Below are 51,952 nucleotides of genomic sequence, written 5' to 3'. Positions count from 1 at the left end.
TGCGCTCAGAGAGATTCGAACTCCCGACCCCTTAGTTCGTAGCCAAGTGCTCTATCCAGCTGAGCTATGAGCGCATTAAGTAAATGGCGGTGAGAGAGGGATTCGAACCCTCGATACCAGTAATAGGTATGCTTCCTTAGCAGGGAAGTGATTTCAGCCACTCATCCACCTCACCGGAACGAGCCGCCATAATACAAACTAAAACCCTATTGTTCAAGTCATCATAGTGAAATTTTCTTGTTTTTTAGTTCAATGAATTATTTTTTAAGCAATTTCCTCATTATTTTCGTCTTTTTCGATCAAACGCTTGTTAAGATAGATATTATTTCTTCATCAAAATACTGTAGTGCATAACACATTATTGCAAACCTAAACGTGCAGTTCGGGTCTGCATGACTTATGCTAAACTTATCTGCCAAGCGTGAAACCAAACGACATGACAAAAAACTGGGCTGACCCCGAAGCGAAAGCTGAAGCTGAACGTTATGACAATCCTATTCCAAGCCGTACTCTTATTTTAGATACATTGGAACAATTGCAGACACCGCAATCTCATGCAGAACTTGTCGATCATTTTAATATTCATGACCAAAAAAGTATTGAAGCTCTAAGTCACCGCTTAAGTGCTATGGTTCGTGACGGCCAAATCATGAAAGACGGTTTTAAATTTCAGTTGGTGGCAGATCAACCAACCTATGAAGCAACTGTTTATATTAATAGTAAAGGTTTAGGTACGGCACATATTGATGGTCAAACTGATCTTTTACTTCCTGAACGCGAATTACGTTTAGTATTTAATGGTGACCGAGTTAGAGTACGCCAGACTTCGGTTGACCGTAAAGGTAAACCATGGGGTTTTATCACAGAAGTTTTACAGCATCGCGTTAAACAATTAATTGGTAAATTGTCAGTTCACGATGGCGAATATTTTATTCAACCCAACCATCCAAATCAGCACCAACCTATTCCTTTAGAAAAAGAATTGGTAACACATGCTAAGGCAAATGTTGGCGATATGCTACGTGTCGCAATAGATAGTTATCCAACTCGTGAAGAGTTTGCGACGGCGCATATTATTCAGTCTATGGCCGATAAAGCTGATACAGAAATTATTATTCCACAGACCATTCTTGAATTTGGTTTGCCATATGAGTTTCCTGATCAAGTCTTAAAAGAAGCTGAAAGTTTTAAAGAGCCATCCGCTCAAGATCGTGAAGGCCGTATTGATTTAAGAGATTTAGCATTAGTTACGATCGATGGTGAAGATGCTCGAGATTTTGATGATGCGGTTTATGCAGAAAAACGTCCAGGCGGTGGTTACCGTGTAGTCGTCGCAATTGCCGATGTGAGTCATTATGTCCGCTTAGACTCAGCCCTCAATGAAGAAGCTGAGGAACGAGGCACTTCGGTATACTTCCCGCACTTTGTATTACCGATGCTACCAGAAGCTTTGTCAAACGGTTTGTGCTCTCTGAACCCTCATGTAGACCGTTTATGTATGGTCTGTGACTTAAAACTCTCTCGTACAGGCCGTGTAACAGGTTATGAGTTTTATCCATCGGTAATGCATTCAAAAGCACGTTTGACCTATACACAGGTAGCACAATATTTTGACGGCGCCACAGATGCGATTCCAAAAGATCGTGATGTTCATAAATCTTTAAATACGCTTTTCCAGCTTTATCAGATTTTGAAAAATTTGCGTGCTGATCGTCATGCAATGGAATTTGAAACCATTGAAACTTACATGACTTTTGATGAGCTAGGCGGGATTAAAGAAATTTTGCCACGTACACGTAATGAAGCACATAAACTCATTGAAGAATGTATGTTACTTGCTAACGTTGCTGCCGCAGAATATGCATTAGAACATGATGTTCCAATGTTATATCGCGTGCACGAAGCTCCAGAGTTTTCACGTATTCAGAAAGTAAAAGACTTTGTAAAATTATTGGGTCTACCCTTCCCTGACCAGCCAACTCAAGCAGACTATCAAAGAGTTATTGAAGCAACCAAAGATCGTATTGATGCACCAAGCATTCATGCCGTTTTATTACGCTCAATGATGCAAGCTTATTATGGCGCAAAAAATGCAGGGCACTATGGTTTGGCCTATGAAGCTTATACACATTTCACTTCGCCAATCCGTCGTTACCCAGATTTATTATTACACCGTGCTATTAAAGCACACTTAAAACAAAAGCCTTATCCACTCTCTGGTGCTGCACTAGATGATGCAGGTGAACATTTCTCTCAAACAGAACGCCGTGCTGATGAAGCATCTCGCAGCGTAACGACCTGGTTGAAGTGCCACTACATGCAACAGCATTTAGGAGATGAGTTTATTGGTGTCGTAAGTGCGGTAACCGAATTTGGTTTATTCGTGACACTTAAAGATCTATATGTCGATGGCATGATTCATATTAGCCAACTCGGCGATGACTTCTTTATTTATGACCAAGCGAGCCAAAATCTAGTAGGTCAAAATCGTGGTCAAGTCTTTGGTTTAGGTGATGAAGTTAAAATTCAGGTAGCTGGCGTAAATCTTGAAGAACGTAAAATTGACTTCCAGCTTATTAAACAAGTTACCCATGCAGGCCGAGTAGTTCGTAGTCGTGCACCGCGTACTACTAAAACAGCAGCTCAGGCTAACGAAGAAGTCTTCAGCAAACCAACAGTCAGCAGTGATGGTGAAAAACCTGTTCACAAAAAGAAAGAAAAAAGTAAGCCAAGTTCTTACACCAAAAAATCTGGTAAAAAAACCTCAGCAAAAGCTGAGGCTAAACCAGAGAAGGTGAAGAAGAAATCTAAGCCTAAAAAGAAAAAGTCGAATGCAAAATCAAAGGCAGAATAGTGGGTAAATAATTATCACGTTTCAGTAATAAGTCTCCAATAGGAGGCTTATTTCTTTTTAAAAAGGGTTATTTTACACATTAAGCTTGATTTCCAGCTTGAGAGGACCTACATCTAATACCATGTTTAAAAAATAATGTGGCTATTAGCAATGACTTTACAGCAAGCGACTTTACCAACTCCGCGTTTTGACCAAATTAAATTAGAAAATTTAAAACAAGATATTCAGCAAGCGATTCAGGCAGGCCAGGAATTTTTAAATACTCTTACAGCTGTACCTACAGATAGAGCACAGCAACTTTCCATACTTGAGCAAGTCGATACGCTTGAAAATAATCTGAGTGAATCATGGGGCGTTTTATCGCATTTAAATGCGGTAATGAGTAATGCAGAAACGAGAGAAGTTTATCAATCCTTATTACCGGCATTGAGTGAATATTACACTCAGCTTGGTCAACACACGGCGCTTTATCAGACATATCAACACATCCATGATGATCAAGGTTATACATCGCTTAGCCCAGCCCAACAAAGTGCTATTCGCCTCGCTTTACGTGACTTTAAACTTTCTGGTGTAGCCTTAGAGGGTGAAGAGAAAAAACGTTATGCAGAGATTTCTGCGCGTCTTTCACAGCTTTCTTCTGATTTTTCTAACCACGTACTTGATGCCACACAAGCCTACTTTAAACCACTTACCGAAGATCAGTTAAAAGGCCTTCCAGAAAGTAATATTGAATTATTAAAACAGTACGGCAAACAACGTGAACTTGACCAAGCTGTAGCAACCCTCGATTTCCCAGCATATTTTGCGATCATGACTTATGCAGATGACCGTGCATTGCGTGAAGAGCTTTATAGAGCTTATGTAACTCGCGCATCAGAACAGTCTGAACAAACTGAGTTTGATAACAGCAAAATTATGGAAGAAATTTTGAGTCTCCGTCAGGAAATGGCGAAACTACTTGGTTTCAATAACTACGCTGAATATTCTCTGGCAAGCAAAATGGCGCCAGACGTAAAAACAGTACATGAGTTTTTGGTTGATCTAGCAGAACATGCGCGTACTCCTGCACTTCAAGAAGTTGCGGAACTTCAAGAAATTGCTAAACAAGATGGTGTGGATGAACTCAAACCTTGGGATACAACGTACTATTCTGAAAAGCTTAAACAGCAACAATTCAACTTATCTCAAGAAGCTTTAAAACCTTATTTCCCTGCACCTAAAGTTCTTCAGGGATTATTTCAGATTGTGCAGCGCCTATACGGCATTAATATTATCGAAAGACAAGCACCTGTCTGGCATCCAGATGCACGTTATTTTGAATTAGAAGACCAAGGCCAAGTGATTGGTGGATTCTTCTTTGACATCTATGCTCGTACGGGAAAACGTGGCGGTGCATGGATGAATGGTTTCCGCTCACGCATGCAGACGCTTCATGGCTTACAAAAACCAATTTGCTATATGGTGTGTAATTTCACCCCTCCGGTAGGTGATCAACCTGCTTTATTGACTCATGACGAAGTGATTACTTTATTCCACGAGTTCGGACATGGCTTACATCACATGTTGACAGAGGTAGATAACATCTCGGTTGCAGGAACGCACGGTGTTGCTTGGGATGCAGTGGAGCTACCAAGCCAGTTTATGGAATTCTGGTCATGGGATAAAGAAAGCCTTGATGTACTTAGTGAACACATCGATAGTAAACAAACTTTGCCACAAGAATTACTAGATGCTTTATTAAATGCCCGATTCTTCCAATCTGGTATGCAAACTTTGCGTCAGCTTGAATTTGCATTGTTTGACTTGACCATTCACACAAAAACGCCTGCGCTAAACAGTGAGCAAATTCAGCAGACCTTAAACGACATTCGTAAGCAGTATGCAGTCGTTCCTACTGTCGGCTACAATCGTTTCCAACATAGCTTCAGTCATATTTTTGCTGGTGGTTATGCCGCGGGTTATTACTCTTACAAATGGGCAGAAGTCTTAGCAAGTGATGCGTTTGATCGTTTTGAAAATGAAGGTATTTTTAACACTCAAACAGGTAAAGAATTCCGTCAGGCAATTTTAGCTGTGGGTGGGAAAGACACCGCGCTTGAGGCATTTGTTAATTTCCGTGGGCGCGAGCCTAAAATTGACGCGTTGTTACGTCATCAAGGTTGGACGAATGACAACAAAACCGCTTAAACTATGGACCTAAATTGATCGTGTGGTTAGGGTGATAAAGATGAAAAAACGTTTCATTGCTGGGGCAAAATGTCCAAAATGTGAAGCCATGGATCGGATTGTCATGCTAACCACCGCAGAAGACGAATGGATTGAATGTATCGAATGCGGTTATAGCGAAAATCGTCCGACTCATGTTGATGAGCCTGAAACGCCAGCTATACCTGATGAAATTGGGGTAATACAGTTCAAGCCACGTCGTCCCGACTAAAGGTCTTAAACATGCCACTACAAAGAAAACAAAACTCAAAATTATTATGGATTTTAATTGGGGGCTTAAGCATTCTCGTAGTGCTTTTTTTTGCAGCACAATGGTTTTTTAAAAAAACTGAGTCGTCAGCACCACTGGTTGATCCTCAACCTGTATCGACGCCCGCTCCTGCTAAATCTGCTGATCCATCACCAAGCTCTGAACCCTTAGCTGAAAATGTAAGTTCTCAGCAACTTGTCAGTGAGAATGTGCTTAAAGAACCTGTACCAGCCCAAGAGTCTTTAGCAAAAGAAGAAGTATCAAAACTTGAAGATATCCATCGCCAGTTAAAAGATCAGGAAGCAACCTTAAAAGCTCAGCATACTGATGCTGATCAATTAACTAAACTCAAGGAAGAACAAGTTAAATTGCTTGAAGCTCAGCTTAAACAGCAATAGTTTTTCAATAAAATTTAAAAAAGCTAAAGTTATCTATCTTTAGCTTTTTTTATTTGGATTTAAAAATAGTACTAATTATCTTTTTCTCAATTTACTCAATCTACTTATTAAAAAAGCCCTCCGTTTAGGAAGGCTTTTTTGTATAACTGATACTTTAATTTAAGTTAATGATACCAACCGAATAACTTAAATACATATGGTACGTAAGTCACTAATACCAGTGATGAGAACAAGACAATAATTGGTAGCAACCAGCGCTCATAACGGAAGTAGAAACTTGTATATTTCTCTTTCGCTTCAGCATCAGCCGCATTCACCTCATCATCTCCGACGGACAACCGCGTGAGTAGATGGTTCAAGGCAACTGGTGGTGTTACATAACCAAATTCGAATGCAACCAATACAATCATCCAGAAATGAATTGGATGAATACCATTTTCGTATGCCACAGGTGCAATAGTTGCAGCAACTAAAATTACAGCACCAAATGGGTCTGTACACATACCAATAATGGCAAGTAATAACGCAATACATGCAAGTGAGATATAAATACTGCCTAAATGGGTCGGCAATAATTCAACCACTTCAGAGCGTTCAATTAAACCACCTACACTTGCAGACAATGCCATCAAGATAATTAGAGCACCAATATGGCCTACAGTTTCTGAGGTCGCAAAACGAAGTGCTCCACCAAAACCAAGACGGAATTGAGAACTATGCGGATCATGCGCACGAAGGAATGGTGATTTTTGTTCGTGTTCACGAACAATCGCCTCATGAATATTAATTGCAGGAGTTTCTTTTGTAGCGACCAATTTGTCATACAAGATCATTGCGATGAGGACTAATGGCAAAATTACTGGTGCAGTAAACTCATTCATTCCTGTATCTAGCGCATATTTATAGATCGCAAGAACAACAGCAGTGATCAGAATATATGGGATTACGGGTACAAAGGCACGCATCATGCCTGGAATCGCAACTTTTGGTGAATTCACACGGAATTTTTCTTCAGCCAAAAGTAAAGAAACACCCAAGAAAATAAATGCAGTTAACCAAAATACATAGATACCATGACCAAACAATTCATCGGACGTTACATGGCGGCTATCAAGCATTGCAATTAAAACGACCAATAGACATGGACGTACAACTACACCTAAAGAACCTGACATGGCAGACACAGCCAACGCATATTGACGGCGAGCACCTGCATTCCAGACTTCTTTATAAATAATTGCACCAGCTGCGATTACGAAAATACCTGATGCACCTGTATAAGCTGTTGGTACCGCAGCTGCAATTAGAATTAACCACGTTAAAGTTTCTGGCGCCAAGTTCCATGGACGAAGCACATTAAGGAATAAATCCATAACACGTGTTTGAGTCAAAAGCATACCTGCCCAAATAAACAAGGCAAGGTTTAAGAAGATACCTGAGAACTCAACCAATAAACCAAGGTAAATCCCTTGCCCCATTGGGTAATCCATAAAGAATGTGAATACAATACCTGTAATTAGTGCCATGTAAGCATATAAAGGCACCGATAGTAGAGCTAAACCTATATTACCGCCTTCACGTTTTGGTGGAGGTGAGAAAAATAATTGATAGAGACTAATTAAGGTCAGTACAACAAATAGAATCATCCAGATCCAGTAAATCGTTACTGTTTCATAGGTAGGTGTTACCCCAGAATTTATGACTGAACGATACTGACTAATTACCGAGAAGCTAAGTAATGCATTACCAATCAACATAAACAGAGAATACACTTTGTAATCTATTTTTGTTGCCGGATTACGCAAGCCAATATGGTGATATTTCAACGATGCAGTGATCGCAGAAATCAGAACCATAAAGATGAGTAAAATAGCGCGGTTCTCTGTACCGAATTTAAAAATACCAAAGAAACCAGTCTCGATAGCACGGTAAGTACGTACCCCAGGGTTAGCTTCGATATATTTAATGGTTTTATCATACGCCTGATATTTTTCATCACATTGTTGCTGCGCTGCGAGTAGTGATGCACGGACATCACTTTCCGATGCTGCACCAAAGAAACTCGCGAAATCATCAGACGCATTCGCTTTCATTTGTTCTTTTACTTGAGCATCGATATTTGGATGTCGATCACAAGTTGGCTTTTCTGGCTCAGCACGCAAAAAAGAATATTGCATACCTGTAGCAGGGTCACCATAGAGGCGCTCCCCGATACGTAATAATTGTCCGTGGATCATTTCCCCGGTACCAATAATTAGAGTCATTAATAGCAGAATAAGGATGACGAATGTTGAGATCCATTCGTTCCAGATATAACCCAGCAGACCTAATCCAGATCTTTTTTCTTGATGTTCTTGCATAAATATTCCAATTTTGTTCTCTCAAAAACCTGTAAAAACAGAAGTTTGAGTCATGCAATTTTCTTGGTCAGGGGTTAAATCCATCCCCCTTCTACCAATCCCTTTATTCAACGATCAAATTTGCATCAAACTTTATGAATAAAGAATGACTAAAATCACTTTTTTAACAGTTTGTATTGTCAATGTTTCTTTTTTAATCTCTGCACAAGCCAATAGCATCCCCCAAAAATTGCTCCACCTATCGCTCCATATAAATGGGCCTCAGTTAAAACAGGGCTTCCTATTAACTGGGCAGTTCCTGTTTGCCCGAATGTATTTTCCCATATGAGTTTAGCTACGATTAATCCTAGAACCAAAAAAGCAAAATTACGCTCTTTACGATATTGCAAATACACTAAAGCAACCGCTGTATATAGCCCATGTAATACACCAGACAGCCCTGCATACGCTTCGATATAAGGTAAATAAAAGTAGAACACCAAACTAATAAAAGGTGGCAACAGCAAAAGTAGACTTAAAATATGCCATGCTTTTGTATGTGGAAAGATAAAGGGTAAACAGGCAAATGCCATCATATTTAAAAGAAAATGAATCCAACCTACATGAACCCAGTGCGCTGTCCATAAACGCCAGAATTCGCCAAGTAAACTGTCACGCCAATAAATAAAAGTATCAGGAAACACCTGTAGACACGCAGAAATGGAAATGCACACTGCGACCAAAAGCACTTTACTATTCAGTACATGATCCTTCATGGCACACTCCTTGAAATTAAACTTCTTGCAATTATTGTAGAACTTAACAATAGACTCGCAAGAAGTTAGTCTTTCAAATATTTTTACTGCGCTGCTGGTGGAGTAGATGAATCCGCAGGAACTTCAGAAGCAGCTCCGCCATCAAACAATTCATCTAGCTCTGCTGCACCTTCATTCTTATCATCCCAGAAATGAGACATTCCATCATCTCCGGTACGTACACCGGTATGCTCGGTCCAGTAACGGTCAGAGATCCCACGTACAATAAGGCCTGCCATACTATCAATTAACTTAAAGTTCGGATTGACAGGTTTATCATCAGCTTGAGATGCCGCATATGATCTTAATGCATCACGAATTTTTGCATCATCACCACTTGCTTGGGCAGCCACTGCATATAAAGCATGAGATAAGCGAACACCTTTTTGCTCGCCTAATTGCACTGACTGTTTCAAAGTTTGATATGGATCTGGCTTACCTTCATCTGCACCAGGTAATAAAGTCCATATAACAGCACGCGTTGCGTTAGGCGCTCCCCAGAATTTTTCATTATCTAGGCAGACCATTCCCCGCTCTACAATAGCAGCGATATCTTTAGGAACATTAACTGCGCCACCAGAGTTAATATCATTGGTCACAGCTTGTAAACCGCTGATCATTCCCATTAAATAGACAGTTTGATCTAAGTCACTACGCATTGTTGGACAAGAATCACCTAAATGATATTTATATTTAGATTCCCAACGGTCAGCAAATAATTTATAACCCGTATATTGACGTTCAGCAGCAATTGCAGCCCAACGTTTTTGTGCAATACGAGCATCCTGAGCTTCTGTTACCTGTCCCGCTTTTGAAGCCCGCAAATAACGCAATTCTGCCTCTAAAGCCTGGTTTTCAGCACAGACACCCGACGCTGCATATAGTAATACTGCAACACGTGTAGGGTCTGCTCCCATACCTTTAGTAGACATAATTGCTGGAGTTAAAGCATTACCTGAATTACAGACCATTTCAGCATCTTGCATAGCAAGAATAGGTGGAATCATATGCTTTTCAGTAAAACCTAAAGCAACATTAGCTCCGGTTTTTACCACATAAGAACAACCTGATAAAACTGAAGCTGCAAGAAAACTCACCGCCAAACCTTGGCTTATTTTTTGGACTTTAGACATCTTCCTGTCCTCTATGTAATTTGTTTTTTCCTTTTCAGATGTACATTAGCAGATGCATATCTTGAATAAAAGAGTAATTACTCTAATTGTAGCGCTTATACTTTGACACACTTCACAGCAGATAAAATTGACAGTTTTTCGAGGAAACAGAAATTTTGGGCAAAAAAAAGTAGCATTGCGACGGTTCAGCACATGCTACTTATTAACTGAGATAAGCTTTTAACGGCTTATATTATTTTTGTTCTATATAATCCTTGAGTAAAGTTCCTGCTCTTCCTACTACTACAGCCATAACTACTGCAATTAACAGAAACATCCACATTGAAATCTCCATGAGAGACCTCCTTACTACAATCGCACCCAGTAATAAACTGGACACTTGATGAAATTAATCGACTAACCAATTTAATAATTGACTGATCGACGACCTTGCATCCTCTGTCTCTTAACTTTGTTAAAATTAACTTTGTTAAGATGTTCCCTGAGTAAAGTTCCTGCTCTTCCTATTACCACTGCCAAAATTATGGCAATGACCAAGAACGACCATGTTGGCATCTCCATTTTGAGACCTCCGACACACTTTACGTTGGTGTTTGTACTTTAACCGATCAAATAAATACCCATAGGTGAAATTGTCAGACAATCACCTTTCCTTCGCTTTTTTCTATACTTTAACTAGACAATCCTGAACTCAAGCAAGAAAATGATTATTAAGCTTTTGTTTTTTATAATTTTTAAATAAATATACAATTGTAGAATTGTCTAACAATTAATAGAGTTTTTCTAAAACTTTTATCCTTTTCCACTGATGAATAGGAAGCTGATCGTACCAAATAATAGCTATCTTCGTAGGTCCTCCTTCAAAATAAACGATTATGAATAACTGATAATCAATTATTTTAATAATTGCTAACCGGTGAATCGCTTTTTGAGAGGTGTATGCAACCGACCATAATTTTTGATCCAAATATACAATTTGAGATATTCGTGTTTGCTTTAAAAAGAAGATAAAACTAATAGATAAAAGAATAAGAGCACATAGCCACCACATGGGTGTTAATAATTGATAAAGCAGGATTGCTAAGCCCAAACCAACAAAAAGCTGAAATATTACCGAGACACGGCTATATTTCAGCTTAAAATTTAATTCTTTTATCAAAACAGCTTAGCCATGCACATACTGTTTTAATTTATAAATAAATTCACGTAACTCTGTACGTGGAGGTTCAGAAACTTCCATGAACCAATCTAATAAATCTGGATCTTCTTGTTCAACTAACTCTGCAAACAAGGCTTTTTCTGCCGGATCAGCTTTCAAATAATAGTTTTTTACATACGGGTCAAAATAGACGTCAATTTCTTTTAAGCCGCGGCGTGCTCGATAAATTACTTTACGTTCTTCCAAGGTCATTTCGTCAGACATTTATTTCCCCATCTGCGTTGATAGTGCGACTAGTTTACCTGATCACCTTACAAAGATCGCTAAAAATATCAAATTGACCAAATTTATCATCTTGTTCTCATAATTGAGCATTCATCACATTGTTAGGTATGAAATGCTTCCGTATGTTTAGGGTCATAACATCACACCTGAACCAAGGAAGAAATACAAATGCAATCTGGTGCCATCCGTCCTATTCCAAATATGTTACCGAGACACTTATTTAATGAAGAACATGAAGCCTTCCGTGAGACCGTCCGTAAATTCTATGAAAAGGAAGTAGTTCCAAATATAGAAAAATATGAAAAACAGCAACATGTGGACCGAGATCTTTGGAATAAAGCTGGAGAATTAGGTCTTCTTTGCACCACAATGCCAGAGCAATATGGTGGTTCTGGGGTAGATCGTCTATACAGTATGATTCTTATCGAAGAACAAGCGTATGCGATGGACTCGAGTACCGGTTTCTCTTTGCATTCCGACATTGTTGCTAATTACGTTAATAATTTTGGTAATGAAGAACAAAAACAAAAATGGTTACCCAAAATGGCAACTGGAGAAGTGGTCACCGCTATTGCAATGACAGAACCGGGTACGGGTTCAGATTTACAAGCGGTAAGAACCACAGCCGTACTTGATGGTGACGAATATGTCATTAATGGCTCTAAAATTTTTATTACGAATGGCTACCTATGCGACATGGCCGTAGTCGTTTGTAAGACTGGTAATAGTGATAAAGGTTCGGCGAACTTATCATTAATTATTGTGGAAGCAGACCGTGCTGGTTTTAGTAAAGGTAAACCTCTAAACAAAATAGGAATGAAAGGTCAGGATACTTGCGAATTATTCTTTGATAACGTTCGCGTTCCTAAAGAAAACCTTTTAGGCATGGAAGGTATGGGCTTTATTATGCTCATGAAAGAATTAGCATGGGAACGAATGTTAGTTGCTATTATTTGTCAGGCAGGCGCTGAAGCAGCCTTTGCACATACCGTTCAATATACAAAAGATCGTAAAGCATTTGGTAAACCTATAGGCGCATTTCAGAATACACGCTTTAAACTTGCTGAACTTAGAACAGAGATAGATTTCTGCCGTACTTATCTAGATCGTTGTATGGAATTACAACTTGAAGAAAAATTGAGTGTCGAAGCTGCCGCAGCTGCTAAATATAAAATTTCTGATATGTTCTCGAAGATTGTAGATGAATGCCTTCAATTGCATGGTGGTTATGGTTATATGCTTGAATATCCAATTGCGCGTGCCTACATAGATCATCGAGCAAATCGAATTTATGCAGGTACCAATGAAATCATGAAAGAATTAATTTCAAGAACACTTTGATATCTTCATAAGAAAAGGGGCATTACGCCCCTTTTCTTATTTAATATGACTTAGGATACTAATTTTGGTTTACGTTCATTTGCTTCAGAACGCTTATGAAAATGAAGAATACCATCTTCAAATGTCGCATTTTTTAAGGACTTTCTATCTTCGAGGTAATTATTAGTCACCTGCCATGGAGCACGTTTACCTTGTTTAGGAAGTTCATGTGCTGCACGGTTAATATAACCTGAAGATAGCTTACCCATTACGGTATCTTCTTCCATCACCGTCTTATCACCCGATGGAATCACTTCATCATAACTATTTTTGTCCATATAGTTTAATAAGCGACAAATATATTCGGCAGCGATATCCACTTTAAGTGTCCATGATGCATTCACATAGCCAATTATCATCGCCATATTTGGTACATCACTGAGCATTATGCCGTTATAAAGCATATGTTCAGATGAGTTGATTGGTTTCCCATCAAGAGTAGCCTGAACTCCACCCATAATCTGAACTTGTAGCCCTGTTGCTGAAACAACGATATCAGCATCAAGATGTTTGCCAGATTTAAGCAAAACACCTTTTTCGGTAAATTTCTCAATCTGATCAGTTTCTACACTTGCTTTGCCTTCACGTAAAATCTTAAACAAGTCACCATCTGGCACTACGCATAAACGCTGATCCCAAGGATTATATGAAGGCGTAAAATGCTTCATATCAACCTTACCTTTAAGTTGCACTTCAATTGCTTTTAGAAGTAAACGACGTACAGTTTTCGGATGCTTCTGAGACAATGCATAAATAGCACGTTGCATGCCAATGTTGCGAGCACGGGTAAATTTATAAGCTGCTTCTTCAGACATAAATTTACGCGTTTTTTCATAGATGAAATCGATAGAAGGAACACTAGCAATATACGTTGGAGAACGCTGCAACATGGTGACATGACCTGCCCCACCTTTAGCCATGGCTGGTACTAAAGTAATTGCTGTTGCACCACTACCAATAATAACGACTTTCTTACCTGCGTAATCTAAATTTTCCGGCCAATGCTGTGGGTGAATAAGCTGCCCTTTAAATGCTTCTTGATTTGGGAAAGAAGGCGCATACCCCTGATCATAATTATAGTAACCTGTACATCCAACAACAAAATTTGCAATCCAAGTCTGCTGTTTTTTATTGCTATCTTCTACTACAACCTGCCATTTTTTTGAGGCAGAATCATAATTAGCAGAAAGTACACGATGACCAAAATGAATTTTTTCTTTTAATTTATATTCATCAATTACTTCGCCTAAATAACCTTTAATAGAAGCACCATCAGCTAATACATTCGCTTTACACCATGGTTTAAAGTTAAAACCAAAGGTAGACATATCTGAATCTGAACGAATACCAGGATAACGGAAAAGATCCCATGTTCCACCAAAAGACTCACGACGTTCTAAAATCTCGAACTGTCGTTGTGGTGAATTTTTTGACAAATGAGCAGCGATTCCGATTCCTGAAATACCTGCACCAATGATTAAAATATCAACTTGCTTTTCCATTTTATTTTTATACCCATTGTTGAGAATATAAGTTTATTAAAACACAATTTTGACAATACACAATGTCAAGTTTGACCGTTTATCTGCTTTTTTATGTCACTTGAGGACATTTTTATAATTTATTTTGTGACTAGAAATAAAAAAGACCGGTATAAAACCGGTCTTTTTTGAATAAAATCAATTATTCAGCTGAAGTGTTTACTTCACGATCTACAAGCTCAACGTAAGCCATCGGTGCTGCATCACCAGCACGGAAGCCCGCTTTAAGAACACGTAGATAACCGCCGTTACGTTCTTTGTAACGAGGGCCGAGTACGGTAAATAATTTACCAACAGTTGCAGCATTACGAGTACGAGCAAATGCTAAACGACGATTTGCTACAGTATCGTTTTTTGCTAGAGTGATTAAAGGCTCAGCAACACGACGTAATTCTTTAGCTTTAGGCACAGTTGTTTTGATCAACTCGTGTTCAAATAAAGAATTAGCCAAGTTTTGGAACATCGCTTTACGATGGCTGCTTGTACGGCCTAATTTCACACCACTATTACGATGACGCATGGTGATAGTCCTACTTAATTAACGGCTACGATAGGCAAAACGGTCGTCCATACGAAGACTAGCTGGTGGCCAGTTTTCAAGACGCATACCGAGTTGTAAGCCTTTCGATGCCAAAACATCTTTGATCTCTGTTAACGATTTTTTACCAAGGTTAGGAGTTTTTAACAACTCAACTTCAGTACGTTGAACAAGATCACCAATGTAGTAAATATTTTCTGCTTTCAAACAGTTAGCAGAACGAACAGTAAGCTCTAGATCATCTACTGGGCGAAGCAAGATTGGGTCAACTTCTTCACGAGGCTCTTGAGCAACTGGAGTTTGGTCTTTCTGAAGATCAACGAAAATTGCAATTTGTTGTTGCAAGATTGTTGCCGCTTTACGGATAGCTTCTTCAGGATCAACCGTTCCATTTGTTTCAAGGTCGATTACCAGTTTATCTAAATCGGTACGTTGTTCTACACGCGCATTTTCAACGGTGTAAGAAACACGTTTAATTGGGCTGTAAGAAGCATCTAATTGCAAACGACCAACAGGACGTGTTTCACCTTCAGGGAAACGAGAATCAGATGTTTCATAACCACGACCTTGAGCAACTTTCAAGCGCATTTTTAATGAGCCTGAAGCACTTAAAGTACCGATTAAATGTTCTGGGTTAACCACTTCAACATTATGAGGTAAACGAAGGTCAGCAGCAGTAATATCGCCAGGACCTTGTTTTTCTAATGTTAAATATGCTTCATTTTGATCGAACAGCTTAATAGACAATCCTTTTAGGTTCAGCAAGAGCTCGACGATGTCCTGCTGCAAGCCTTCTAAAGTACTGTACTCGTGCTCGACACCTTCTATCTCTACTTCAACCACAGCAGCGCCAGGTAAAGAAGACAATAGAATGCGACGTAAAGCATTACCTAGAGTATGGCCAAAACCACGCTCTAAAGGTTCTAGAATCACTTTTGCCGAGGTCCCGCTTACCGCTTCGACCTTGATCGCTTGCGGAGTTAGAAACTCGTTTGCAGTACGCGTCATTATTGCTACCTCAAGGATTATTTAGAATACAATTCTACAATCAAGCTTTCGTTGATTTCAGCAGGTAAATCAGAACGATCTGGTGCAGCTTTAAACGTACCTTCAAGCTTAGAATGATCAACTTCGATCCAAGCTGGAATACCACGTTGTGCAGCTAACTCAATCGCGTTTTTAATACGCAATTGTTGTTTAGCACCTTCGTGAACCGCAATTACATCACCAGCTTTAACTTGAATAGATGCGATGTTTACACGACGACCATTCAAAGTAATGCTACGGTGACTTACTAACTGACGAGCTTCTGCACGTGTAGAACCAAAACCCATGCGATAAACAACGTTATCAAGACGGCTTTCAAGCAATTTCAACAAGTTCTCACCTGTTGCGCCTTTAACACGAGCTGCTTCTTTATAGTAGTTACTAAATTGACGTTCTAACACACCGTAAATACGACGGACTTTTTGTTTTTCACGTAATTGTAGTGAATACTCAGATTGCTTACCACCGCGTGCCTGACCATGTTGACCAGGTGCTTTGTTAGCTTTTTTAGTTTTGACGTCAAATGGTTTAACGCCAGATTTAAGTTGCAGGTCTGTCCCTTCGCGGCGAGAGAGTTTGCATTTTGGACCAATATAACGAGCCATGAATGTTTCTCCTTACACGCGACGTTTTTTAGGTGGACGGCAACCGTTGTGAGGAATTGGAGTCACATCGGTAATGCTGTTAATCTTATAACCCACTGCGCCTAATGCACGAACCGCAGACTCACGACCTGGACCAGGACCTTTTACAAGGACGTCCAGATTTTTCAAACCGTAATCCAAAGCTGCTTTACCAGCAACTTCAGCAGCTACCTGAGCAGCAAACGGAGTTGATTTACGTGAACCACGGAAGCCTTGTCCACCTGAGGTGGCCCAAGCCAATGCATTACCTTGACGATCAGTAATCGTAACAATGGTGTTATTAAAAGACGCGTGAATGTGTGCAACACCTTCAGAGACGGTACGAGTGACCTTCTTGCGTGTGCGAGTATCTTTAGCCATCTTTTAGCTTCCAGAAATCTTACTTTTTAATCGGTTTGCGCGGACCTTTACGGGTACGTGCGTTAGTTTTGGTGCGTTGACCACGGACAGGCAAGCTGCGACGATGGCGAAGGCCGCGGTAGCAACCCAAATCCATTAAACGTTTAATGTTCATGGAAATTTCGCGACGTAAGTCACCTTCGGTAGGAACCTTAGCAACTTCTGCACGAATCGCATCAAGCTGAGCATCGTCCAACTCACGGATCTTAGTAGTTTCAGTAATACCAACTGCAGCTAAGATATTCTTAGCAGTGTGGCGACCGATACCAAAGATGTAAGTGAGGGAGATAACAGCATGCTTGTTATCCGGAATGTTTACACCGGCAATACGAGCCATTCACTTTCTCCAAAAAGGCAGTAGAGATAATCAACCGCCCCACAAAAATCTTGAGGGGCGGATATTAACCCAATTCGCCTACTGAAATCAACAGGTCTTGATTAGATTAACCTTGACGCTGCTTATGACGAGGTTCTGCGCTACAAATTACGCGAATAACCCCATTACGACGGATAACTTTACAGCTACCACAAATTTTCTTTACAGAAGCTTGTACTTTCATGATGAAACCTCTAAGTGCGCTTATCCCTTAGGATGAGCAGTCGTTTTTCTCATTAATGTTTGATTGTCATATTGATGAGATGTTAAATGCGCTTGTAGCTGAGCCATAAAGTCCATAACCACGACTACTACGATCAATAATGAGGTACCACCTAAATAGAATGGAATCCCAAAAGAGCTTTGTAGAATCATTGGCATTAAACAAATGACCGTAATATAAATCGCACCAATAAACGTCAAACGATTAAGAATATGATCTAAGTAACGAGCAGTTTGCTCACCTGGGCGAATACCAGGCACATAAGCTCCGCTGCGTTTTAGATTTTCTGATACTTCCTTAGGGCTAAATACTAAAGCCGTATAAAAGTAACAGAAAAAGATAATTAACGCACCAAAGAGCACCAAATACAAAGGCTGTCCAGGCGACAATACTAAAGCTAAATCTTGTAAGCTGCTTTTAATAAAACCAGCATTTGGATCTGCACTTCCCACCCATTGACCAAGACTTGCTGGGAACAAGAGTAAAGAACTTGCAAAAATCGCAGGAATAACACCAGCCATATTAATTTTTAATGGCAAATGCGTCTGCTGTGCTGTAAATATACGACGCCCTTGTTGCTTTTGTGCATAGTTGACTGGAATGCGACGTTGTGCTTTTTCAATAAACACAATAGCTGCCAATACACCTAAAGACAAAAGACCAAAAATTACAAGACCAATTAAACTTGTCTGACCATTATCTACAGAAGAAACTGATTGCATAATTAGTTTAGGCAAACCAGCAACAATACCTGCAAAAATAATCATTGAGATACCGTTACCAATACCTCTTTCAGTGATTTGCTCACCTAGCCACATTAAGAACATAGTTCCAGCGACAAGTGAAGTTACTGCTGGGATATAAAATGCAAGACCAACTGACAGAGTAATACCCTGTCCAATCAAACCTGCACACATACCAACTGCTTGAACCACTGCAAGCAACAATGTGCCCTGACGCGTATACTGATTAATTTTACGCTTACCTTGCTCACCTTCCTTTTTCAAGGCTTCAAGTGATGGAATTACAGTAGACATTAACTGCACAATAATTGACGCAGAAATGTACGGCATAATCCCTAAAGCAAGAATAGACATTCGCTCTAAAGCACCGCCAGAAAACATATTGAATAGCCCAAGAATAGTTCCTTGGTTCGCATGAAATAAATTTTCTAACGCAGCATTATTAATGCCTGGTACTGGAATATGCGCTCCTAGTCGAAAGACCAGCAATGCACCGATTAGAAAACTCATCCGGCGAATAATTTCACGGTATTTCACATGAAATGGCTGACCTTTCATCATGTTGACATGACCTGAAGAACTAGGAGACATAGACACTCGAGATTACTCCTCGACTTTACCGCCAGCTGCTTCAATCGCAGCTTTAGCGCCTTTAGTCAATGCAACACCTTGAACAGTGAATGCACGAGTGATTTCACCAGAAAGTACGATACGAGCACGAATTTGGTCACGACGAACAACATTCGCAGCTTTCAAAGTTTCTAGGCTAACGATGTCGCCTTCAACTTTGCTTAACTCAGATAAACGTACTTCAGCAGTTTTTAAAGCGATTTGGCTAGTGAAACCGAATTTAGGTAAACGACGATAAATCGCAGTTTGACCGCCTTCAAAGCCTGGACGAACGCCACCACTTTTACGTGATTTTTGACCTTTGACACCACGGCCACCAGTCTTACCAACGCCAGAACCGATACCACGGCCTAAACGACGGTGTTCACGTTTTGCACCTTCTGCAGGCGCAAGTTCATTTAAACGCAGAGTCATGGCTTATTCCTCTACACTAACCATATAGTAGACTTTGTTGATCATACCGCGGTTAGAAGGCGTATCTTGCACTTCTACAGTATGACCAATACGACGCAGACCTAAACCTTGTAAGCAAAGCTTGTGATTTTTCAAGCGATGTGAAGAAGATTTAGTCTGGGTAACTTTAATCGTTTTCATGATTGATTACCCTTGAATTTCTTCTACTGATTTACCACGTTTCGCAGCGACTTTCTCAGGAGAAGTCATATCACGCAAACCTTTGAAAGTTGCGTTTACTACGTTTGCAGCATTAGTAGAACCATAACATTTAGCAAGTACGTTATGTACACCTGCAGCTTCTAGAACGGCACGCATAGCGCCACCAGCGATTACGCCAGTACCTTCAGAAGCAGGTTGCATATATACACGGCTTGCACCATGACGAGCATTCACAGGGTGTTGTAAAGTAGTACCTGCAAGGTCTACAGTAATCATGTTGCGACGTGCAGCTTCAAGTGCTTTAGAAATAGCAGCTGGAACTTCACGAGCTTTACCACGACCAAAACCAACACGACCATTACCATCACCCACAACAGTTAATGCTGTGAAAGAGAAGATACGACCACCCTTAACAACTTTGGCTACACGATCAACGGCAACCAGCTTTTCAACAAGACCTTCGTTTTGTTCAACTTTAGCCATGATTAGAACTCCAAGCCGTTTTCACGAGCAGCATCAGCCAAGGCTTTGATACGACCATGATATTTAAAACCAGAACGGTCAAATGCAACTTTAGTTACACCAGCTGCTTTCGCACGCTCTGCGATTAAAGCGCCTACTTTAGTAGCCGCGTCTACATTACCTGTAGTACCGCTACGTAAAGATGCATCCAAAGTTGAAGCTTGTGCTAAAACTTTGCCACCATCTGCTGAAATAACTTGAGCATAGATGTGACGCGGAGTGCGGTTTACACACAAACGAGTCGCACCCAATGCACGAATGTGCAAGCGTGTGCTTTTCGCACGACGCAAACGGGATTGTTTCTTTTCGTTCATAAGAACCTCGCGCCTTATTTCTTCTTAGCTTCTTTACGAAGAATGACTTCATCCGAATAACGAACACCTTTACCTTTATATGGTTCAGGAGAACGATATGCACGGATTTCTGCCGCTACTTGACCTAACAACTGCTTGTTTGCTGATTTCAAAATGATTTCAGTAGCAGTTGGAGTTTCCGCTGTTACACCTTCTGGTAAAGCGTAGTCAATTGGGTGTGAAAAACCAAGGTTAAGGTTTACAACAGTACCTTTAACCGCAGCTTTATAACCAACACCAACTAGCTGCAACTTACGTTCGAAGCCTTCACTAACCCCTTTTACAAGGTTATTCAATACAGCGCGAGCAGTACCAGCTTGCATCCAAGCATCTTTCGATTCTTTAACTGGAGCAAGTTGAAGTTTACCTTCTTCCTGTTTTAGCTCGACCAGCGCATGCAGGTTGAAAGACAATGTACCTTTGCTGCCTTTCACTTCGACCTGCCGGCCGTTCTGAGTAACTGCTACACCATTAGGTACAGTTACTGGGGCTTTAGCCACACGAGACATGAGGAATCACCTATTAAGAAACAAAAGCAATAACTTCACCACCAACGCCCGCAGCACGTGCAGCGCGATCAGTCATGATGCCTTTGCTTGTAGAAACAATTGCAATACCTAAACCTTGCTTAACGCTTGGAAGTTTATCTTTACCACGGTATTGGCGAAGACCTGGACGGCTTACGCGTTTAACCATTTCGATAACTGGTTTGCCTTCGAAATATTTTAAAGTAATTGTCAAAGTAGATTTTGTCTCTTCTTGAGCAACTTCTACATTTGAAATATAACCTTCTTGTTGAAGTACGTTTGCAATTGCAACTTTCAACTTAGAAGAAGGCATAGAAACAGTTTGTTTCTTAGCCATTTGTGCGTTACGAACACGTGTTAGCATGTCGGCAACGGTATCTTGCATACTCATTTAGTCGCTCCTTACCAGCTTGCCTTAACAACGCCTGGTACATCACCCTGCATTACTGTGTCACGTAATTTGTTACGGCTTAAACCGAACTTACGGAAGTAACCATGAGGACGACCAGTTAAACCACAACGGTTACGAAGACGTACCGGAGATGCATTACGTGGCAATGCTTGTAACTTTAACATCGCTTCGAAACGCTCTTCTTCACTTGCATTTACGTTTGCAATCGTAGCTTTTAATTCAGCACGTTTTGCAGCGTATTTAGCAACTGTTTTTTCGCGTTTCAATTCGCGATTAATCATACCTTTCTTAGCCATATCGACCTCTTATTTGAACGGGAAGCCGAATGCACGCATAAGCGCACGGCCTTCGTCATCGGTGCGAGCAGTCGTAGTAATAGTAATATCCATACCACGAATACGATCAATCTTATCGAAATCGATTTCAGGGAAAACGATTTGCTCTTTCAAACCCATTGAGTAGTTACCACGACCATCAAATGATTTCGAAGAGAAACCACGGAAGTCACGGATACGAGGGATTGCGATTGAGATCAAACGGTCCAAGAATTCGTACATTTGGTCGCCACGTAAAGTAACTTTACAACCAATCGGCCAACCATCACGGATTTTGAAACCAGCGATAGATTTACGAGCAAGTGTAATTACTGGTTTTTGACCAGCAATTAATTGCATGTCGACTACAGCGCCATCTAATAATTTCTTATCAGTTGCAGCTGCGCCTACACCCATGTTTAGGGTAATTTTTGTGATGCGTGGAATTTCCATCACGTTCTTAATGCTAAGTTCTTCTTGTAACTTCGCTTTAAGTTCTTCGTTGTAACGTGCTTTAAGTCTGGCCATTGCCTTTTCAACCTATTACTTCGCTACCGCCACTGATTCACCATTTGATTTATAAACGCGAGTTTTCACGCCATCAATCACTTGGTAACCAACACGGTCAGCCTTCTGGGTTGTAGCATTTAAAATTGCCACGTTTGAAATATGAAGCGAAGCTTCTTGAGTAACGATACCGCCTTCAGCGCCAGTTACACGATTCGGCTTTTGGTGCTTCTTCACTAAGTTAAGGCCTTCAACCTTAACGCGGTCTTCAGAAACAGACAATACAGTACCCTGTTTGCCTTTTTCTTTACCTGCGATCACGATAACTTGATCGCCTTTTTTAATCTTAGCCATGATTGCCTCTTATAGAACTTCAGGAGCCAATGAAATGATTTTCATGAACTGTTCAGTACGAAGTTCACGAGTCACTGGTCCGAAGATACGAGTAGCAATCGGAGCTTTGTTGTTGTTCAGGATAACTGCAGCATTATCATCAAAACGGATCACAGAACCATCTGGACGACGAATGCCGAATTTAGTACGAACTACAACCGCATTCATCACGTCACCTTTTTTAACACGTGCGCGTGGGATTGCTTCTTTTACAGTAACTTTAATAATGTCGCCAACAGAAGCATAACGACGATGTGAACCACCAAGTACTTTAATACATTGTACGCGGCGAGCACCACTGTTGTCTGCTACGTCGAGCATAGTTTCGGTTTGAATCATTGCCCTACTCCAAAACCGAGCATCACCGGTCACAATTTCGAAAGGCTCAAAGAGTACTCGAAATTGACCGATGATGCAACAAGAACGTCGAATTACTCAGCAGCTGCTTCAACTACTTCCACTAAAGTCCAAGCTTTAGTTTTAGAAATTGGGCGGCTTTCTTTAATGGTCACAACATCGCCAAGTTTAGCAACATTGTTCTCATCATGAGCGTGTAACTTAGTTGAACGGCGAATTGACTTGCCATACAACGGGTGTTGAACGCGGCGTTCGATAAGAACAACAATAGACTTGTCCATTTTGTCGCTTACTACTTTGCCGGTTAACGTGCGGACTGTTTTTTCACTCATTGTCCGTTCCCCTGTTTTTCGGTAAGGAGTGTCTTAATACGAGCAATTGTCTTACGAGCAACTTGCACTTCATGCGATTTACCCAACTGACCAGTTGCTTTCGCCATACGAAGACGGAATTGATTAAGCTGTTGCTCATCAAGCAAAGCTTTCAACTCTTCTACCGATTTTTCACGTAGATCTTTAGTTTTCATTACATTACCGTCCGAGTCACGATAGTGGTTTTAAACGGAAGTTTAGCAGCAGCTAAAGCAAATGCTTCACGCGCTAATTCTTCGTTCACACCTTCAATTTCGTACAGGATCTTACCTGGTTGGATCTGGCAAACCCAGTACTCCACGCTACCCTTACCTTTACCCATACGCACTTCAAGAGGCTTTTGAGTAATTGGTTTATCCGGGAATACGCGAATAAAGATTTTACCACCACGCTTAATACGGCGGCTAATAGTACGACGTGCAGCTTCAATCTGACGAGCAGTCATACGACCACGTTCAGTTGCTTTGATTGCAATCGAACCAAATGATACTGTACTACCACGATGCGCTAGACCAGTATTACGGCCTTTGTGCACCTTACGGAATTTGGTACGTTTAGGTTGCAACATGGATTATTCTCCCTTGTCAGCAGCACGGTCACCGCGACGACCACGACGCTCTTGACCTTCACCACGACCACGACCACGTTTAGCTGGACGATCTTCAGCAGGAGCAGGGTTCATGACTTGTTTCATGCCACCTAAAATCTCGCCACGGAAAATCCAAACTTTAACACCAATCGTACCGTAAGTTGTTTCTGCACGCATAGTTGCATAGTCAATGTCTGCACGTAGCGTATGTAAAGGTACACGACCTTCACGATACCATTCTGTACGAGCAATCTCTGCACCACCTAAACGGCCAGACACTTCAACTTTGATACCTTTAGCACCAGCACGCATAGTGTTTTGAACCGCACGCTTCATAGCACGACGGAACATTACACGCTTTTCTAATTGAGAAGCGATAGCTTCAGCAACTAAACGCGCATCTAAGTCTGGGCGATCAATTTCGTTGATACTTACTTGCGCAGGAACACCCATAATGCTGGTAAGTTCGCGCTGTAATTTCTCAATATCTTCGCCTTTTTTACCGATTACGATACCAGGACGAGCTGTGCTAATAGTTACTTTAGCAGCGCCTGATGGACGTTCGATAAGAATATTGCTTACCATCGCATTCTTAAGTTTTTTAGTTAAAAACTCACGAACTTGAAGATCTTTAAGCAAGTATTCAGCGTATTGTTTCGGATTCGCATACCAGTTAGCGTTATGACGTTTCACAACACCTAGGCGGATACCGATTGGATGAACCTTCTGACCCATATCAAACCCCTACCTTAACGGTGATGTGACAAGTACGCTTAGTAATACGATCTGCACGGCCTTTAGCACGTGGCATAATACGTTTAAGGCTCATGCCTTCGTCAACGTAAATCGTAGATACTTTAAGATCGTCAACATCTAAACTGTTATTGTGTTCAGCGTTTGCAATCGCAGATTCCAATGCTTTTTTCACTAAAACAGCAGCTTTTTTATTGCTGAAGTTTAAGATATCTAAAGCATGCGCAACAGATTTGCCGCGAATAAGATCTGCAACCAAACGTGCTTTCTGTGCCGAGATAGCGGCACCGCGTAATTTAGCAGTTACTTCCATCATGACACCTATTAACGTTTAGATTTCTTGTCAACACCGTGACCACGATAGGTACGAGTTGGCGCGAATTCACCGAGTTTATGACCAACCATATGCTCAGTAACAATTACTGGAACGTGGTTACGACCATTATGAACAGAAATTGTTAAACCAACAAAATCCGGAAGGATCATCGAACGACGAGACCAAGTTTTAATCGGCTTGCGAGAGTTACTAGCAACAGCCGCTTCAACCTTAGCGAACAAGTGCGCATCGACGAATGGGCCTTTTTTCAGAGAACGAGGCATTAGTCAGATTCCTTTACTTGACGCGACGGTCGCGAATAATCATCTTAGTCGTACGCTTATTGGTACGTGTCTTGTACCCTTTAGCTTTTTGACCCCATGGGCTTACAGGTTGAATACCTTTGTTACGCCCTTCACCACCACCGTGCGGGTGATCAATTGGGTTCATCGCCATACCACGTACGGTAGGACGAACACCACGCCAGCGCGAAGCACCAGCTTTACCCAATGAACGAAGGTTGTTTTCTTGGTTAGAAACTTCACCAATTACAGCGCGGCATTCAACATGTACTTTACGCATTTCGCCTGAACGAAGACGAATAATTGCGTAAGAACCATCACGACCCAATAACTGAACAGAAGCACCAGCAGAACGCGCTAATTGCGCACCCTTACCAATTTTAAGTTCAACGTTATGAAGTGTAGAACCGATCGGCATATTACGAAGTGGCAAGCAGTTACCTGGACGAATTGGAGCATCGTTACCAGATTGTACTTTATCGCCAGCACGTAAGCCTTTAGGTGCAATGATATAACGACGCTCACCGTCAGCATATTTCAATAAAGCAATATGTGCTGTACGGTTTGGATCGTATTCAATACGCTCTACAACAGCTGGGATGCTGTCTTTGTTACGTTTGAAGTCAACGATACGGTAGTGTTGTTTATGACCACCACCAACGTGACGAGTAGTAATGTGACCGTTGTTATTACGACCACCAGTACGTTTTTTAGCTTCAACCAACGGTGCGTAAGGCGCGCCTTTGTGGAGATGGTCATGAACCACTTTCTCTACAAAGCGACGTCCTGGAGACGTTGGCTTACATTTTTGAATCGGCATAATTTTCGTCCTTATTCCGCTGCGCTTTCAGCGGTATCGCCCAAGTCAGCCATTTCAACATCTTGGCCGGCTTTCAGGGTGACGTATGCTTTTTTAACATCAGAACGGCGTCCTAATGTACGACCAAAGCGCTTAGTCTTACCTTTAGTAATAGTTGTGTTAACTTTAACAACTTCTACACCAAAAAGTTTTTCAACTGCTTTTTTGATTTCAAGCTTAGTAGCATTGATGTCTACTTTAAATACTTGAACACCAACAGTATCACCTAAAACTTGTGCCTTTTCTGAGAAGACTGGTCCTTTAAGGACTTGATAGATACGTTCGTTGTTCATCCGAGTTCTACCTCAATTTTCTTAGCAGCAGCTACAGACATCACAACTTTATCAAACGCGATCAAGCTTACAGGATCGATTGCAGTTGCATCTACCACATCTACATGCGGAAGGTTGCGTGCTGCAAGATATAAGTTCTCATCTACAGCGTCAGTAACGATTAATGCACGAGCAGCATTTAAGTCGTTAAGTTTTGCAAGCAACTCTTTAGTTTTTGGAGCTGCAACAGCAAACTCTTCAACTAATACAAGACGATCTTGGCGAACAAGTTCAGCTAAGATACATTGCATTGCACCGCGGTACATTTTACGGTTTACTTTTTGAGACCAATCTTGTGGACGAGCAGCAAAAGTTTTACCACCGCCAACCCAGATAGGGCTACGAATAGAACCCGCACGAGCACGACCAGTACCTTTTTGACGGAATGGCTTTTTACCACCGCCAGAAACGTCTGCACGTGATTTCTGAGCACGAGTACCTTGACGACCACCTGCTAAGTAAGCAGTAACAACTTGGTGTACAAGAGCTTCGTTAAATTCACGTCCGAAAGCAACTTCAGACAATTCAACAGCAGAGCCGGAAACAGTTTTCAAATTCACGGTATTTCCCCTCAGGCCTTGATGGTAGGACGTACAATCACGTCGCCGCCAGTTGCACCAGGAATTGCACCTTTAACAACTAAAACAGAACGTTCAGCGTCAATAGATACGATTTCAAGACCTTGTACTGTTACGCGTTCATCACCTAAGTGACCAGCCATTTTCTTGCCTTTGAACACGCGTCCAGGAGTTTGGTTTTGACCTGTAGAACCTAATACACGGTGAGAAACTGAGTTGCCGTGTGTAGCGTCTTGGGTACGGAAGTTCCAACGTTTAACACCACCTTGGAAACCTTTACCTTTTGATTGACCAGTTACGTCAACTACTTGACCAACTGTGAACAAATCAACGCCAATAGTGCCGCCAACTTCACGACCTTCAAGCTCAGCTTCAGTAACACGGAACTCTTTAACTAAACGACCAGCAGCAACACCAGCTTTCGCAAAGTGACCTTTTTGAGCGTTAGTTACGCGAGATTCGCGACGTTCACCAGTAGTTACTTGAACAGCTTGATAACCATCAGTTTCAAGTGTTTTGATTTGCGTAATGCGGTTTGGATCGACTTCGATGACTGTAACAGGTACAGAAACACCTGCATCTGTAAAGATGCGAGTCATACCACATTTGCGACCGACTAAACCAATAGCCATGTGCATAAACCTCTAAAAAAGCGGCCTAATTAACTTAGAAGTTAATCAACCGAAAGCCTTAACCCAAAGCGATCTGAACATCAACACCAGCCGCAAGATCTAATTTCATCAATGCATCAACAGTTTTATCTGTAGGTTGAACGATGTCGATCAAACGTTTATAGGTGCGGATTTCGTACTGATCACGCGCATCTTTGTTAACGTGCGGTGAAGTAAGAACGTTGAAGCGTTCGATGCGAGTAGGCATCGGAATTGGACCACAAACTTGTGCGCCAGTACGCTTAGCGGTTTCTACGATCTCTTGAGCTGATTGATCAATCAGACGATGATCAAAAGACTTCAAACGGATACGAATTCTCTGGTTAGACATACCAGTAAACTCCAAGCCAAACATATAAAGAATCACCTTTGACGCATCTCACCCATTGGTAAGTGTCAAAGGCAGTGAAAATCACTAAGGTCATGATCGATGCCACGACTGTAATGCACATTTACTACTTTCTTCGCAGTAAATGCCCCTCCTTTTGAGGGTCGCCCATTATAACGATTGTTTAAGTCTTATGCAATTCTCTTTTTCTATTTTTTGCTCAAAACCTGCTTTAACTGAGCATTGACAACTCATCTATGCATTTATGACAAATTCAATTGCTTTATTTAAGAGTTGATTGCCTTGTTCAAATTTTTGCGCTTCCGAATATTGTAGTTCTCTCGGAGATTGAACATATTCTCCATTAAAAATTGATAGCTCCTCTTCATTTTCAAGCAAGAGTTCTAAAGTCGCTGGTGTCATTTCCGGATGAAATTGAAAGCCCAATACATTCTTTCCAATCTGGTACATTTGATTACGACAAGCTGTACTTTCAGCCAAGTGTATAGCGCCTTTAGGTATTTCAAATGTTTCACTGTGCCACTGCATCACCTTTATTTTTTCAGGCAATGGAAAGCTGTCTTGAGGTAAATTAGCAACTCTCTGAACTATCGACCATCCAAGTTCCTGATAGCGATTACGGCTGACGGCTGCCCCTAATGCATTAGCGATTAGCTGCCCGCCCAAGCAAAGTCCTATAGCAGGCTTTCCTGCTGCTAAATATCGACGTAACCATCTTTTTTCTATCTTAAGCCATGGATAATTTGCTTCATCATTTACACTCATGGTACCACCCATGACGAGTAACAAATCAACCTCGTCTATTTGAGGCAAAGCTTCTATTTCAAGTGACCGATCGACCGGAAGTGCAAAAAATTCCGTAGAACTAATAGTCGCATGGTGAGCTTTTAAAAATGAATAACAACTCCCAAAGCCTTCACCTGCGATATGTTGAAAATAATGAACTCTTAAATGCGACTTCATGCGCTTAAACCTATTGTTGTTAGAATGTTGTAGTGGTCTTTGCAAAAATAAAGCCAAGTTTTTGTTTTATGGGTCTACTGTAACGAAACGTCTTACAAAACTTTATAAATCTAGCGAAGAGTTTAAATTTCTCTTAATCTAACTTTATCATTTAACACACAACGCACTATGAAAAAGCATAACGATTTTCAAACTCGCCTCATTCATGCCCCAAGAAAGGCTCCGCAATTCATTGAAACAGTGCAACCTCCCTTATTTCGCGCATCAACTATTATTTTTAAATCAACTTCGCACCTTTTTGATCGTCATTGGACTGACCCTTATGACTATAGTTATGGAACCCATGGCACCCCTACTACCTTCACTTTAGGCGACAATATTGCGCAAATTGAAGGTGGGTTGCATTGTTTACTCGCACCGAGCGGTTTATCAGCAATTAATATTGTGAACTCAGCTTTTTTAAGTACCAATGATGAAGTATGGGTTCCAGACAATATTTATGGACCTAATCTCGAACATCTAAATTACCTACAAGATCAATATGGGATTATCGTTAAAGTATATAACCCAATTGATGCATCAAGCTTTCAGCCAACCGACAGAAGCAAACTGCTATGGCTAGAGGCTGCGGGCTCCGTTACCCTAGAATTCCCCGATCTTAAAAATCTAGTCAAAAAAGCTAAAGAACATGGTGTTTTAACAGCCCTAGATAACACTTGGGGAGCTGGGCTTGCATTTAATGCTTTTAATTTTTCTGATGAGCATCTGTCAGTCGACTTAACTATACATGCACTCACCAAATATCCGAGCGGTGGGGGTGACATCTTAATGGGCAGCATTGTAACTCGTGATGAAAAACTGCATCACCGCCTATTCCGTACGCATGCCATTTTAGGTATTGCAGTTTCGGGAGACGATGCAGCTCAGATTCAACGTAGCCTAGCTCATATGTCTTTACGCTATGAAAAACAGTCAACCAATGCTCACACTCTACTTAAATGGCTAAAGAATCAACCTCAATTTGCACAAGTTCTACATCCAAGCGATGAGAACGCCCCAGGCCATAAGTACTGGCAAGAAATCTGCACAGATGGTCAAAGTGCTGGCTTAGTCAGTGTCATTTTTAAACCTGAATATGACATTAAAGCAGTACGTCGCTTCTGCGATGCATTGGCTTTATTTAAGCTCGGGTTTAGCTGGGGAGGACCTGTTAGCCTGATTATGCTTTATGATTTAAAAATGATGCGAAAACTTGAAAATACACATTTACAACAAGGATTATTGGTTCGATTCTGTATAGGACTAGAAGATCCGCAAGATTTAATACAAGATATCGAAAACGCACTGAAACAACTGTAAAAACGACAAGATCATAGTGACTCGAACCACAGGATAAAAATATATGGGTACACCGATTGTTATTGCTAAAAATATTAATGACACATCCAAAGAAATTGTTTTACTTTCCCAGTTTGCTAACCGCCATGGACTTATTGCCGGTGCCACGGGTACAGGTAAAACAGTTACGTTAAAAGTTCTAGCAGAGAGTTTCTCTCGAATTGGTGTACCGGTATTTCTTGCCGATGCTAAAGGCGATGTTTCGAGTCTCGCAAAAGCTGGTGAAGCTTCTGATAAATTTAATGAACGTCTAAAGCTTTTACAAATTGATAGCGTTCCTTTCGCAGCTAATCCAGTTGTTTTTTGGGATTTATTTGGTCAGCAAGGCCATCCTATCCGAACTACTATTTCTGAAATTGGGCCAATTTTATTGGCTCGCATGCTCAATTTAAACGATACTCAAGAAGGTGTGCTCTCTGCTGTATTCCGCATTGCAGATGACCAAGGTCTACTATTAGTCGACTTTAAAGATTTAAAAGCCATGATTACGTTTGTTAGCGAACATGCAGCCGAGTTTAAAGCTGAATATGGCAATTTATCTCCAGCAAGCCTAGGCGCTATTCAGCGCAATTTACTAGCCCTTGCCGATCAAGGTGGAGAGCAATTTTTCGGCGAACCTGCTTTAAATATTTTAGATTTTATTCAAACTGATGCAAATGGGCATGGCTACATTAACATTCTTGCGGCTGACAAGCTCATGAATACACCCAAACTATATGCCACTTTCCTTTTATGGATGCTTTCAGAGTTATTTGAACAGCTTCCAGAAGTCGGTGACATGGATAAACCTAAACTCGTATTTTTCTTTGATGAAGCTCACTTATTATTTGATAATGCCAGCCAAGCACTCCAAGACAAGATTGAACAAGTTGTACGTTTAATCCGCTCTAAAGGAGTAGGTATCTATTTCATTACCCAAAATCCACTCGATTTACCTGAAAGTGTTCTGGGTCAACTTGGTAATCGCGTTCAACATGCCTTACGTGCATTTACCCCTAAAGATCAAAAAGCGGTAAAAACTGCAGCAGATACTTTCCGAGCTAATCCAAACTTTAAAGTTGATGAAGTAATTACAGAACTTGGTGTTGGTGAGGCACTCATTAGCTGCCTAGATGAGCAAGGTACTCCACAAATTGTAGAACGCGGTTGGGTCATGCCTCCGTACTCTGCATTTACACCAATCACTCCCGAAGAGCGCCAAACGCTAATCTCGCAAAGTATTATTGCTGGTGTATATGAACAAGCTGTAGATCGTGATAGTGCCTATGAAATGCTACAAAATAAAGTTGCTGAACGCGAACAGCAACAACAAAATGCCGAAATTGCTAAACAACAAGCAAAAGAACAAGAAACTTTAGCCAAACAACAAGTTAAAGAGCAAGAAAGATTGGCACGTGAACAATTAAAAGAAGAAGAACGAGCAGCACGTGAAAGAGCCAAGCTGACCCAAGACATTGTTGGAACTTTTGCAAAAAGTGCAGCACGCAGTTTAGGAGGAAGTACAGGCCAAAAACTCGTACGAGGCCTACTTGGTTCTTTATTTGGTAAATAAAAACATTTAATAACATAATGTTAACTTAAGGGGATTTTATATCCCCTAATTTTTTTATGGTTTTTCTCGAAAAGCTATTGCCATTACTTTTTTAAAGATGTATTTTAAATACATCTTATATAGCCAGATAAATAAGGTCTAGCCATGACTCCACAACAAATTGAACTTGTTAAATCTACTGTACCGGTTTTACGTGAACACGGCGTTACGCTGACTACATACTTTTATAAGCGTATGCTTAATAACAATCCCGAATTAAAAAATGTTTTTAACTTAGATGACCAAACTAGCTTACGTCAGCCGCGTGCGCTTGCAGCTGCGGTTCTTGCTTATGCAGAAAACATTGAGAACCCTACTGTTCTAGCTAAAGCTGTTGAACGTATCACTACTAAACATGTGAGCTTGGATATTCAGCCTGATCAATATGCAATTGTTGGTGACAACCTACTTCATTCAATTAGTGAAGTACTTAACGTGCCATTTGAATCAGAGCTTATCGAAGCGTGGAAGCAAGCTTATCTACAATTGGCAGATATCTTGATTGGCGTTGAAAAACAAAAGTATGAACAACTTGAGAGCTTAAAGGGTGGATGGGCTGGCTGGCGCTCATTTGAGATTACACAAATTGATCCTCTTGAATCTGGCAAACGTTTTACTTTAAAAGCAACTGACCATGAGGACGTATTAACTGGTCCAGCCAATGCTTTTATTTCGGTTAAAGTACAAGTTCCTGAGCAACAGCTTGAACAACCGAAAGCTTTTAAATTTACAGAAGCTCAAGAAAATAACTCATATCACTTCGATGTTCAGCCTGAAGAAAACCATACTGAATTTTCAGTTTCGAACATCTTGCTTGAGCATTATAGAGTGGGTGATCAAGTACAGGTTTCAGCTCCTTTAACGCTGTAATGTAAAAACCTCTTGCCTGAAAGTTTTCTTATTTAAGCTTTCAGGCTAAGATGATCATCCTTTTTATTCTCTTCCATTTTTGGTGATCATGCAGCTTAATAAATTTACCGATTATGCATTACGAATATTAATGTATGTTGCACGCCCAAGTGATGCACCCTACACGATTGCAGAAATCGCGAAAGATTTGCATGTTTCACAAAACCATCTGGTTAAAGTTGTTCACTTTATGGGCAAACAAGAATGGATTATTACCATTCGTGGAAAAGGTGGTGGAATACGCTTAAACCCAGATGCACTTAACTCAAATTTAGGTTCAATTGTTCGAATATTACAGGGTGATAATCAAATCGTTGAGTGCAATACGCCCCCTTGTGTATTACGCAGTCACTGTGGTTTAAAAGGTATTTTAGATCAAGCTCTAGAGAGCTTTTATCAAAGCCTAGACCAATACACACTCGGAGAAGTTTTACAGCACTCAAAATCTACTCCTGCTCACTCCCCTATTGCCTTTTTAGAAATCTAACTTGGATTAATTTTCATAAGTTGATTTATTGAAAATTAGCAAGAATACCCAAGCTCCTTTATACTAGGCGCGAGCCCTCTCATTTAAAAAGTTATTTTTTATGCGTCGTAGTGAAAAATCGAAAGACACCAAAGCCAGACTCGCACCAAAGCAAAAGATCAGCTATGAAAAGAAACCAGACCCAGCGATCACGGAATATGCCGTGCAATCACTAAACTGGTTACGCCAAGCTGAATTTTTAATGAGTGCTCCTAAATTGGCACTTTGTGTTGAAGATAGTGGCTACGAGATTGCTTTTGCAGGGCGCTCAAATGCTGGTAAATCTAGTGCTATTAATGCATTGACCAACAAAAAACAACTCGCACGTGCCTCAAAAAAACCAGGCCGTACACAGATGATTAACTTCTTCAGCCTAGGTAATCCTGATCAACGTTTAGTCGACCTTCCTGGCTATGGCTATGCAGCTGTACCTGAAGATATGAAACGAGTATGGCAAAAAGAATTAGAGAACTATCTCATTCATCGTAAAAGCTTACAAGGCTTAGTATTACTGATGGATATTCGCCATCCTTTACAGCACTTCGACATGATGATGCTAGAGTGGGCTTATTCACGTCATCTTTTTGTTCATATCCTTCTAACAAAAGCAGACAAACTTAATCGTGGTCCAGCAAACAAAGTGCTATTAGAAGTTAAGCAGCAGCTGAAAAAAATGAAGCTTGATTTCTCGATTCAACTTTTCTCATCACTTAATAAATTAGGTTTAGAAGAGCTAGCAAGTGTTATGGCTGGACGACTACATTTTACGCTTGATCAAGAACCAGAATTTGATGTCGATGCGATTCCTGAAGCCACCGATGAAGACGCTGAAAGTTAAATTGTCATAGCAGATACAATTTCTTCATTAAATTTATATTCAAATTGGCCCCTATTGCTAAACACAAATGTAGGGGCTTTTTTTATACTCGTTATAACTTCATCGAGTTAAAAATCAGGACTAAATGATGAAATTGTTATCTTTTTTGAAGAACAAGGCTTTAGGTTCTTCTATTGACTATAAAATTCTTCCACGTAAAGTAAAATTTGACTGGAAAGATACCCCTGTTGACTGGATTCCAAATCAGCCTTTCGCAAGTTATTTTATTAATGAAATTAATAATATTTTACCTGCCGGAGAATTCTGGTTTTGCCGTTTGTACAATAAAGTTTTACCGCAAATTAAAGACGAAAAGCTTAAACAGGATGTACAAGCATTTATCCGCCAAGAAGCTATGCATGCCAATGCGCATACTTCTGCCAATAAAGAATATTTAAGTGCGCGTAATATTGATATCCAGCGAAATCTGGACATTATGAATTATCTATTTACGACCGCCTTAGCAGATAAACCCTTTGATAAAGAAGTCCCTCAATTTCTACAAGAACAATGGGATCTTTTCCGTTTAGGCGTTATTGCAACTGTCGAACATATGACTTGTGTATTAGGAAAATATGCACTCTATAATAAGCGTTGGGAAGAGTTAGGCGCTGACCCTGAAATGGTCGATCTAGTTAAATGGCATGGTTCAGAAGAAATTGAACACCGTACCGTTGCTTTTGATTTATATCGCCATCTTGGTGGTGGCTATATTCCACGCTACTATTTAAGTCTTGCAGTGATTGTACTGGTACTTGGATTATGGGTAGATGGCGCTGCACATATTATGAAACAAGATCCACGTTTTGCTGATGCAGCTAAATCCAGATTTTTCCCAGTATGGGTGGCTGTAGAATGGCTTAAGATTAGTCGCAAAGATAACCAAGTGCTACCAAATCCATTTTGGCTGATTGCCCAACAAATTGATTACCTCATGCCTTGGTATGATCCAGTTAAAGAAGGCAGCACTGAAGATGCGGTAAGTTATTTATCTCAATCTCCAGCAGCAAAAAGAGCTGAGCTTCAAGCCGCTTAAAAACAAAAAAGCAGGATTTTAAATCCTGCTTTTTTATATAGGAGATTAGACACTGATATCTTTATCTTTTGTATAACGATCTACAACGACACTAATCATCATATCGCCTTGCACATTGACCACTGTTCTTACAGTATCTAATAGACGATCAATCGGAAGTAAAATTGCAATTGCTTCAGCCGGCAAACCTACAGACTGTAAAACCATAATCATGGTGACCATACCCGCACTCGGAATTCCCGGTGCACCGAGCGATGCAATCATTGCTGTTAAGCACACAATAATTTGTTGTGTCAGGTTTAAATCCAGTCCCACTAAATTTGCCACAAAGAGTGCAGCTGCCGCTTCATATAGTGCAGTACCATCCATATTAAGCTGCGTACCTAAAGGAATCACAAAGCCCGCTGTTTGAGGGCGCACACCTAAGTTTTCTTGTGCGCATTTCATACTAAGCGGCATCGTGGCAGAGCTAGAACTGGTGGCAAATGCAGTGATCAGCGCTGTACGTGTTCCTTTGAAAAAAGTCCAAGGACTCATACGACCAAAAATCCAAAGTAGTAGCGGTAAAACAACAGCGCCATGAAAAATGGTAGTCCCCGTTACGACAATAGCAAACTCAGCCAAACGACTTAATACCGAAATATCTTCCGTCGCCATTAACTTTGCCAATAGAGCAAAAATACCTAAAGGCGCTAGCTTCATCACCCAGCCGACTAACATCATCATCATTTCAAAAAACTGATGACTCAATACGCGAATACTTTTGAAACGCTCACCGCCATGGACTAGCGCAACACCAACAAATAGTGCAAACACCACAACCGCTAAAACGTTACCGTCACTAAACGCTTTAAATGGGTTGATTAATGTATTTTGAATAAAATTGGTAAAAAAACTTGCAGGGTTTAAACTGTCGGGCGCCTGATAATTTTGCATAGACGTTTGGAAAATAGAAATATCTATACCGCGCCCTACTTCAAATAGATGAGCACAACTTATACCTAAAATTAAAGCCAACGTTGTTGTGGTCAAACAACATAAAAAGGTAATTTTCCAGACTGGACCTAGCTGGCCACCTGCCTGCAAATTAGAGACACCCACAACAATCGAGCTAAAAATCAAAGGTACCAACAACATTTTAAGCAGCCCAATAAAGACACTACTTAATATGCCTAGCCCATATAAACTATGTTTTACAAACGCAGTATCGGGATACAACGTTAATAAGAAACCAAAGGCTAAGCCTAAAATGGCAGCAATAAGAATTTGTGTGTTTAAGTTCATATCAGCATTATTTTTTTCAGTTGGCAATCCTTTTGCAAATATGACATGAGCTTGCTTTTCATACGAGCAATTTTTTGTCACATCGTTTCAATTAAAAATAAAAAAAGCCATCTGATGAGATGGCTTTATAAATGAGTTTATTGGGTTTCAATTTCCCGCAAACGAATTAAACCCTCTTGCACAGTACTGCAAACAAGTTGGCCGTTTTGCCACATACGGCCAAAGTTTAAACCGCGAGAGGCTGCACTGACTGTTGCTTCCATATCGTAAAGCATCCATTCATCAGCGCGTAGCGGACGATGGAAATAAATTGCATGATCAATACTTGCACACTGCAAACTTGGAGAAATATAGCTGAGCCCATGCGGTCTTAAAGCCGTTGTCATTAAGGTAAAGTCTGAATAAAACGCAACAATCGCTTGATGCAGAGCGATATCATCTAATTGTTTTGGAATACGGTCATGTGTGCGGATATAGTGCGCATTATAAGGAGCTTCAGGTTGCGGTTGAAACGGATTTACCGGATCAATTGGGCGAATTTCTACGTGACGCTCACGCATAAAGCTAGCACGAACATTTTCCGGTACAAAGTTTAGAATACCTTCTTTGAGTTCATTTTCAGATTTAAGAGTCTCTGGTGCAGGGTACTCTGGTTCTTGATGTTGATAATTCAGTCCTTCTTCTGGATTAGCAAAAGAAACCATCGCCGAAAATATAACTCGCCCATGCTGAACTGCACGAACCTGACGGCTTACGAAACTCTTCCCATCACGTAAACGGTCTACTTCATAGATAATTGGGGCATTAATATCACCACCATATAAAAAATATGCATGTAAAGAATGCGCGGGACGATCGGTTGTATAAGATGCCGCACGTAAAGCCTGACCCAAAACCTGTCCACCAAAGACACGTTTACCGACAAGATTACGGCTTATGCCACGGTAAATATTTTCTTCTAGCTTTTCTAAAGTGAGAAGATCGACAAGTTCTTGGGTTAACGCATTCATGAGAGATACCTTCATATTTCAGGTAAAAAATCGTATTAAAGTACAGATGTGTAGAATCTATTGTGCCATAAAAAACTATTTGAACATGGAACAATCAGTCAACTTCTGACGAACATTGCTCATATAACAGCTAAAAATACGATTTTTAACGATAAAATATGCCAAAAGCATTATAATTTATAAGAAAGTAGCATATTGTTTTTTTTAATAAATGCCGCAAAATAATTACCCTCTGCATTTGGTGCTGGGATTTATCTTTAAGAAGTAGGAGTTCTTATGTCCAAGAGTGGGTTTGGTCAAATGTATCGTCGGCTTTCGAGTAAACTACTTGACCTCGTGGTAACACCACATGTTCTTGGGGAAGTTCCTACTGAACCAGTATCAGAAACAACAGAAACAGAAGCAAAGACTGAGCGCAAAAAAGTGGTTTGCTATGTCTTGCAAAACCATTCTAGAAGCAATGCTTTAGTGGTTGATGGAGAAACGCGTCGTTTAAATTTAAAACCTGCGTTAGATCCATTAGTTGTTGGCACTCATCAGGAAAAAGCATCAGTTTTATTTTTACAGCACAATGATGAAAATAATTTACTGAATCCGCCTCCTCATGCTTTTCCACCACGCTTAATAAAACTGATTGAAGTTTTACAAGAAAATCCTGAACTTGATATAGAACTTGTTCCGGTTACAGTTTTATGGGGCCGTTCGCCAGATAAAGAAGATTCTTGGTTTAAATTATTATTTTCCGACACATGGGCAACGCCAAGCACAGTTAAGCAGTTGGTTAATATTGGTTTGCATGGTCGTCAGTCTTATTTAGAGTTTCATGAACCGCAATCGCTACGTGAATTGGTTGAATATGCCCAGCAGCATTATCCAAATCTTTCACCAGCAACTTATATTGTAAGTACGTTAAATGATTATTTAGACCGTCAGCGTGAAGTGGTGCTAGGTCCCGATTTATCGGATCGCCGTAATGTCATGCAGTCAGTCGTAAAATCTCGTGATGTTCAAGAAGCAATCCGCCGTGAAAGTATTCGCGGAAAAGTGAGCATGCTTGAAGCGGAACGCCGTGCGATTGGTTATGTGAATGAAATCGTATCGGATTATTCACATTCAGCAGTGCGCTTTGCTGACCTTGCCTTAACTCGCTTATGGACTCAGCTTTATGACGGCGTAGAAGTACATAACTTTAGTACGGTTCGTGAGCTGGCAAAAGACTATGAAGTTGTCTATACACCTTGCCACCGCAGTCACATTGATTATTTATTATTGTCATATGTGATCTATAAACGTGGTTTAATGGTTCCGTATATTGCTGCGGGTGATAACTTAAACTTACCATTTGTTGGGCAGCTTTTACGTGGAGGCGGTGCATTCTTTATTCGCCGTTCTTTCCGCGGTAATGGTCTATACACCACTGTATTTAAAGAATACTTATATAGCATCTTGTCACGTAATACCCCACTTGAATACTTTATTGAAGGTGGACGTTCACGTACAGGACGCCTATTACCGCCTAAAACCGGTATGCTTGCCATGACAGTTCACAGCCATTTACGTGGTCGTGCTAAACCAATCGTTTTCTTACCAACATATATTGGTTATGAACGACTCATGGAAGGCTCAACTTACGTAGGTGAAATGCAAGGTAAGCCAAAAGAAGCCGAATCTATTTTTGGTATTGTGAAAACCTTACGAAAAATTGAACGTATCTTTGGTAAAGTCCATGTGAACTTTGGTGAACCCGTTTTCCTTGATGATCTGCTTAAGCAACATAATGCAGAAAACGTTTACATCGAGAAAAATGACGACCCAATCCCTCAAGCTGTTTCAGATGCGGTAAATAGCTCTGCACACGCAATTTTAGAAAATATTAACCGAGCGGTGGTCATTAACCCTGTCTCTTTACTTTCTATTATTTTGCTTGCAACTCCAAAGCATACGCTTGATGAAGAAATTTGTATTAAGCAACTAGAGGCTTATCGTAACTTGGCATCAAACTTCCCATATGACCAACGTATGGAAGTAACGCCACTTTCTGGTAAAGAAATTATCGCGTATGGTTTAAAGCTTAAACTTATCAAACGAGTTCAGCATGCGCTTGGCGATATTATTGCGATTGAAGATAATCAAGCCGTTCTTTTGACTTACTTCCGCAATAACATTTTGCACGCCTTTGTTTTACCATCATTGGTGGCTTCACTTGTTGAACATAATGGAAAAATCAGTCGTTCAGATTTAACCAATGTCATCTATACGCTCTATCCATTCTTGAAAGCTGAGTTATTCCTTAAATGGAAGAGTAGCGAGCTTAAGGCACAAATTGAGCAATATGCTGATGCATTAGTTCAATCTAACCTTATCCAACAAGACGATGAAGGTAACCTGATTAGCTCTGCACCAAATACAGAAGAACATAATCAGCTTGTTGTTTTAGCTACTCCTGTTAAGCAAAGTCTTGAGCGTTACTACATGACGCTTGCGCTCATTACTCAACGCGGTTCGGGGAATATTTCTGCGAAACAAGTTGAAGAGTTAAGTCATCTACTCGGACAACGTTTGTCAGTTTTATATGAATTTAATTCGCCAGAGTTCTTCGACAAAGCTTTATTCCAAAGCTTCTTAAAAGTACTTACACAGCAAAATTACATTCGTACTAACGATCAAGGCCAAATTGAGTTTGATGATAACTTCCGTCAAATGGCTGCTGGCGCACAGTTAGTGCTTGATGAAGTAACCTTACAAATGTTACAGCACATTACCACATTTACTGACGAAGAATTAAAAGATGCTCTTGAAGCAATGGCCTCTCAACAAGCTAAACGTCGCTTAAAACGTAAAAAAGCTTAAAGTCTTCAGACAAAATAAAAGGCAACCTCGGTTGCCTTTTATTTTATTAGCGAATTGGACATTCAAAATAACGTGGATCATCCATACAACGCAAACGTTTCATAAGTTGAACAAAATAAGCATCGTAGTAACCTGAAAGGACGTACTGATTACGTATTTTGGCAACCATCACGTCATAACTTTGTTTTTCATAAAAAGAGACATCCACCCAATAATAAGCAGGTAAATGATTTTCCCATTGTGTTGCACGGTTGGTTAGCAATTGGCTATTATGAACAAACCATCCCCGAATTTTTCGGCCAAAATTAGCAGGATAAGCTTGCGGTTTAATAATTAAATTAACCCCAAAATATGCCAAAGGAAAATTGATAACTTGAGTATCTGGTCCAAATTCTTTTTGTAAGTTATATGGTAATAAGCCATACACAGGAGCAGGAACAATATCGATTTTATTTTGCTTAAACTGCACAATCGCGTTAGATAAATCAACATAAACTGGCCGAGCACCTACACTTCGTACCAATGCTTGTTGCGGTGGATTATTGGGTAGCACACCAATACGTTGATTTCTTAATTGAGCGACTCTAGAGAGGTTCTTATTTTTTAGAACCATGTAAGCAGTTCCAATAGGAATCATTCCTACAGCTTCATAGTCCTTAGAAACCAGTCTTTTCTCAATTGTAGGGTGATTTAAAAGCTGCAAGAAGCTTTTAGCTGTACGATTATTAGGAATTAGTCCTATACCCGCGGTACTCCCCATAAACTGGTTATAATGATAAGTATTGAAATTGGATGCAGCTAGACCTGAACATTTCCCACCATCAAAAGCTTGTATTGCCTGCTGTTCTTTTTGATAGGTAACTACTTTAAATTTGACTTGATATTGCTGGGCATATAGCCGAATGTCATTTAAACGGCGAGTAATATCCCCTTGGGACCCAATAGGATCATATGCGCACCACACCTGATCCTCAGCCCAACTCGCAACAGCTACTACGCTCAAAATCAGAGCTAAACAAATTTTTTTCACTTTCAACCTTTTTATCTTTATCGGCAATTTGACTGCCTCATCAGGTATTTCTGTTCTTATTTAAAGTTTAATCAAAATTTTATTTAGTACCATGAACATTTAAACATAATAAATAGTCATTAAAGCAAATTGGATGCTCTAACTGAAAACCCGTTGCTGGCAAATGTTTCGCATAAATTCTTTTACCTGAAATTTGGCTTGATTCCAAAGTTAACTCTGGCAATCCTAATTGTTTTTGAAACCAGACTATAACCTCATGTAATGGTAATGGCTGGTTATTCGTCACAATATAGCTCGCTTGATGAGTTTCGTAGTCAGCCATAAAAGCTAAAAATCTTGCTAAATCATCAATATGTATTCGATTGCTATAATGTATGTTTGGATAACTTCGACTATTTTCAGCCATTTTCTTTAAACGGGCAATAGAAGTTCCATAAATACCAGTAGGGCGAACAATTACACATTGCGCTGGATAATGTTTCTGCCAGAGTAGTTCCATATTACGTAATACATGGCCTTGTTCATCACTTGGATGAATTTCACTAAAATCATCAATGATCTCCCCCGCCTTTTCACCATAAACCCGTGTCGACGAAACAACGATTATTTTTTTTATCGGATGTATTTTTAATGCTTCTCGAATCGGTTCAATACTATCTACATAAGTGTGCTGGTAGCCCTCAACCGTACTCTCGTTTGGAGAAAGCAAGATATATACAATATCTACAGGTTCAATTTTACTTAAATCGAGCGAAAAAATATCTTGGACAAGATGTGTTGCGTAACTATCCGTTTTTACACTACGGCTGATTGTGGTAATTTGATGTTCTTTCTCAAATAGTTGTTTAGCAACACGCTGAGATGTTTTACCATAACCGATAAATAATATATGCATAGAAAACTCGTTGAGGGGACATGACTTCAGTCCATCAGTTACAAGGCGTTGGATCGGCTTCAGCAGCCCTGCTCGAAAAACTAAATATTTTTACCACAGATGATTTACTGTTTCATCTGCCACGTGATTATGAAGACCGAAGTACGATTATTCCAATGAATCAACTTGTGGTTGGTCGGAGCTATTTGCTCGAAGGTGAAGTCAAATCAATTGACTTTCCTCCGGGAAAAAGAAAATCCATGGCAGCCTTGGTGCAAGATGAATTTGGTAAAGTCACCTTACGCTTTTATCATATTTATAAAAACCTGACTGACAAAATAAAACCTGGTCATCGCTTACGTATTTTTGGTGAAGTTCGTGTTGGTGCTCGCGGCCTTGAGATGTACCATCCCGAAATTCAGCTCATTCATGAACATACACCTCTACCCAAAACTCAACTGACAGCAATTTATCCAAGTACGGATGGGCTGACTCAGCCTAAATTACGCGAATACGTTAAACAAGCTTTAAAGCATCATAGTGATGCCCTACCAGAGTTACTCCCAAAACAATATACCAATGGCTATGCGCTGAAAGAGGCTTTGTATTACATTCATGAGCCTCCCGTTGATGCCAATATGCTTCAATTGGCCCAAGGATCTCATCCTGCGCAGCAACGGCTTATTTTTGAAGAACTGGTTGCACATCAAATTAGTTTACTTAATCGCCGTGCTTATATTCGTCAAATTGCATCACCTGCTTTTTCAAGCAGCAAAATATTAGCTAAAAAGCTATTAGAAGCTTTACCTTTTCAAATGACCAATGCACAAAAACGTGTATCTAAAGAAATTTTAAATGACTTAAAACAGCACCAACCTATGCTACGCCTAGTGCAAGGTGACGTAGGTGCTGGAAAGACCTTAGTTGCTGCTGTGGCCGCGTGCCATGCTTTAGAAGCCGATTGGCAGGTTGCATTAATGGCTCCTACTGAAATTCTGGCAGAACAGCATTATTTGAATTTTAAACGTTGGTTTGAACCATTAGGCGTTACAGTAGCCTGGTTGTCTGGTAAACAAAAAGGTAAAGCTCGCGCTCAAGCAGAACAACAAATTAAAGAAGGTCACGCAGAACTTATTGTAGGTACCCATGCCTTATTTCAAGACAATGTTGGTTTTGCCAAATTAGGACTCGTGATTATTGATGAACAACATCGCTTTGGTGTAGATCAGCGTTTAGCTCTACGTAATAAAGGTGCTGAGCAGTTCACTCCACATCAACTCGTAATGACGGCCACTCCCATTCCAAGAACTCTAGCAATGAGTGCATATGGTGATTTGGACACGTCAATAATTGATGAGTTGCCTCCGGGCCGTACTCCAATTCAAACGGTTACCATTCCTCTTGATCGTCGAGAAGAAGTACTGCAACGTATTGCTTCAAATTGCAGAGATGGGAAACAGGCGTATTGGGTATGCACACTGGTTGAACAGTCTGAGACTTTAGATGCTCAAGCAGCAGAAGCCACCTATCAGGAAATGAAAGAACGCTTTCCTGAACTTAATATTGGTTTAGTGCATGGCAAAATGAAAGCTGATGAAAAGCAAGCCGTTATGCAAGCATTTAAAAATAATGAATTACAACTTCTTATCGCAACAACAGTTATTGAAGTTGGAGTCGATGTTCCTAACTCCTCTATTATGGTGATTGAAAATGCTGAGCGTTTGGGCCTTTCTCAGTTACACCAATTACGTGGTCGTGTAGGTCGAGGCGCTCAAGCCAGCTTTTGTGTACTTCTATATAAAACGCCTCTTTCACAAAATGGGCAAGAGAGACTTTCTATTTTAAGAGAAAGTAATGATGGCTTTGTGATTGCAGAAAAAGATCTAGAGTTACGCGGACCGGGTGAATTACTAGGGACTAAACAAACTGGGGATATGGGATTTAGAGTTGCTCGGTTAGAGCGAGATGATCACTTACTGAGTCAAGCTCACTATGTAGCACAGCAAGTTTTAAAAGATTACCCAGAACAGGCAGATGCTCTATTAAAGCGCTGGCTTCCTGACGCACCTCGCTACGCCTATGTTTAGTTTTTTAAACGTCCAACATCTTATTCAGTTATTTTCACCTTGCTCATTGTGCGAGTTAGGTACGCGAGAAAAATATTCACTTTGTAAAGACTGTTGGGAACAGCTGCCTTGGCTTAAACAAACGATTCAACGTAATAATCAATCTGTTCTTGTGGCCTGTGACTATGCTTATCCAGTTAACCGGATTATTCAGCAGTTTAAATATGAACAGAAATTACATTATCAAATCTTATTAGCGGAAATTTTAAAACAATTAAAATTTCCTAAAGTACAAGCTATTGTACCCATGCCTATTTCCAATCAACGTTTAATTGAACGTGGTTTCAATCAGTCATTATTACTGGCCAATATTTTAAGCAAACACTTAAAAATACCTGTTTGGCAACCAATTCAACGTTTAAACGAACATTCTCAAAAAGGTCTTTCTCGACTAGAACGTTTTGAAAATATAGAACAACAATTTATACCTCATCATAAAGAGAAACGACGTTATCGCCGTGTTCTCATTATTGATGACGTGATAACCACAGGAAGCTCTATTCATGCGCTCAGTCAAGCCCTTCAACAATTAGGCTGCACATCTATTCACATGGCTTGCCTAGCGGCAACACTAAAGAATTAGGCTATTGCACTGTAGATAAATACTCTTCACACCAAGGAATGACAATTTCTTTGGTCAATGGTGCAAGTTGAGTTTCTGAATCATTTAAATCTATCCACTTCATTTCTGCAATTTCAGCCGCAATTTGAGGTGCTTGGTCGAGCTGAACTAGATATAAATGACTCACTAAAATATGATCTGGTTCATTGGCAGCTGCAGTTTCGAAATAGCCAATAAATTGCTCAATCACACAAGAGCTACCTACTTCCTCTAAAATTTCTCGCTGTATGGTGATCTCTGGTGCTTCATTGGGTTCCAGCTTGCCACCCACTTGCATAAAAGCTTGAGTATTTTGCTTTCTTACGAGCAATAACTGATTTTGCTCATTTAAGATCACTGCGGCAGCGACCGTGATTGTTTTCACCTATTTAACCTCATTTATGGTTGAACATCTGCATTTGTCCATTTTGGAGCAGGAGCCTGATATTGCTCAAACTGTTGAAGAATATCTTCAATGTTGTCTGATGCGATCAATTTATCAACGAACCGTGCTTGGCTAAATCCATTATCTACCGTTCCTTGGATCATTTTAAGTAAATCTTCATAAAAACCCGCTACATTTAAGAAAGCACATGGCTTTTGATGAATCCCTAATTGCGCCCATGTCCATTGTTCAAAGATTTCTTCCAATGTACCTGCGCCACCCGGCAAAGCAATAAAGCCATCTGAAAGATCCGCCATTTTGGTTTTACGCTCATGCATATTTTCGACCACATATAATCTGGTTAAGCCCGGATGAGCTAACTCACGATCAACTAAAGCACGAGGGATCACGCCAATGACTTGTCCACCTGCTTGTAAGGCACTATCGGCAACGACACCCATTAGACCTGAGCGACCACCACCATAAACCAAGGTCTTACCTTGTTTTGCAATAGCCTCGCCTGTAGCTTGGGCAATTTGCTGGAAAATTGGGTTTGAACCAAGAGATGAACCACAGAAAATACAAATTGATTTCATAGTGTAAAAAACCGTTTTATTGAACTGTCATGCTGACAAACTAAACTATCGATAGAGTTTTTTTTTGCAAAATAGCGTATTGGCAAGTGTTTTTCGGCAAATCCTTGTCTAAAATACACCCATCCATTTCCATCAGACTGCGTGAGGAAAAAAGACACATGCTTGAAGCCTTTTATGCCACAGAACGCGGAAGTCTGGAAGATGCCACCATCAATGGTGGATTTGATCTACATCCCGAATTAGTCTGGCTTGATCTTATTGCACCCTCGCAAGAAGAGCAACAATGGGTATTAGATGCCTATGACCAAAACTTACCAACACTAAAGTCGCTTGAAGATATTTCATCCTCTGCACGATTTTACCGTGATGATGACGGTATTTTGCATATCAGTACTTATTTTTTAACGAAAAATAAAAATTATCAGGTAGATGGTGACGCAGAAGACTCATCACACATTTTAGCAATGGTGCAAACGGTCGCTTTCATTTTACATAAGGACCGTCTGTTCACGATGCGCGGGGAAAAGTTAGTTGCTTTTCGCGCCTTTCGTGCACGTGCTCGTCGAAATGACTATGACATGGACTATAAAGATCCTACATGGATTTTATTGGGCCTTCTTGAAGCAAAACTCGATGAGCTTGCGGATATCTTAGAAGATATCCACAAAGATTTAGAAAAATACTCCACAGAGGTTCTAAATAACCACCAACGTGAAAAAATTCTAGATCTTGATGACATGATTACACGCCTTGCTCAACAAGAAGATATGCTAGGAAAAGCACAACTCTGTCTCATTGATTTACGACGTGTGCTCACTTTCTTATCTCGTCCACGAGCATTAGGCAGTCATATCTATGATGCCGACATTCGAGAACTAAGTGAGGATGTGCGCTCACTGGTAGAACATGATGCCTTCTTATTCCAAAAAGTACGATTCTTACTTGATACGACTTCCGGATTCATTAATACCGAACAGAATGACACGATCCGTCGATTCTCGATCTTACCAAGTATGTTAGCTCCACCTATGCTCATTGCCAGTATTTATGGCATGAACACAGACGTATTACCTTTTGCGCATGGCACGACCAGTTTCTTCGTTGTATTACTCATTATTATGGGTTTCTTTATCGGTCCAATTATTTACTTCCGCTGGAAAAAATGGATCTAAGCTTTGTAATAAAATGCTAATTTCAAGCATAAAAAAGCACCTAAATATAGGTGCTTTTTTTATATCTTAAACATCAGATCAGATGCAGATCTTCCTGCAAATGGCAAGCTTGAATGATCTTCAGCATTTTCTCGGGTACATTTTTAAAATGCAAACCAGTATTTTTTGGAGTTTCTCGTAACCATTGAACTAAAACAGCCAATGCCAAGGTACTACCATGCTCAAGCTCAGTTAAATCTACCACTAGAGGGAAGCTTTGCTGCTTCTTTATGATAGCCAAACCTGCTTGATACTGTTGTTCCGCATTTTCAAAATCAATTTTTCCCGAAACAACCAATTGTTGGTTGAGATACTGAACCACTCGTCACCTACTTATTTCTGTTTGTTTTGATTAACAGCTGCGTCTGCATCAGGTTGGAACGTTGCAATTGCTTTATTTAAATCACCGCCATTGCGTTTCACTGTTGCAGCAAACTGATTACGGAACTGTAATCCTAAATCAATACCAGAAACATTGATATTACGGATTTTCCACTGAGTACCTTTGTCAGCTAACTGGAAAGAGACAGGAATTTTTTCACCATTGTGATTAAAGTCCAATGTCACTACAGGGTTTTTACCCGCAGTTGCCTTATAAGGACGCATGGTATAGCTTTGATTCGTATATTTAGCAAATGCACTGCCGTAATTTTCAATTAATGTATTACGGAAATTCGTTTCAAACTGAGCACGTTGTGCAGCTGTACTATACTGATTCGTCGCATAAGTACCCATCACAATACGAGTGAACGCTTGTGAATCTACATACGGGTCTAAATTCTGACGTACGATCGTTTTTACCAACGCAGGATTGCTTTGTAATTTTGCATGATCTGCTTTTAAACGAGCGATCAAGCCATCAGCAACACGCTTAATAAAATCAGGTGGTGCTTCTGAAGGCGCAGCAAATGCTGTACCTGCAATCATCGTAGACAAAAGACTTGCTGTCAGGGTTTGTTTAAACAACGTATTCACCTGGAACTACTCCTTCAAATAATCTTTTACTCAACAAATGATGTTTGTGCACTGTCATTATTAGTGCTTGCAGGAGTACCTGCATCTGTTGAGGCTGAACCAGCGGCAACTTTACCTGCACCACCGCCAGTAATAAATTTACTAATTAAATCTTCTAAATCCATGGTTCCTTGAGTATTTGAAATCACATCGCCACGTTTAAGATAGTTTAAGCCACCACCTGGAACGACTTTCAAATATTTCTCACCCAACAAACCATTTGTTGCTACCATTATATAAGCATCTTCATCAATACTTGTGATGGAGTTCATGTTACTGGTCAGTTGCTGTTCCATTGCTTTTTGTTGCTCTGGAGAAGCTTGCGTGTAGTCAGAACTATAACGGAGTTCATCTAAAGCATTTTTTTGAACTTCTTTTAGCTGCTCAGCATTAAAACTTGTCAATTTTCCATCTAAACCAAAGGTTACCGTAGCCAAACGCGTAACCGGATCAAGGGTAATTGAATCAACACGACCAATTGTGACACCGCTCATCGTTACTTTAGCACGAGGCTTTAAACCGTTGACGTTATCAAACTGAGCCTTCATGGTATAACTATCATTTAAGTTAGTTCCAACAAGGCCACTAACTTTCATGGCTAAAAAGAACAAGGCAATACCGAAGATAATAACAAAAATACCTACGGCCAGCTCACTACTACGTGATTTCATTAAATCCCTCCGAACATGACCGCAGTCAACACGAAATCAAAACCTAAAACACATAATGAAGAATATACAACTGTTCTCGTCATTGCAGTTGCGATTCCTTCCGGAGTCGGATCACATGCATATCCTTGATATACCGCAATCCATGTACATAACAAAGCAAACACAATACTTTTGATAATGCCATTTACGACATCATGCCCAAATTGCACATTGTTTTGCATTCCGCTCCAGAATGAGCCTTCATCGACGCCAAGAAAATCAACACCTACCATTTTACCGCCCACAATACCAATCGCAGCAAAAATGACAGTGAGCATCGGTAAGCTGACCACTCCCGCCCAAAGACGTGGTGATACGATTTGTTTTAATGGGTCAACACCAATCATTTCCATGCTAGCAAGTTGTTCACTTTGCTTCATTGAACCAATTTCTGCTGTTAATGCAGAACCCGCTCGACCAGCAAATAACAAAGCAGCAACTACAGGTGCCAATTCACGCAGTAATGTTAAAGACACCATTGTGCCTAGCATTGATTCACTGCCGACGTTTACTAAAATTGAATATCCTTGTAAACCGAGTACCAAACCAATAAATAGGCCCGACACTGTAATAATTAACAAAGACATTACCCCTACCCGATGCATTTGGTAAATAAATCGTCCAAAGCCACCAGATGAAGGAAAAGAAAAAACAATTTGTAAGAGCATTAGTGCCGCAACACCAATCCCTCGAATCCGCTCAATAACGAGTCTACCTAACCAGGCAATCGTATTCATGGACGAACCTCGTTATTTAAATAGGCTTGATGACTAAATTGGTATTCAACCGGTCCTTCTGCCGAACCTGTTAAGAATTGGCGTACAAATGGAGAAGCATATGCTTGTAATTCTTCTGGCGTTCCTTCCCCTTGAATTTTTCCTTCTGCTACAACGTAAATGTAGTCAGCAATAGAAAGGGTTTCAAGAACGTCATGCGAAACAATAATTGTGGTTAAATCTAAAGCTTCTCGCAATGAACGAATTAAACGTGTCAACACACCTTTTACAATCGGGTCTTGCCCTGCAAACGGTTCATCGTACATGATTAAATCAGGGTCAAGTGCGATTGCACGTGCTAAAGCGACACGACGGTTCATACCACCCGAGAGTTCTGTAGGCATTAATTGTTCAGAACCACGCAACCCTACTGATTCAAGTTTTAAAGCAACTAGCTCAGCAATTAGATTTTCAGGAAGCTTGGTGTGCGCTCGGATCGGGAACGCTACATTTTCATAGACGGACATATCCGTAAATAAAGCACCGCTCTGAAATAACATACCCATACGTGCACGGGCAGAAAAGAGTTCTTGACGAGACATTTTGGCAATATCTTTACCGTCGAGCAAAACTTCACCCTGATCAGGAACTAGCTGTCCACCAATCAGACGTAATAATGTTGTTTTACCTGTACCAGAAGGTCCCATAATGGCCGTAATCTGGCCTCGACGTATATTTAAACTAATATTGTCATAAATGACGCGTTCCCCTCGATTAAAACTCAAATTTTTCACTTCAATAAGTGGTTGAGCCGAGAGAGGAGTTTTATTATTCATAATGGCAATCGTTCCTGCACTTTTATGCACGCATACTATAACACTGAAAATTGGCAAACTTGTTGTTATTTTGACAAAAGCAAAGCTAACTTAATTGATCGAATTAGAAGAAGTATGTTCGGAAAAAGAGGTTAATTCAGAAATTTGAAATCGTTCAATAGAACTTCCCGTTATAAAAGCATAGGCAAAATAAACCCCATTACACAAAACAAGTGCAATAAAAAGATAAGGCAAACCGTGCTGAACCAATAAGTTCTTCAACTGCGCCATTATTGTTTCTTTTCGTTTAATTTTACTCATTATTTAATAAAAAATTGAACCAATTCACACTTTGTTATTTTATAACAAAACTGAAAAATAAGAAAGGCCAGTATAAATACTGGCCTTTCTTTCAGATAATTAAGATAACTATTGATTAACGGTCGAATTTACGACGCGGTTTATCATCAAAACTACGACGTGGACGATCTTCACCACCGAAGCTACGTTTTGGACGATCTTCGCCACCAAACGCTGGACGCTCACCACGTGGTTTGTCATCAAAGCTACGACGTGGTTTATCATTAAAACCACCTTCGCGACGTGGACGATCTGAGTTGAACTCACGACGTGGACGATCTTCGCCACCAAATGATGGACGTTCGCCACGAGGTTTATCATCAAAGCTACGACGTGGACGATCTTCACCACCGAAACTACGTTTTGGACGATCACCAAAACCATTTTCACGACGTGGTTTGTAATCTACGCGGTTACCACGGTTGTCATCATTTGAGTCAAAACGCGGTTTATCGTTGAAACCACCTTCACGACGCGGACGATCTGAGTTGAACTCACGACGTGGACGATCTTCAAAACCACCTTCACGACGTGGGCGATCTGAATTGAACTCGCGACGTGGACGATCTTCACCACCGAATGGGCGTTCACCACGTGGTTTGTCATCGAAGCTACGACGTGGACGGTCATCACGACCACCTTCACGACGTTTGAAGTTGCTTTCGCCTTCAAAACGACGACCACCACCAAAACCGCCACCACGACGACCATCACGACCACCGTTGCCGCCACGACCACGACCACCGCCATCACGACCTGAACGAGCAGGAGGTGGAGATGGTTCTAAGCCTTCAATTTCAGAAACACTTAAACGTGCATCTAAATAGTCTTCAAGCGCACGGATTTTACCGCGTTCACGATAAGTCGCTAAAGTAATTGCTTGACCAGTACGACCAGCACGACCTGTACGACCAATACGGTGTACATAGTCTTCGTGTTTCATTGGTAAACCGAAGTTAATTACGTG

Annotated in this window: 62 protein-coding genes, 2 tRNA genes and 2 pseudogenes (1 of these 66 running past the window's edge); 16 read left to right on the top strand and 50 right to left on the bottom strand. The window is 40.4% G+C overall.

The annotated features are described in order from the left end of the window. Both POD11_RS14100 and POD11_RS14095 read right to left on the bottom strand, forming a co-directional pair. Window positions 1–74, bottom strand: a tRNA-Arg gene (locus POD11_RS14100). Between the two features lie 10 nt (window positions 75–84). Continuing rightward, window positions 85–175: transfer RNA gene (locus tag POD11_RS14095), tRNA-Ser, on the bottom strand. A gap of 261 nt (window positions 176–436) precedes the next feature. On the opposite strand from POD11_RS14095, the gene rnr reads away from it, so the two are divergent. From rnr to POD11_RS14075, 4 genes are all read left to right on the top strand, one after another. Continuing rightward, window positions 437–2,854 carry a ribonuclease R gene (gene rnr, locus POD11_RS14090; protein WP_262457573.1) on the top strand — a complete coding sequence of 806 codons (2,418 nt, stop codon included), beginning with the start codon at window positions 437–439 and terminating at the stop codon, window positions 2,852–2,854. Between the two features lie 135 nt (window positions 2,855–2,989). Beyond that, window positions 2,990–5,044: a M3 family metallopeptidase gene (locus POD11_RS14085; protein WP_262457572.1), complete on the top strand. Its 2,055-nt coding sequence runs from the start codon at window positions 2,990–2,992 to the stop codon at window positions 5,042–5,044. Window positions 5,045–5,084: 40 nt separating this feature from the next. Beyond that, a complete protein-coding gene (locus POD11_RS14080; protein WP_016142985.1) occupies window positions 5,085–5,294 on the top strand; it encodes a YheV family putative zinc ribbon protein in 210 nt (69 codons plus the stop codon). Window positions 5,295–5,305: 11 nt separating this feature from the next. Then, a complete protein-coding gene (locus POD11_RS14075) occupies window positions 5,306–5,731 on the top strand; it encodes a hypothetical protein (protein WP_262457571.1) in 426 nt (141 codons plus the stop codon). Between the two features lie 164 nt (window positions 5,732–5,895). Here the strand turns inward: POD11_RS14075 and POD11_RS14070 are convergent, their stop codons facing one another. The 5 genes from POD11_RS14070 to POD11_RS14050 all read right to left on the bottom strand — a co-directional run bounded on the left by POD11_RS14070 (window position 5,896) and on the right by POD11_RS14050 (window position 11,441). After that, entirely contained in the window at window positions 5,896–8,091 is a 2,196-nt protein-coding gene (locus POD11_RS14070) for a TRAP transporter large permease subunit (RefSeq protein WP_262457570.1), read from the bottom strand. 179 nt (window positions 8,092–8,270) lie between these two features. Next, the gene (rrtA, locus tag POD11_RS14065) at window positions 8,271–8,846 is read right to left on the bottom strand and encodes a rhombosortase (RefSeq protein WP_016142982.1); all 576 of its coding nucleotides are present in this window, start codon (window positions 8,844–8,846) and stop codon (window positions 8,271–8,273) included. 83 nt (window positions 8,847–8,929) lie between these two features. After that, window positions 8,930–10,018, bottom strand: a complete 1,089-nt coding sequence (locus POD11_RS14060) for a hypothetical protein (protein WP_262457569.1) — start codon at window positions 10,016–10,018, stop codon at window positions 8,930–8,932. Between the two features lie 769 nt (window positions 10,019–10,787). Continuing rightward, complete coding sequence (locus tag POD11_RS14055; protein ID WP_262457568.1) at window positions 10,788–11,177, bottom strand: hypothetical protein; 390 nt, start codon at window positions 11,175–11,177, stop codon at window positions 10,788–10,790. Between the two features lie 6 nt (window positions 11,178–11,183). After that, on the bottom strand, window positions 11,184–11,441 hold the full coding sequence (locus POD11_RS14050; RefSeq protein ID WP_016142980.1) for an FAD assembly factor SdhE: 258 nt from the start codon (window positions 11,439–11,441) through the stop codon (window positions 11,184–11,186). Window positions 11,442–11,630: 189 nt separating this feature from the next. Between POD11_RS14050 and POD11_RS14045 the strand changes: the two genes are divergently transcribed. Beyond that, entirely contained in the window at window positions 11,631–12,803 is a 1,173-nt protein-coding gene (locus POD11_RS14045; RefSeq protein ID WP_016142979.1) for an acyl-CoA dehydrogenase family protein, read from the top strand. Window positions 12,804–12,853: 50 nt separating this feature from the next. Here POD11_RS14045 and POD11_RS14040 read toward each other — a convergent pair whose 3' ends face one another. From POD11_RS14040 to POD11_RS13895, 30 genes and pseudogenes are all read right to left on the bottom strand, one after another. After that, window positions 12,854–14,344 carry a flavin-containing monooxygenase gene (locus POD11_RS14040; protein ID WP_239967797.1) on the bottom strand — a complete coding sequence of 497 codons (1,491 nt, stop codon included), beginning with the start codon at window positions 14,342–14,344 and terminating at the stop codon, window positions 12,854–12,856. Window positions 14,345–14,525: 181 nt separating this feature from the next. Then, entirely contained in the window at window positions 14,526–14,903 is a 378-nt protein-coding gene (gene rplQ / locus POD11_RS14035; RefSeq protein WP_002049717.1) for a 50S ribosomal protein L17, read from the bottom strand. Between the two features lie 18 nt (window positions 14,904–14,921). Further along, window positions 14,922–15,929: a DNA-directed RNA polymerase subunit alpha gene (locus POD11_RS14030; RefSeq protein WP_002116730.1), complete on the bottom strand. Its 1,008-nt coding sequence runs from the start codon at window positions 15,927–15,929 to the stop codon at window positions 14,922–14,924. A gap of 17 nt (window positions 15,930–15,946) precedes the next feature. Next, window positions 15,947–16,573, bottom strand: a complete 627-nt coding sequence (gene rpsD, locus POD11_RS14025; protein WP_000135204.1) for a 30S ribosomal protein S4 — start codon at window positions 16,571–16,573, stop codon at window positions 15,947–15,949. A 12-nt stretch (window positions 16,574–16,585) separates the two neighbouring features. Beyond that, entirely contained in the window at window positions 16,586–16,972 is a 387-nt protein-coding gene (gene rpsK / locus POD11_RS14020; RefSeq protein WP_001040166.1) for a 30S ribosomal protein S11, read from the bottom strand. A gap of 19 nt (window positions 16,973–16,991) precedes the next feature. Then, window positions 16,992–17,348, bottom strand: coding sequence for a 30S ribosomal protein S13 (gene rpsM / locus POD11_RS14015; protein WP_000090815.1), 357 nt, complete (start codon window positions 17,346–17,348; stop codon window positions 16,992–16,994). Window positions 17,349–17,454: 106 nt separating this feature from the next. Further along, window positions 17,455–17,571: a 50S ribosomal protein L36 gene (rpmJ, locus tag POD11_RS14010; protein ID WP_000867907.1), complete on the bottom strand. Its 117-nt coding sequence runs from the start codon at window positions 17,569–17,571 to the stop codon at window positions 17,455–17,457. A 20-nt stretch (window positions 17,572–17,591) separates the two neighbouring features. After that, complete coding sequence (secY, locus tag POD11_RS14005; protein ID WP_014207743.1) at window positions 17,592–18,911, bottom strand: preprotein translocase subunit SecY; 1,320 nt, start codon at window positions 18,909–18,911, stop codon at window positions 17,592–17,594. A gap of 45 nt (window positions 18,912–18,956) precedes the next feature. Beyond that, a complete protein-coding gene (gene rplO / locus POD11_RS14000) occupies window positions 18,957–19,397 on the bottom strand; it encodes a 50S ribosomal protein L15 (RefSeq protein ID WP_002116985.1) in 441 nt (146 codons plus the stop codon). A gap of 3 nt (window positions 19,398–19,400) precedes the next feature. Then, window positions 19,401–19,577 carry a 50S ribosomal protein L30 gene (rpmD, locus tag POD11_RS13995; protein ID WP_000849088.1) on the bottom strand — a complete coding sequence of 59 codons (177 nt, stop codon included), beginning with the start codon at window positions 19,575–19,577 and terminating at the stop codon, window positions 19,401–19,403. 6 nt (window positions 19,578–19,583) lie between these two features. Further along, window positions 19,584–20,081 (bottom strand): 30S ribosomal protein S5, encoded by a 498-nt coding sequence (gene rpsE / locus POD11_RS13990; RefSeq protein ID WP_001141025.1) that lies wholly within the window; start codon window positions 20,079–20,081, stop codon window positions 19,584–19,586. Window positions 20,082–20,083: 2 nt separating this feature from the next. Then, on the bottom strand, window positions 20,084–20,434 hold the full coding sequence (gene rplR / locus POD11_RS13985) for a 50S ribosomal protein L18 (RefSeq protein WP_002049741.1): 351 nt from the start codon (window positions 20,432–20,434) through the stop codon (window positions 20,084–20,086). Window positions 20,435–20,448: 14 nt separating this feature from the next. Further along, window positions 20,449–20,982: a 50S ribosomal protein L6 gene (gene rplF, locus POD11_RS13980; protein ID WP_002116801.1), complete on the bottom strand. Its 534-nt coding sequence runs from the start codon at window positions 20,980–20,982 to the stop codon at window positions 20,449–20,451. A 13-nt stretch (window positions 20,983–20,995) separates the two neighbouring features. Further along, window positions 20,996–21,391 (bottom strand): 30S ribosomal protein S8, encoded by a 396-nt coding sequence (gene rpsH, locus POD11_RS13975; RefSeq protein ID WP_002049732.1) that lies wholly within the window; start codon window positions 21,389–21,391, stop codon window positions 20,996–20,998. 11 nt (window positions 21,392–21,402) lie between these two features. Beyond that, window positions 21,403–21,708, bottom strand: coding sequence for a 30S ribosomal protein S14 (rpsN, locus tag POD11_RS13970; protein WP_002049689.1), 306 nt, complete (start codon window positions 21,706–21,708; stop codon window positions 21,403–21,405). Window positions 21,709–21,717: 9 nt separating this feature from the next. Then, window positions 21,718–22,254, bottom strand: coding sequence for a 50S ribosomal protein L5 (gene rplE / locus POD11_RS13965; protein WP_002116961.1), 537 nt, complete (start codon window positions 22,252–22,254; stop codon window positions 21,718–21,720). A gap of 15 nt (window positions 22,255–22,269) precedes the next feature. Beyond that, the gene (gene rplX, locus POD11_RS13960) at window positions 22,270–22,587 is read right to left on the bottom strand and encodes a 50S ribosomal protein L24 (protein ID WP_002116820.1); all 318 of its coding nucleotides are present in this window, start codon (window positions 22,585–22,587) and stop codon (window positions 22,270–22,272) included. A gap of 9 nt (window positions 22,588–22,596) precedes the next feature. After that, window positions 22,597–22,965, bottom strand: coding sequence for a 50S ribosomal protein L14 (rplN, locus tag POD11_RS13955; RefSeq protein WP_001982634.1), 369 nt, complete (start codon window positions 22,963–22,965; stop codon window positions 22,597–22,599). A 92-nt stretch (window positions 22,966–23,057) separates the two neighbouring features. Continuing rightward, entirely contained in the window at window positions 23,058–23,315 is a 258-nt protein-coding gene (rpsQ, locus tag POD11_RS13950) for a 30S ribosomal protein S17 (protein WP_002116661.1), read from the bottom strand. Then, the gene (rpmC, locus tag POD11_RS13945; RefSeq protein WP_000849928.1) at window positions 23,312–23,509 is read right to left on the bottom strand and encodes a 50S ribosomal protein L29; all 198 of its coding nucleotides are present in this window, start codon (window positions 23,507–23,509) and stop codon (window positions 23,312–23,314) included. Before rpmC ends, rpsQ begins: the two co-directional genes overlap by 4 nt. Then, the gene (gene rplP / locus POD11_RS13940; protein ID WP_002049688.1) at window positions 23,509–23,922 is read right to left on the bottom strand and encodes a 50S ribosomal protein L16; all 414 of its coding nucleotides are present in this window, start codon (window positions 23,920–23,922) and stop codon (window positions 23,509–23,511) included. Before rplP ends, rpmC begins: the two co-directional genes overlap by 1 nt. After that, window positions 23,862–24,678 (bottom strand): annotated as a pseudogene (rpsC, locus tag POD11_RS13935) (30S ribosomal protein S3). The gene rplP and the pseudogene rpsC overlap by 61 nt, the downstream one beginning before the upstream one ends. Window position 24,679: 1 nt before the next feature. After that, window positions 24,680–25,009, bottom strand: coding sequence for a 50S ribosomal protein L22 (rplV, locus tag POD11_RS13930; protein WP_262457567.1), 330 nt, complete (start codon window positions 25,007–25,009; stop codon window positions 24,680–24,682). 11 nt (window positions 25,010–25,020) lie between these two features. Next, entirely contained in the window at window positions 25,021–25,296 is a 276-nt protein-coding gene (gene rpsS, locus POD11_RS13925) for a 30S ribosomal protein S19 (protein ID WP_001138119.1), read from the bottom strand. Window positions 25,297–25,309: 13 nt separating this feature from the next. Next, window positions 25,310–26,134 carry a 50S ribosomal protein L2 gene (gene rplB / locus POD11_RS13920; RefSeq protein WP_002049686.1) on the bottom strand — a complete coding sequence of 275 codons (825 nt, stop codon included), beginning with the start codon at window positions 26,132–26,134 and terminating at the stop codon, window positions 25,310–25,312. A gap of 11 nt (window positions 26,135–26,145) precedes the next feature. Beyond that, window positions 26,146–26,466 (bottom strand): 50S ribosomal protein L23, encoded by a 321-nt coding sequence (gene rplW, locus POD11_RS13915; RefSeq protein WP_002049693.1) that lies wholly within the window; start codon window positions 26,464–26,466, stop codon window positions 26,146–26,148. Beyond that, a complete protein-coding gene (gene rplD / locus POD11_RS13910; RefSeq protein ID WP_002049755.1) occupies window positions 26,463–27,065 on the bottom strand; it encodes a 50S ribosomal protein L4 in 603 nt (200 codons plus the stop codon). Before rplD ends, rplW begins: the two co-directional genes overlap by 4 nt. 11 nt (window positions 27,066–27,076) lie before the next feature. Then, window positions 27,077–27,715: a 50S ribosomal protein L3 gene (gene rplC / locus POD11_RS13905; protein ID WP_002117051.1), complete on the bottom strand. Its 639-nt coding sequence runs from the start codon at window positions 27,713–27,715 to the stop codon at window positions 27,077–27,079. 58 nt (window positions 27,716–27,773) lie between these two features. Then, on the bottom strand, window positions 27,774–28,085 hold the full coding sequence (rpsJ, locus tag POD11_RS13900) for a 30S ribosomal protein S10 (protein WP_000070912.1): 312 nt from the start codon (window positions 28,083–28,085) through the stop codon (window positions 27,774–27,776). A gap of 252 nt (window positions 28,086–28,337) precedes the next feature. Then, a complete protein-coding gene (locus POD11_RS13895; RefSeq protein WP_262457566.1) occupies window positions 28,338–29,066 on the bottom strand; it encodes a type 1 glutamine amidotransferase in 729 nt (242 codons plus the stop codon). Between the two features lie 168 nt (window positions 29,067–29,234). Between POD11_RS13895 and POD11_RS13890 the strand changes: the two genes are divergently transcribed. The 7 genes and pseudogenes from POD11_RS13890 (at window position 29,235) to POD11_RS13860 (ending at window position 35,403) form a co-directional block, all read left to right on the top strand. Beyond that, window positions 29,235–30,425 carry a PLP-dependent transferase gene (locus POD11_RS13890; protein WP_262457565.1) on the top strand — a complete coding sequence of 397 codons (1,191 nt, stop codon included), beginning with the start codon at window positions 29,235–29,237 and terminating at the stop codon, window positions 30,423–30,425. A gap of 43 nt (window positions 30,426–30,468) precedes the next feature. Next, entirely contained in the window at window positions 30,469–32,016 is a 1,548-nt protein-coding gene (locus tag POD11_RS13885; RefSeq protein WP_262457563.1) for a DUF853 domain-containing protein, read from the top strand. A gap of 29 nt (window positions 32,017–32,045) precedes the next feature. Next, a pseudogene (locus tag POD11_RS13880) lies at window positions 32,046–32,158 on the top strand (hypothetical protein); the annotation flags it as partial. A 2-nt stretch (window positions 32,159–32,160) separates the two neighbouring features. Beyond that, window positions 32,161–32,925 (top strand): globin domain-containing protein, encoded by a 765-nt coding sequence (locus POD11_RS13875; RefSeq protein WP_224993465.1) that lies wholly within the window; start codon window positions 32,161–32,163, stop codon window positions 32,923–32,925. Window positions 32,926–33,013: 88 nt separating this feature from the next. Further along, complete coding sequence (locus POD11_RS13870) at window positions 33,014–33,451, top strand: RrF2 family transcriptional regulator (protein WP_262457561.1); 438 nt, start codon at window positions 33,014–33,016, stop codon at window positions 33,449–33,451. 100 nt (window positions 33,452–33,551) lie between these two features. Then, entirely contained in the window at window positions 33,552–34,328 is a 777-nt protein-coding gene (yihA, locus tag POD11_RS13865; RefSeq protein ID WP_016142971.1) for a ribosome biogenesis GTP-binding protein YihA/YsxC, read from the top strand. 124 nt (window positions 34,329–34,452) lie between these two features. Beyond that, the gene (locus POD11_RS13860) at window positions 34,453–35,403 is read left to right on the top strand and encodes a metal-dependent hydrolase (RefSeq protein ID WP_082183844.1); all 951 of its coding nucleotides are present in this window, start codon (window positions 34,453–34,455) and stop codon (window positions 35,401–35,403) included. Between the two features lie 45 nt (window positions 35,404–35,448). On the opposite strand, the gene POD11_RS13855 is transcribed toward POD11_RS13860, so the two are convergent. Both POD11_RS13855 and POD11_RS13850 read right to left on the bottom strand, forming a co-directional pair. Further along, window positions 35,449–36,714 (bottom strand): dicarboxylate/amino acid:cation symporter, encoded by a 1,266-nt coding sequence (locus POD11_RS13855; RefSeq protein ID WP_262457579.1) that lies wholly within the window; start codon window positions 36,712–36,714, stop codon window positions 35,449–35,451. A 110-nt stretch (window positions 36,715–36,824) separates the two neighbouring features. Beyond that, entirely contained in the window at window positions 36,825–37,697 is an 873-nt protein-coding gene (locus tag POD11_RS13850; RefSeq protein WP_262457560.1) for an acyl-CoA thioesterase, read from the bottom strand. Between the two features lie 276 nt (window positions 37,698–37,973). Between POD11_RS13850 and plsB the strand changes: the two genes are divergently transcribed. After that, window positions 37,974–40,547: a glycerol-3-phosphate 1-O-acyltransferase PlsB gene (gene plsB / locus POD11_RS13845; RefSeq protein WP_262457559.1), complete on the top strand. Its 2,574-nt coding sequence runs from the start codon at window positions 37,974–37,976 to the stop codon at window positions 40,545–40,547. A gap of 46 nt (window positions 40,548–40,593) precedes the next feature. Here the strand turns inward: plsB and POD11_RS13840 are convergent, their stop codons facing one another. Continuing rightward, on the bottom strand, window positions 40,594–41,577 hold the full coding sequence (locus tag POD11_RS13840) for a putative solute-binding protein (RefSeq protein ID WP_262457557.1): 984 nt from the start codon (window positions 41,575–41,577) through the stop codon (window positions 40,594–40,596). A gap of 79 nt (window positions 41,578–41,656) precedes the next feature. Further along, the gene (locus tag POD11_RS13835) at window positions 41,657–42,472 is read right to left on the bottom strand and encodes an SDR family NAD(P)-dependent oxidoreductase (RefSeq protein WP_262457555.1); all 816 of its coding nucleotides are present in this window, start codon (window positions 42,470–42,472) and stop codon (window positions 41,657–41,659) included. 20 nt (window positions 42,473–42,492) lie between these two features. Here POD11_RS13835 and recG point away from each other — a divergent pair, with 20 nt between their 5' ends. Both recG and POD11_RS13825 read left to right on the top strand, forming a co-directional pair. After that, entirely contained in the window at window positions 42,493–44,538 is a 2,046-nt protein-coding gene (gene recG, locus POD11_RS13830) for an ATP-dependent DNA helicase RecG (protein WP_262457554.1), read from the top strand. Further along, window positions 44,531–45,160 carry a ComF family protein gene (locus POD11_RS13825; RefSeq protein ID WP_262457553.1) on the top strand — a complete coding sequence of 210 codons (630 nt, stop codon included), beginning with the start codon at window positions 44,531–44,533 and terminating at the stop codon, window positions 45,158–45,160. The genes recG and POD11_RS13825 overlap by 8 nt, the downstream gene beginning before the upstream one ends. 1 nt (window position 45,161) lies before the next feature. On the opposite strand, the gene POD11_RS13820 is transcribed toward POD11_RS13825, so the two are convergent. After that, on the bottom strand, window positions 45,162–45,563 hold the full coding sequence (locus tag POD11_RS13820; RefSeq protein ID WP_262457552.1) for an NUDIX hydrolase: 402 nt from the start codon (window positions 45,561–45,563) through the stop codon (window positions 45,162–45,164). A gap of 14 nt (window positions 45,564–45,577) precedes the next feature. Further along, window positions 45,578–46,159 carry a TIGR00730 family Rossman fold protein gene (locus POD11_RS13815; protein ID WP_025470442.1) on the bottom strand — a complete coding sequence of 194 codons (582 nt, stop codon included), beginning with the start codon at window positions 46,157–46,159 and terminating at the stop codon, window positions 45,578–45,580. A 158-nt stretch (window positions 46,160–46,317) separates the two neighbouring features. Here POD11_RS13815 and POD11_RS13810 point away from each other — a divergent pair, with 158 nt between their 5' ends. Beyond that, window positions 46,318–47,331, top strand: a complete 1,014-nt coding sequence (locus tag POD11_RS13810) for a magnesium and cobalt transport protein CorA (RefSeq protein WP_016142961.1) — start codon at window positions 46,318–46,320, stop codon at window positions 47,329–47,331. 73 nt (window positions 47,332–47,404) lie between these two features. Here POD11_RS13810 and POD11_RS13805 read toward each other — a convergent pair whose 3' ends face one another. From POD11_RS13805 to POD11_RS13775, 7 genes are all read right to left on the bottom strand, one after another. Further along, the gene (locus POD11_RS13805; protein WP_016142960.1) at window positions 47,405–47,692 is read right to left on the bottom strand and encodes an STAS domain-containing protein; all 288 of its coding nucleotides are present in this window, start codon (window positions 47,690–47,692) and stop codon (window positions 47,405–47,407) included. An 11-nt stretch (window positions 47,693–47,703) separates the two neighbouring features. Then, the gene (locus POD11_RS13800; RefSeq protein ID WP_016142959.1) at window positions 47,704–48,345 is read right to left on the bottom strand and encodes an MlaC/ttg2D family ABC transporter substrate-binding protein; all 642 of its coding nucleotides are present in this window, start codon (window positions 48,343–48,345) and stop codon (window positions 47,704–47,706) included. A 26-nt stretch (window positions 48,346–48,371) separates the two neighbouring features. Further along, window positions 48,372–49,055 carry an outer membrane lipid asymmetry maintenance protein MlaD gene (gene mlaD, locus POD11_RS13795; protein ID WP_262457551.1) on the bottom strand — a complete coding sequence of 228 codons (684 nt, stop codon included), beginning with the start codon at window positions 49,053–49,055 and terminating at the stop codon, window positions 48,372–48,374. Then, window positions 49,055–49,831 (bottom strand): lipid asymmetry maintenance ABC transporter permease subunit MlaE, encoded by a 777-nt coding sequence (gene mlaE / locus POD11_RS13790; RefSeq protein ID WP_002117010.1) that lies wholly within the window; start codon window positions 49,829–49,831, stop codon window positions 49,055–49,057. The genes mlaD and mlaE overlap by 1 nt, the downstream gene beginning before the upstream one ends. Continuing rightward, window positions 49,828–50,646, bottom strand: a complete 819-nt coding sequence (locus POD11_RS13785) for an ABC transporter ATP-binding protein (RefSeq protein WP_016143581.1) — start codon at window positions 50,644–50,646, stop codon at window positions 49,828–49,830. The genes mlaE and POD11_RS13785 overlap by 4 nt, the downstream gene beginning before the upstream one ends. A gap of 90 nt (window positions 50,647–50,736) precedes the next feature. Beyond that, the gene (locus POD11_RS13780) at window positions 50,737–50,946 is read right to left on the bottom strand and encodes a hypothetical protein (RefSeq protein ID WP_151747792.1); all 210 of its coding nucleotides are present in this window, start codon (window positions 50,944–50,946) and stop codon (window positions 50,737–50,739) included. Window positions 50,947–51,061: 115 nt separating this feature from the next. Next, window positions 51,062–51,952, bottom strand: partial view of a DEAD/DEAH box helicase gene (locus POD11_RS13775; protein WP_016143582.1) — the end only. It continues 972 nt past the right edge of the window; the window shows 891 of its 1,863 coding nt (coding positions 973–1,863); its start codon lies off the right edge, out of view; its stop codon occupies window positions 51,062–51,064.

Source organism: Acinetobacter sp. P1(2023) (genome assembly GCF_028367635.1).
GTDB classification, from domain to species: domain Bacteria; phylum Pseudomonadota; class Gammaproteobacteria; order Pseudomonadales; family Moraxellaceae; genus Acinetobacter; species Acinetobacter pittii_E.
Note: the sequence above shows the minus strand (reverse complement) of the source record. Positions and strands in the feature narration are given on the sequence as shown.

Coding starts and splice junctions, on each gene's coding strand:
- POD11_RS14085 (WP_262457572.1), top strand. CDS start 2,990: ATGTGGCTATTAGCAATGACTTTACAGCAAGCGACTTTACCAACTCCG.
- POD11_RS13835 (WP_262457555.1), bottom strand. CDS start 42,472: ATGCATATATTATTTATCGGTTATGGTAAAACATCTCAGCGTGTTGCT.
- rpsJ (WP_000070912.1), bottom strand. CDS start 28,085: ATGTCTAACCAGAGAATTCGTATCCGTTTGAAGTCTTTTGATCATCGT.
- rplW (WP_002049693.1), bottom strand. CDS start 26,466: ATGAACAACGAACGTATCTATCAAGTCCTTAAAGGACCAGTCTTCTCA.
- rplX (WP_002116820.1), bottom strand. CDS start 22,587: ATGGCTAAGATTAAAAAAGGCGATCAAGTTATCGTGATCGCAGGTAAA.
- rpsH (WP_002049732.1), bottom strand. CDS start 21,391: ATGAGTATGCAAGATACCGTTGCCGACATGCTAACACGTGTTCGTAAC.
- POD11_RS13810 (WP_016142961.1), top strand. CDS start 46,318: ATGCTTGAAGCCTTTTATGCCACAGAACGCGGAAGTCTGGAAGATGCC.
- POD11_RS13825 (WP_262457553.1), top strand. CDS start 44,531: ATGTTTAGTTTTTTAAACGTCCAACATCTTATTCAGTTATTTTCACCT.
- secY (WP_014207743.1), bottom strand. CDS start 18,911: ATGAAAGGTCAGCCATTTCATGTGAAATACCGTGAAATTATTCGCCGG.
- rplB (WP_002049686.1), bottom strand. CDS start 26,134: ATGCCGATTCAAAAATGTAAGCCAACGTCTCCAGGACGTCGCTTTGTA.
- rpsQ (WP_002116661.1), bottom strand. CDS start 23,315: ATGAGTGAAAAAACAGTCCGCACGTTAACCGGCAAAGTAGTAAGCGAC.
- rplC (WP_002117051.1), bottom strand. CDS start 27,715: ATGGCTATTGGTTTAGTCGGTCGCAAATGTGGTATGACTCGCATCTTT.
- rplF (WP_002116801.1), bottom strand. CDS start 20,982: ATGTCTCGTGTGGCTAAAGCCCCAGTAACTGTACCTAATGGTGTAGCA.
- rpsE (WP_001141025.1), bottom strand. CDS start 20,081: ATGGCTAAAGTTGAACAAAACGAAGGTCTTGTTGAAAAGCTGGTTGCC.
- rpmC (WP_000849928.1), bottom strand. CDS start 23,509: ATGAAAACTAAAGATCTACGTGAAAAATCGGTAGAAGAGTTGAAAGCT.
- POD11_RS13815 (WP_025470442.1), bottom strand. CDS start 46,159: ATGAAATCAATTTGTATTTTCTGTGGTTCATCTCTTGGTTCAAACCCA.
- rpsD (WP_000135204.1), bottom strand. CDS start 16,573: ATGGCTCGTTATATTGGTCCAAAATGCAAACTCTCTCGCCGCGAAGGG.
- rplV (WP_262457567.1), bottom strand. CDS start 25,009: ATGGAAGTAACTGCTAAATTACGCGGTGCCGCTATCTCGGCACAGAAA.
- POD11_RS13860 (WP_082183844.1), top strand. CDS start 34,453: ATGATGAAATTGTTATCTTTTTTGAAGAACAAGGCTTTAGGTTCTTCT.
- POD11_RS14045 (WP_016142979.1), top strand. CDS start 11,631: ATGCAATCTGGTGCCATCCGTCCTATTCCAAATATGTTACCGAGACAC.
- recG (WP_262457554.1), top strand. CDS start 42,493: ATGACTTCAGTCCATCAGTTACAAGGCGTTGGATCGGCTTCAGCAGCC.
- rplQ (WP_002049717.1), bottom strand. CDS start 14,903: ATGCGTCATCGTAATAGTGGTGTGAAATTAGGCCGTACAAGCAGCCAT.
- POD11_RS14030 (WP_002116730.1), bottom strand. CDS start 15,929: ATGACGCGTACTGCAAACGAGTTTCTAACTCCGCAAGCGATCAAGGTC.
- rrtA (WP_016142982.1), bottom strand. CDS start 8,846: ATGAAGGATCATGTACTGAATAGTAAAGTGCTTTTGGTCGCAGTGTGC.
- POD11_RS14075 (WP_262457571.1), top strand. CDS start 5,306: ATGCCACTACAAAGAAAACAAAACTCAAAATTATTATGGATTTTAATT.
- rplO (WP_002116985.1), bottom strand. CDS start 19,397: ATGACTCTGCGTTTAAATGAACTTGCGCCTGCAGAAGGTGCAAAACGT.
- POD11_RS14040 (WP_239967797.1), bottom strand. CDS start 14,344: ATGGAAAAGCAAGTTGATATTTTAATCATTGGTGCAGGTATTTCAGGA.
- rpsN (WP_002049689.1), bottom strand. CDS start 21,708: ATGGCTAAGAAAGGTATGATTAATCGCGAATTGAAACGCGAAAAAACA.
- rpsM (WP_000090815.1), bottom strand. CDS start 17,348: ATGGCTCGTATTGCCGGTGTAAACATTCCGGATAACAAGCATGCTGTT.
- mlaD (WP_262457551.1), bottom strand. CDS start 49,055: ATGAAATCACGTAGTAGTGAGCTGGCCGTAGGTATTTTTGTTATTATC.
- POD11_RS13850 (WP_262457560.1), bottom strand. CDS start 37,697: ATGAATGCGTTAACCCAAGAACTTGTCGATCTTCTCACTTTAGAAAAG.
- POD11_RS13785 (WP_016143581.1), bottom strand. CDS start 50,646: ATGAATAATAAAACTCCTCTCTCGGCTCAACCACTTATTGAAGTGAAA.
- POD11_RS13885 (WP_262457563.1), top strand. CDS start 30,469: ATGGGTACACCGATTGTTATTGCTAAAAATATTAATGACACATCCAAA.
- POD11_RS13875 (WP_224993465.1), top strand. CDS start 32,161: ATGACTCCACAACAAATTGAACTTGTTAAATCTACTGTACCGGTTTTA.
- rnr (WP_262457573.1), top strand. CDS start 437: ATGACAAAAAACTGGGCTGACCCCGAAGCGAAAGCTGAAGCTGAACGT.
- POD11_RS13780 (WP_151747792.1), bottom strand. CDS start 50,946: ATGAGTAAAATTAAACGAAAAGAAACAATAATGGCGCAGTTGAAGAAC.
- rplR (WP_002049741.1), bottom strand. CDS start 20,434: ATGAACGAAAAGAAACAATCCCGTTTGCGTCGTGCGAAAAGCACACGC.
- rpmD (WP_000849088.1), bottom strand. CDS start 19,577: ATGAAAACGATTAAAGTTACCCAGACTAAATCTTCTTCACATCGCTTG.
- POD11_RS14050 (WP_016142980.1), bottom strand. CDS start 11,441: ATGTCTGACGAAATGACCTTGGAAGAACGTAAAGTAATTTATCGAGCA.
- POD11_RS13895 (WP_262457566.1), bottom strand. CDS start 29,066: ATGAAGTCGCATTTAAGAGTTCATTATTTTCAACATATCGCAGGTGAA.
- rplE (WP_002116961.1), bottom strand. CDS start 22,254: ATGGCCAGACTTAAAGCACGTTACAACGAAGAACTTAAAGCGAAGTTA.
- rpsS (WP_001138119.1), bottom strand. CDS start 25,296: ATGCCTCGTTCTCTGAAAAAAGGCCCATTCGTCGATGCGCACTTGTTC.
- POD11_RS13890 (WP_262457565.1), top strand. CDS start 29,235: ATGAAAAAGCATAACGATTTTCAAACTCGCCTCATTCATGCCCCAAGA.
- mlaE (WP_002117010.1), bottom strand. CDS start 49,831: ATGAATACGATTGCCTGGTTAGGTAGACTCGTTATTGAGCGGATTCGA.
- yihA (WP_016142971.1), top strand. CDS start 33,552: ATGCGTCGTAGTGAAAAATCGAAAGACACCAAAGCCAGACTCGCACCA.
- rplN (WP_001982634.1), bottom strand. CDS start 22,965: ATGATTCAAACCGAAACTATGCTCGACGTAGCAGACAACAGTGGTGCT.
- rplP (WP_002049688.1), bottom strand. CDS start 23,922: ATGTTGCAACCTAAACGTACCAAATTCCGTAAGGTGCACAAAGGCCGT.
- POD11_RS13870 (WP_262457561.1), top strand. CDS start 33,014: ATGCAGCTTAATAAATTTACCGATTATGCATTACGAATATTAATGTAT.
- POD11_RS14070 (WP_262457570.1), bottom strand. CDS start 8,091: ATGCAAGAACATCAAGAAAAAAGATCTGGATTAGGTCTGCTGGGTTAT.
- plsB (WP_262457559.1), top strand. CDS start 37,974: ATGTCCAAGAGTGGGTTTGGTCAAATGTATCGTCGGCTTTCGAGTAAA.
- POD11_RS14080 (WP_016142985.1), top strand. CDS start 5,085: ATGAAAAAACGTTTCATTGCTGGGGCAAAATGTCCAAAATGTGAAGCC.
- rpmJ (WP_000867907.1), bottom strand. CDS start 17,571: ATGAAAGTACAAGCTTCTGTAAAGAAAATTTGTGGTAGCTGTAAAGTT.
- POD11_RS14060 (WP_262457569.1), bottom strand. CDS start 10,018: ATGTCTAAAGTCCAAAAAATAAGCCAAGGTTTGGCGGTGAGTTTTCTT.
- rpsK (WP_001040166.1), bottom strand. CDS start 16,972: ATGGCTAAAGATACTCGCACACGCAAGAAGGTCACTCGTACCGTCTCT.